This is a genomic window from Bacteroides sp. FSHCM14E1 (assembly GCF_019633785.1).
GTDB classification, from domain to species: Bacteria; Bacteroidota; Bacteroidia; order Bacteroidales; family Bacteroidaceae; genus Bacteroides; species Bacteroides hominis.
In genome coordinates, this window is the sequence record NZ_JADKYL010000004.1 from 1 (window position 1) to 57,671 (window position 57,671).

The window sequence follows — 57,671 nt, forward strand, 5'->3', positions numbered from 1 at the left end:
TGTCTGCCTTATTCAGGTGACTATAGCATCAGGGTTCCACCTCTTCCCATTCCGAACAGAGAAGTTAAGCCTGATCACGCCGATGGTACTGCGTAACAGTGGGAGAGTAGGTAGTCGCCGTTTTTTTTAGAGAGTTCATCCCCTCGGGTCAGAAGACACGAGGGGATGACTTGTTTTTGGGAGATTCATTTATTTTATCTATATTTGCAAATGAGTATTTACATAAACGTTTAAAGCAAATATTTAAAGTATGAAGACAAAATTCTTTTTAGCTGCTGCAATGGTGGCATTCTCTTTTGCGATGATTTCTTGTGGTGGTAATAAAACAGCTAATTCGGAAGCTGCTACAGACTCTACTTCAGTTGCTGTAGAAGCAGTGGAATCTGCTGCAACTTGTTGCAAAGGTGACTCTGCTGTTTGTGACTCTACCAAGGCTTGTTGCAAAGATAAAGCTGCATGCGATCAGAAAACAGAATGCCCTCAGAATGCAAATTGTGAAAAGAAAGCTTGTGATAAGAAGTAATCAACAGGCATTAAAGCTATAATTGAGTGGGAATAAGGTATCTAACAGTACTTTATTCCCATTTTTTGTAGGCAGATATATGAACTTTGATTGTGATATATTTGTTATTATACAGTAGTTCTTCTTATGAAATGATATTTTTATGAATAAAAAAGTAACGTTTTATTTGGAGGCTAAGAAATAATCTATACCTTTGCATCGTCAAACAATAAAAGAGACAATAAACATGAATCAATCATTTATACATATTCTACTGTGTGGTATTATTATTCTGCTGGCAAAGGTCGGGGGAAGTGAGTGTCGCGCGTAAATGTGTATAATGAAAATATACGAAAGCCTTTCTCACTTCCTTGTGTGAAAGGCTTTTTTGATGGTGTATAATCAGATTAAAAAAATAGAATATGAGCGACAGATTATTTATTTTCGACACCACCCTTCGCGATGGTGAACAAGTACCGGGATGCCAGTTGAATACAGTGGAAAAAATTCAGGTGGCAAAGGCATTGGAAGTTTTAGGTGTAGATGTAATTGAGGCAGGCTTTCCTATTTCCAGCCCGGGCGATTTTAACTCGGTGATTGAAATATCAAAGGCTGTGACCTGGCCGACGATTTGTGCATTGACGCGTGCGGTACAAAAAGATATTGATGTGGCAGTGGATGCCCTGAAGTTTGCTAAACATAAGCGTATTCATACGGGAATCGGTACTTCAGATTCACATATTAAATATAAATTCAATTCTAATCGGGAAGAGATTATCGAACGTGCTGTGGCGGCAGTGAAATATGCCCGTCGTTTTGTGGATGATGTAGAGTTTTATGCAGAGGATGCAGGACGTACGGATAATGAATATCTGGCTCGTGTGATTGAAGCGGTTATTAAGGCTGGTGCTACAGTAGTGAATATTCCGGATACAACAGGTTACTGCCTGCCTTCCGAGTATGGCGCGAAAATCAAATATCTGGTAGATCATGTAGCAGGTATTGAGAATGCAATCATTTCTACCCACTGTCATAATGATTTGGGAATGGCTACTGCCAACACGATGGCAGGTATTCTGAATGGTGCCCGCCAGGTAGAGGTTACCATCAACGGTATCGGTGAACGTGCGGGAAATACGGCCCTTGAAGAGATAGCAATGATTATTAAGAGCCATCACGAGATTGATATTGAGACGAATATCAATACTCAGAAGATTTATCCTACCAGCCGTATGGTATCGAGCCTGATGAATATGCCGGTACAGGCTAATAAAGCCATTGTTGGACGCAATGCATTTGCGCATTCTTCGGGTATCCACCAGGATGGCGTACTTAAGAATGTGCAGACTTATGAAATAATTGATCCGCACGATGTGGGTATCGACGATAACTCTATCGTATTGACAGCCCGTAGCGGACGTGCTGCCTTGAAAAATCGCCTTTCCATTCTGGGTGTGACACTGGATCAGGAAAAACTGGATAAAGTATATGAAGAATTCCTGAAACTTGCCGACCGCAAGAAAGATATTCATGATGATGATATTCTGGTATTGGCGGGTGCAGACAGAAGTGGTAACCATCGCATCAAATTGGAATATCTTCAGGTGACCAGTGGAGTAGGAGTCCGTTCCGTTGCCAGCCTCGGATTGAATATTGCCGGAGAGAAATTTGAAGCGGCTGCCAGTGGTAATGGTCCGGTGGATGCTGCCATCAAGGCTCTGAAGCGTATTATTGACCGTCATATGACTTTGAAGGAATTCACGATTCAAGCCATTAGCAAAGGAAGTGATGATGTGGGTAAGGTACACATGCAGGTTGAGTATGATAACCAGATGTATTACGGATTTGGTGCAAATACAGATATCATAGCTGCATCGGTAGAAGCCTATATCGACTGTATCAACAAGTTTACTAAGTGATGTGACTCTAAACGTAATTTGTAAATCGTAAAATAATAAATAAAAAGATGAATACATTATTTGATAAAATATGGGATGCACACGTAGTGACTACGGTGGAAGATGGCCCTACACAACTCTATATCGACAGATTATATTGTCACGAAGTAACCAGTCCTCAAGCTTTTGCCGGTTTACGCGCACGCGGGATTAAAGTACTCCGTCCGGAGAAGGTATATTGCATGCCGGACCATAATACACCGACTCACGATCAGGATAAGCCTATTGAAGATCCTGTCTCAAAAACTCAGGTGGATACATTGACTAAGAATGCAGCCGATTTTGGGCTGACGCATTATGGGATGATGGATAAAAGAAATGGTATTATTCATGTGGTAGGTCCCGAACGGGGACTCACTTTACCCGGAATGACGATTGTCTGTGGCGATTCACATACTTCTACTCACGGTGCGATGGGAGCGGTTGCTTTTGGTATCGGTACAAGTGAGGTTGAAATGGTACTTGCTTCACAATGTATTTTGCAGTCACGTCCCAAGACTATGCGTATCACGGTAGATGGCGAATTGGGTAAGGGAGTTACAGCCAAGGACATTGCTCTTTATATGATGTCGAAAATGACGACCAGCGGTGCAACTGGTTATTTTGTAGAATACGCCGGTGAGGCAATTCGCAGTCTGACAATGGAAGGCCGGTTGACACTCTGTAATCTTTCTATTGAGATGGGAGCCCGTGGCGGTATGGTTGCTCCCGATGAAGTGACTTTTGAATACATCAAAGGGCGTGAAAATGCTCCTCAGGGCGAAGAGTGGGATAAAGCAATGGCGTATTGGAAAACTTTGAAGAGTGAAGAAGATGCGGTTTTTGATAAAGAAATCCATTTTGATGCAGCCGATATCGAGCCGATGATCACTTATGGAACTAATCCGGGGATGGGTATGGGCATCACGCAGCATATTCCTACAACCGAGGGTATGAATGAAACAACGAAAACTTCATTCTTGAAATCTCTGGACTATATGGGATTTCAGCCGGGTGAATCATTGTTGGGTAAAAAGATTGATTATGTATTTCTGGGTGCTTGTACTAATGGGCGTATCGAAGACTTCCGCGCATTCGCTTCCATAGTGAAAGGGTGTCAGAAAGCTGAACATGTGATTGCATGGTTAGTGCCGGGTTCTTGGATGGTTGATGCCCAGATCCGTGAAGAAGGATTGGATAAGATTCTGGAAGATGCCGGTTTTGCCATTCGTCAGCCGGGATGTTCGGCTTGTCTGGCCATGAACGATGATAAGATTCCTGCCGGTAAATATTCAGTTTCCACCAGTAATCGTAATTTTGAAGGACGTCAGGGGCCGGGAGCCCGTACGCTATTGGCCAGCCCGCTTGTGGCGGCTGCAGCTGCCGTAACGGGAGTGATTACCGATCCGAGAGAACTGATGTAATAGAGCTATAGGACGATCGAGGATTTACTGCTCAAGGAGTTTGTGAACGGAGATTGTCCGCCTGCACTGTAAATCGCAATTATTTAAATCGAAAATAAAAAGATGAAAGCAAAATTCAATATACTTACAAGTACTTGTGTACCTCTTCCATTAGAAAATGTGGATACAGACCAGATTATTCCCGCGCGTTTTTTGAAAGCTACAACCAAGGAGGGGTTTGGAGAGAACTTGTTCAGGGACTGGCGTTACGATAAACAAGGGAATAAAATAGAATCATTCGTGTTGAATGACCCTACATATGGAGGACAAATTTTGGTAGCCGGAAAAAATTTTGGTTCGGGATCCAGCCGAGAGCACGCTGCCTGGGCCATTGCTGATTATGGTTTCCGTGTAGTGGTGAGTAGTTTCTTTGCAGATATTCATAAAAATAATGAATTGAATAATTTCGTTCTTCCGGTTGTGGTAACCGAGGAATTCCTTGCAGAGTTGTTCGATTCCATCTTTAAGAATCCGAAGATGGAAGTGGAAGTTAACCTGCCGGAACAAACCATCACTAACAAAGCTACCGGAAAGAGTGAACATTTTGAAATCAATGCCTACAAGAAGCACTGTCTGATGAATGGACTTGACGACATCGACTTTTTGTTGACTAATAAAGATAAAATAGAACAATGGGAAAAGGCGTCAAAATAGAAATCATGGACACGACTCTCCGCGACGGTGAACAGACCAGCGGAGTATCGTTTGTGCCCCATGAAAAACTAATGATTGCCCGACTTCTGCTGGAGGAGTTGAAAGTAGATCGTGTGGAGGTAGCTTCGGCACGTGTGTCCGATGGAGAGTTTGATGCGGTGAAAATGATATGCGACTGGGCTGCCCGAAGGAATCTACTGCAAAAAGTAGAGGTATTGGGGTTCGTCGACGGACATACTTCATTGGATTGGATTCATGCTACCGGATGTCGTGTCATCAATCTGCTGTGCAAAGGTTCGCTGAAACATTGTACCTGCCAGTTGAAGAAAACGCCCGAAGAACATATCGAAGACATTCTTGCCGTAGTGGATTATGCCAATGAACTCGATATTGAGGTTAATGTATATCTGGAGGATTGGAGTAATGGTATGAAGGACTCTCCCGAATATGTGTTCCAGATTGTGGATGCATTGAAGGAGACCACTATCAAACGGTTTATGCTTCCCGACACATTGGGTATCCTGAACCCTCTTCAGGTGATTGAGTTTATGCGGAAGATGAAAAAGCGTTATCCTGACACACATTTCGACTTTCACGCACACAATGATTATGATCTGGCTGTAAGTAATGTGCTTGCTGCCGTGCTGAGTGGGGTAAAAGGGCTCCATACCACTATCAACGGTTTGGGTGAACGTGCCGGAAATGCTCCTTTGGCGAGTGTACAGGCCATCTTGAAAGACCATTTCAATGCCATAACCAATATCGATGAGAGCCGGCTGAATGATGTGAGTCGTGTGGTCGAATCGTATTCGGGCATTGTGATACCCGCCAACAAACCGATTGTAGGTGAGAATGTATTTACTCAGGTGGCCGGCGTACATGCCGATGGAGACAATAAAAGTAATCTTTATTGTAATGATCTGCTTCCCGAGCGTTTCGGGCGTATACGCGAGTATGCTTTGGGGAAAACTTCCGGTAAGGCCAATATTCGCAAGAATCTTGAAAGTCTGGGACTGGAACTGGATGAAGAGTCCATGAAGAAGGTTACGGAGCGAATCATTGAGTTGGGTGATAAGAAAGAGTTGGTTACTCAGGAAGACTTGCCCTATATTATTTCTGATGTGTTGAAGCACGATGGCATGAGCAATAAAGTAAAATTGAAAAGCTACTTTGTCACTTTAGCACACGGATTGAAGCCGATGGCAACACTGAGTATCGAAATCGACGGTCAGGTTTACGAAGAAAGTTCTTCCGGTGATGGACAGTACGATGCCTTCGTACGCGCTTTGCGTAAAGTATATAAGGTGACTTTGGGGCGTAAGTTCCCGATGCTGATTAATTATGCCGTAAGTATCCCTCCCGGAGGCCGTACCGATGCCTTCGTACAGACAGTCATCACCTGGAGTTTTGGTGAAAAGGTGTTCCGTACCCGTGGATTGGATGCCGACCAGACAGAGGCTGCCATCAAAGCTACTATTAAAATGCTGAATATAATAGAAGAATATTAATTATTGAACAATATGGATTTTAAAATTGCTGTATTAGCCGGTGACGGCATCGGACCGGAAATCTCTGTACAAGGTGTAGAGGTGATGAGTGCCGTCTGTGAGAAGTTTGGACATAAAGTAAACTATGAATATGCCATTTGTGGTGCGGATGCTATTGATAAAGTAGGTGATCCTTTCCCCGAAGAAACCTATCAGGTGTGTAAGAATGCCGATGCAGTTCTCTTTTCGGCTGTAGGTGATCCTAAGTTTGACAATGACCCGACTGCCAAGGTACGTCCGGAACAAGGGCTGCTGGCTATGCGTAAGAAACTCGGTTTGTTTGCCAATATCCGTCCGGTGCAAACCTTTAAATGTTTGGTTCATAAGTCGCCTCTTCGTGCAGAGTTAGTAGAGGGAGCCGACTTCCTGTGTATCCGTGAGCTGACGGGTGGTATGTATTTCGGTGAGAAATATCAGGATAATGATAAAGCATATGATACGAATATGTATACACGTCCCGAAATTGAACGTATCCTGAAAGTCGGTTTTGAATACGCAATGAAGCGTCGCAAACACCTTACTGTAGTCGATAAAGCCAATGTGCTTGCTTCCAGTCGTTTGTGGAGACAAATTGCACAAGAGATGGCCCCGCAGTATCCGGAGGTGACTACTGATTATATGTTTGTGGATAATGCTGCAATGAAGATGATCCAGGAGCCTAAGTTCTTTGACGTAATGGTGACGGAGAATACCTTTGGTGACATTCTGACCGACGAAGGTTCTGTAATTAGCGGTTCTATGGGATTACTCCCGTCTGCTTCTACGGGCGAGAGTACTCCGGTGTTCGAGCCGATTCACGGTTCATGGCCGCAGGCAAAAGGTTTGAATATTGCTAACCCACTGGCACAAATCCTTTCGGTAGCAATGTTGTTCGAATACTTCGATTGCAAAGCCGAAGGCGCTTTGATCCGTAAGGCTGTCGATGCTTCTTTGGATGCAAATGTACGTACCCCCGAAATTCAGGTAGAAGGTGGTGATAAGTTTGGCACGAAAGAAGTAGGAGCATGGATTGTTGATTACATCCGGAAAGCCTGATTTCGTTTTTATATTTATAAAACAACAGACAATGCCGGAGAGGAGTGATATTCTTTCCGGCATTCTTTTTCTGTTTTAAGTCTGTATGAATGTTATAATCCGATTTCATTTTTTCTTTTTGTGCTATAAAAACATAAATTAGATTTGGTTTGTTGTTTCAATACCCCTGTTTTATTTCTTATTTTTTGTATTTTTGCAGGATATTTACAATGAGGCAATGAATAAAACGATCAATTATCAACTGACTATCGTTGTTCCGGTATACAACGAAGAAGACAATATCTACTCTTTGGAACAGAAATTGGGAGAATTTTTGCCCAACTCTATTTGTACGGCTTGTGTATTGTTCGTGAACGATGGTTCACGTGATAACAGTAAGCAACGTATCATGGAGGTATGCGCGCGCAATAAGGATTTCTTTTATATGGATCTGGCGAAAAATTCCGGATTGAGTGCCGCCATGAAAGCGGGTATCGACTACGCTGAGTCGGTATATGTGGGATACATGGATGCCGATCTTCAGACTACTCCCGAGGATTTCAACCTGTTATTGAAGGATATTGCCGACTATCAGTTGGTGATGGGTATCCGTGCCAATCGTAAAGACTCCTTTTTTAAAAACCTCCAGTCCAAGATTGCCAATGGTTTCCGGCGGATGATGACCCATGATGGTGTTCAGGATACAGGTTGCCCTCTTAAAGTGTTGCATACGGCCTATGCCAAACGTATTCCGTTCTTTACGGGTATGCACCGTTTTCTTCCTGCGTTGATTTTATTGCAGGATGCTAAGATCAAACAGATTCCTGTCCGTCATTTCCCGCGTGTAGCAGGTACATCCAAGTATCATTTGTGGAACAGACTGGTTTCTCCTTTCCTCGATTGCTTTGCGTACCGTTGGATGAAGAAGAGATATATTAACTATCGTGTCGGCGACAATAACTTAATGGAGTAGTCTTGTGGGAGGTAACGGCTTTATTTATGTAATCGGTTTTTTGGCGCAGGCTTTTTTCTCTGCGCGCATCATATTCCAGTGGGTACTATCGGAAAAAGCAAAGAAGGTAGTATCTCCTTCCATATTTTGGATTCTGAGCATTGCCGGTTCTTATCTGTTGTGTATCTATGGGTGGTTGCGTGATGATTTTTCTATTATCTTCGGACAGTTTATTTCTTATTATATCTATTTGTGGAATCTGAACGAGAAGGGTATTTGGAATAAATTGCACGGGGTACTGAAAACTCTGCTGGTAATTACCCCCATTATTGCAGCAGCTTTTATGCTGCATGATGCACAACACTTTATCGATAGTTTTTTCCGAAATGAAAAGGTGCCTCTCTGGCTGTTGGTCTTCGGTTCAATGGGGCAAGTCATTTTCACTCTTCGTTTTGTATATCAATGGGCTTATTCATTCCATCATAAAGAGTCTTTACTGCCTGCCGGTTTCTGGATTATCAGTCTGGTCGGTTCATCGGTTATTGTGGCATACGGTGTATTCCGTCTCGATCCGGTTCTGATTTTGGGTCAGTCGGTCGGTTTCGTAGCCTATTTTCGCAATCTGATGATTGGGCGTAAAAGCTCCAAGCAATCAGTTGCCTATGAAAAGTAAATTTCTTCCGTTTTTATTATTGCTGGCAGTATTGCCCGTGCTGATTTTCCGGGATTATACTCCCTCCAATGAGTTACGCTATCTGAGCATTGTCGACGAGGCACTGCGCAATGGTGATATTTTTACGTTCACCAATCACGGTGTGCAATATGCCGATAAGCCTCCTTTGTATTTCTGGATTCTGATGCTGGGCAAATGGTTGCTGGGCAGTCATGCCATGTGGTTTGCGTCACTTTTCTCTTTCATTCCTGCTCTGGTGATTATGCTGGTAATGGATCGGTGGGTAGAACGTGAAACATCTGCGGCCAATCGTCTTTCGGCACAGCTAATGTTGATGAGTTGCGGCTTGTTTTTAGGGTTGGCAGTTGTTTTGCGTATGGATATGCTGATGTGTATGTTCATTGTTCTTGCCCTCCGTACTTTCTACCGGATGCTGAAAGGACAGGGCAGCAAGAACCGGAATGCCTTTCTGTTTCCCTTCTATATTTTTATGGCTGTTTTCTCCAAAGGTCCGGTCGGTATACTGGTACCCTTGCTGTCTACTTTTGTCTTTCTGCTTATCACCGGGCGTGTGAAAACCTTCGGACGCTATTGGGGATGGAAGACATTTGCCGTGCTACTGTTAGGATGTTTCATCTGGTTTGGTGGTGTCTGTTGGGAAGAGGGAGGTTTGAACTATCTGCATGATCTGCTATTCCGCCAGACTGTAGGACGGGCTGTCAATGCTTTCGACCATAGTGCACCCTTCTATTATTATTTTATTTCCGTTTGGTATTCGTTGGCTCCTTGGGCGTTATTGCTGATAGGGGTGATTGTGGCCGGGGCATGTCGTCGGTTAATCCGTTCAGATCTGGAGCGTTTCTTTATGGTAATCATCCTCAGTACTTTGCTGATGTTGTCTTGTTTCAGTGGTAAACTTGCCGTCTATTTGGCACCGACTTTCCCATTTTTTGTCTATCTGGCCGTACTTTTGCTATCACATTTCCGATGGAATCAATGGCTGGCGTTGACGTTGGTTCTTCCTGCCGTTGTTTTTGTGGCAGGCCTGCCCGCTCTTATCGTGTTGGGACGAATGCCGGGCACCGAATTTCTGGGACAGAAGCTTTTTTACGTGGCCGGTGGAGTGTTGACAGTTAGTGGTTGTGCGGCTCTGTATTTCCTCTATCGGAAGAAATCGTTGAACAAGACTATCAATACGCTTGCCTTCGGATTGTTTTGTGCTATCTTTGTGGGCGGTTGGGATGTACCTGCCATTAACAGTGAATTGGGTTATTCCGAATTATGCCGGAAAGCAGTGGAACTTTCCAAAGAAAAAGGGACTTCCGGTTATTGTGTCCTGAATGTACGTCGTCCTGAGAATATGGATGTCTACCTGCACGAAGGGGTGAAAGAAGTGACTGAAGAAGAAGTTTTGGATAATAAATGTCAGAATACCATCCTGATGATTTCGAACAAGAAAATACGTTCGAACAAGGAACTGCAGAAATTTGTTGACGGTAAGGAACATTATGTTATAGGCCGTTTTTCCGTAATGGTACTCTAAATAAGATTGAATCATGAAAGTATTAGTGACAGGAGCTGCCGGTTTTATCGGCTCTTATACAGTAAAAGCATTGATAGCACAGGGTTGCGAAGTTGTAGGGTTGGATATAATCAATTCTTATTATGATGTGCAGTTGAAGTACGACCGCCTTGCTGATACTGGTATAGCAAAAGACTCGATAGAAGATGGTATATTGTTACCAAGTTCTAAATACCCTTCTTATCGCTTTATTAAGATCGATTTGACTGATCGTGACGGACTGAACCACTTGTTTGAATCCGAACATTTTGATGTTGTGGTTAATCTGGCAGCCCAGGCGGGTGTGCGCTATTCGATAGAAAATCCTTATGCGTACATCGAATCGAATGTTGTAGGTTTCCTGAATTTGCTGGAGTGTTGCCGTCATTACCCGGTGAACCATCTGGTATATGCCAGCTCAAGCAGTATTTATGGCCTGAATGACAAGGTGCCTTACGCTGAGACGGATAAGGCCGATACACCGGTAAGTTTATACGCAGCGACGAAAAAGTCGAATGAACTGATGGCCCATGCTTATAGCAAACTGTACGGTATACCGACTACCGGTGTGCGTTTCTTTACAGTGTACGGTCCGTGGGGACGTCCGGATATGGCTCCATGCCTGTTTATGAAAGCAATCCTGAACGGAGATCCCATTAAAGTATTCAATAATGGGCAGATGCGTCGTGACTTCACCTATATAGACGATATCATCGCAGGGTTGATGAAGATCATCGCCCATCCTTCTGCCGATCCTATTCCTTTCTATATTTATAATATCGGTAATTCCGCTCCTGTGGAACTGATGGATTTCATTTCTGTGATTGAGAAAACAGCGGGTAAGACGGCAGTTAAGCAGATGATGGGGATGCAGCCGGGAGACGTGGTGTGTACTTATGCTGATACAAGCCGGTTGGAGAATGATTTTGGCTATAAGCCTTCTACTTCCATAGAAGAAGGGATCCGAAAATTCTATGACTGGTATATAAAGTATTTCAATAAGTAACGTACAAAATCTTACCTTTGATAACCTGAAAAGCTTTCCTGACAGTCTTCAGTGGATAATCGCACGCAGACAGAAAACAAAAAGAAAATGAAGCGGTGGCAGTATATCCTCGGGACAAATAAATGAAAAGGAAATGATAAATGCCGGATTATGGAAACACTTGGAAAGATTATTTTTTATCTATCAAACTTAGCCTTATATCATCTTCTGATGTGGTGGGGAGTCAATACATTGTGTGTTGGGGTGGTAGCTGCCGGTTTTGAATATTGGATACTTTTTGCTGTGCTTATTTTCTTAGGCATAAGTACTTTTAGCTATTTACTGGCGCACTATTTTTGGAATAGTAGCTATTGGGGGATGTTCCTCAAAAATGCAGGTATGTTCCTTTTGGCTTTATTTGTTACTTATTTAAGAATGATGTTTTACGACCTGTAATTGTCGGGATGCCTTTCTGCATCTGCCTGAATTTCATGTTTTGGGGATACTTTTGCCTTTGAAAGAGTTCTTTTGATAGTAATGCCGCGCAAATACTTGAAAATAGGACAGTTGTTAAAACATTACTTCTTTTTCTACAATGCCACGATAAAACAATTAATGTTCAAATAACCGGCATAAATTAATCGCTATTTTAAATAAGATTTCATTTCGCCCAAAGTCCTAAGGCATAGAAAGAAAATCTGCTTGAAAGGGCAATCAAACTTCATCTTTGCAGCCAAGATGTGTGTCTTCGCAGCCAAGATATATATATCTGCAGGCAAGATGTATATCTTCGCCGCTAAGATGAAGAAAGTTAGGCATAGAACTTGATTACATCCGGATGAGCCGGTAAGAGAAATATGAGGAGGATTGGAGTACGTATTGGATTGCTAAGTTCTTTCAGAACTATATCCGCAGTGTAGAAAACGCAATTCGGAGCTTTTAAGGCTAACAAATAATTCACATCTCTTAAGTCTTTGGCAGATGTTATGCAGCAAAGATAAGAATAAGAATTAATAAAATGCAAAAATAGAATCTTTTTTTTAATAAATACCAGAGAACTTAGACTAACCAATCTTTTGTAGTAAATCGAAACGGCATCCTTAATTTCTATCTTATAGATATAAGTTGCATATATTCAGTGTATTATATTTTAGTTTGGTAGAATATGGGTATAAATAAGTATAAATGATACGGTTGTTCCTTCAAAAAAGCATCTGCATTTCTTGCTTTTACTCTGATAAACTGTACAAAATTCCTGTCTTTCCAAGTCCTGAAAGGACTACTCCCCAATGAATTGTTTTTCGGAATAGGATATCAGCATAGTTCAGCAAAGTTTTAATGTCGACAGAAAACTAATAATCAAAACTAAAAGGCCTATGAAGACTTAGAAGAACGACCAAACTGATTCCGGATTTATACATCTTCCGGATGGAACATTCCTTTTTTTATGTTTAACCGAAAAATTTAATGTATGACAAAAAGAACTAACCTGTTTCCGAGTTTGATCAAAGCTCGTGAAATGAATTGCCTCAAAATAGCAGGTACCAGTTTGCTGCTATTATGTATGTCACCCCAGTTTGCTGTGGCCGATAGCCTAAAGCAAGATGCAGTTACCGTCACACAACAGCACAATGTAAAAGCCAGCGGCATTGTTACCGATGAAGCCGGCGAACCTCTCGTTGGTGTATCCGTATTGGTAAAAGGGACTACTTTGGGAAGTATTACCGACCTGAAAGGAAGATTCTCTCTGGATGTTCCGGAAGGAAGCACTTTTGAGATTTCTTATATTGGTTATAAAACACAGATTGTCAAAGCGGAGAGAACTCTGATGAATATTGTTCTGAAGGAGGATACTCAGAAGCTGGATGAAGTTGTTGTAGTGGGCTTTGGTACCCAAAAGAAGGTTAACTTGACGGGGGCGGTATCGGCTGTGACCGGTGACGATATTTCGAAACGACCGGTTGCCAATGCCGCTATCCTGTTGCAAGGACAAATTCCGGGATTGCGTGTCAATCAGGGGCTTGGACAGCCCGGTGGCGAAGGGACTTCTTTCCGTATCCGTGGTCAGGGGACTTTCTCTTCTGCCGGATCAGATCCTTTGATCTTGATCAATGGCGTACCGGGTAGTATGACCAACCTCGACCCCAGTGTGATCGAGAGTGTTTCCGTTTTGAAAGATGCTGCTTCGGCAGCCATTTACGGAGCAAGAGCCGCCAACGGTGTTATTCTCGTTACTACCAAGCAGGGTGCCGTGGGAGATAAGGTGAGCATTAGTTATCATGGGAATATTGGTTTGCATACACCGACCAAACTCTACGACCGGATTACCAATTCGGCAGAATATATGGAGTTGGCAAATCTGGCCTGGAAGAACTCCGGAACCGGAAAGCAGTACACCCAAGATCAGATCAACCTCTATCGGAATAATGTCGGTGACCCCCAATATCCCAATTTCGATTGGCAGGACTATATGTTCCGTACGGCCGTAGTGCAGACACATAATCTCTCGATGGCCGGAAGTACAGAGAAAACTACTTATAACGTGGCTTTGAATTTTGTAGATCAGCCGGGTACTATGCGTGGATTCAAATATAGAAAGTATAACGCCACAATCGACCTTACCGCACGCATTACCAATTTCATCAAAGTCGGAACCTATGCCAACCTGATGTATGGGGAAACGGAACAACCCCGTCAAGGCCAGAACGATGCATTCCTCTCTACTCTTTCGCAAGCACCGACCTATATGCCTTGGTTGCCGGACGACGGAACGGGGATTCGTCGTTGGACAAGTTCGGCTTATTCGTTCGAAAGTCATAACAAGAATATGCCTGCCATTATCGGAGAGAATGCGATGAAACGTGACAACAATTTCGATATTAATGCCCAGTTGTGGTTAGAGATCAACTTGGCTAAGGGATTGACATGGTACACCAAGGGTGCTGCCCGCCTTCAGTCGAACAAAAGTAAAGACTGGAGAGGGAGTACGACTTATACTTACGATTACCACACCGGAGAGAAGTCGTCCGAGCTTGATAAAGGAGGATTGGGGCTGAGCGTGGGCGATAGCCGCCGTTTCTATACCAATCTTTATAGTTACTTGAAATATGATCTGTCACTGGCGGAGAATGCACACAATTTCTCTTTGATGGTAGGTTATAATCAGGAATCGGAAAAATATGAAACGCTCAACGCTTACCGTAAGGACTTTGCCTTTGACCTGCCGGTGCTCAATGCCGGTGGTACGGCCGATTGGAGCAACAGCGGAGGTGAAGAAGAATGGGCTATCCAGTCTTTATTCGGACGTTTCAACTATAATTTCAAGGAGCGCTATCTGTTTGAAGCCAATATGCGCTATGACGGAACTTCGCGTATTTCCGATGAAAACCGTTGGGGTGTGTTCCCGTCATTCTCAGTCGCCTGGCGTGCTACGGAAGAAGAGTTCATAAAAAAAATGAACCTCAACTGGCTGAATAACTTCAAACTGAGAGGCTCATGGGGACAGTTGGGCAACCAGAATATCGGGCTTTATCCTTATCAGGCCATGATCTCCGGGGTAAATGACTATCCGTTTACCAAAACTTCGGACGGAGTGGTTATCGGTTATCAGCAGACGGCTTATGCCAATCGTAACATCAAGTGGGAGACGACTACCATTACCGATATCGGTTTTGACTTACAGGTGTTTGATGGTTTGAGTGTGACCTTCGACTGGTATAAAAAGACCACCGATGACATTTTGCGCTCTTCACAGGTGTCCAGTTTGCTCGGACTTTCAGCTCCGACTGTAAACAATGGCTCGGTAGAGAATAAAGGTATAGAGGTTGCCCTGAATTATGCCAATATGGTAAAGGGAGGCACACTCAAGGGACTCCGTTATAATGCCGGTGTTTATTTTGACCGTTCGCGCAACAAACTGACTGAGTTTGGCGCAGAGGAGATCGGAAGTTACAGTATCAAACGTGAGGGATTGCCTTACGATGAATACTACATGCTGGAGTGCATCGGTGTATTTGCCGACAAGGCTGAGATTGACGCTTCGCCGAAGCAGTTTAATGACAACACCCAGCCGGGTGACCTGAAGTATAAGGATATCAGCGGCCCTGATGGGAAACCGGACGGAGTGATCGATAATTACGACCGCCGTACTTTCTCCGGACGCTTCCCCGGCTTTGAATATGGCATCAATGCCAGTGCCACCTGGAAAGGCTTCGACCTGTCGTTGATCGGTCAGGGAGTAGCTGATAAGAAATATTACACCACTGACTGGGGAGTGCAGCCTTTCATGCAAGGCGCTTCTCCCAACAAAGACTATATCAAGCACATGTGGACGGAAGAAAACCCGTATGGAGCCAAACATCCCAAACTTTATTGGCAGGATATGGGCGGAGGCAAGAATACACGTCCCAACAGCTATTATCTGAAAGACGCTTCTTTCTTCCGGTTGAAGAATGTAACACTTGGCTATACGTTACCGCGGGTATGGACCGAAAAGGCAAGCATCTCCAAAGTACGTATTTACTTCTCCGGTGACAACCTGTTGACCCTGACCCCTTACAAAGGACTCGACCCCGAACGTAACGGTGACGGAAGAGATGCCATCTATCCACAAAACAGAATCTACTCGTTTGGTTTAAATGTTGAATTTTAATTAGGACATGCAATGAAAAAGAATATTCATATATTGTTAGCTGCCACATTACTTTTCGGTGCCACCTCGTGTGAAGACTTTCTTCAGAAAGATCCTCCGTCAAGTCCTTCGCAAAGCGTATTCTGGCAGAAGAAGAGTGACTTTGAATCAGCTTTGGCCGGAACCTATTCGGTCATGTACTCCGGTGTATTCTCTCAGATTATGCCTTGTCTGGACGGATTGACCGATAATGCAATCGTGCAACACAGTGAAGGTACCTACGGTTGGGCCAAGACCATCGCCCAGGGAGACCTTACTCCCAATCAGGGCGGGTTCGTGACCGACATTTATGGTAATTGCTATAAAGGCATTGCCCGTGTACATATCCTGATGGAACAACTCGAACAGTATACCGGATCGGATATCAGTGCAGACGATAAGAAATTTATGCTCGCACAGTGTAAAGCGTTGCGCGGTTACTTTTATTCATGGTTGTATCAGTGTTATAAAGAAGTGCCTGTCGTGACCCAGTCACTCGACCTGAACACAATGTACCAGCCTAAGGCCACCCGTGCCGAAGTGTTGAACCGTGTGATGACCGACTATGACGAGGCTATCAGCGAATTGCCCGATAAACTGTATTCCGACTCACAGACGTCCGGACGATTTACCGTTTCGGCTGTCAAGGCTCTGAAGGCGAGAATTCTGTTGTTCGATGCCTACGATAGCAATGGGAAGGCCATCCCTTCGAAGATGGAAGAGGTGCTGACTTTGTTGCAGAGTATCAAAGGATATAGCCTGGCAGCACGTGTACGTGACAATTTTATCTCTGAGAAACAATTGGCATCACCGGAAATCATGTTTTCCGTCCGCTTCTTGCGTCTGAACCTGACTCACTCCATGGACTTGTATTATGGTGCCTGGGCTGTTCTCGATCCGACCCGCAATATGGTGGATGCATTTGAATGTACGGATGGAAAACCGTGGGGAGAGTCGCCTCTGACCGTACGTCCTGACGAAAGCATATTGTATGGTAACAATGATGCGCTGAAGAAAGCAGAACGTGCCAAGATGTTCATGAACAGGGACCGCCGTCTGTATGAGTCGGTCAATCACTCCATGATGGCTAACTTTGCCGGTGACGGATGGAAAGACGAAGAGGTACAGGTGAACGAATCGAACAATAAAGGACCTACCGGTTTCAGTGCCCTCAAATACATTCAGCCTACGGATGTGACACCCGGATACAGTACTGTTTCGGATGCAGATGTAATCGTATTGCGCTATGCTCATGTATTGCTGATGATAGCCGAGGCGGAGAATGAAGCCCATGGAGCCACTACGACAGCTCTGGATGCTATAAACAAAGTAAGGACACGTTCGGGACAGCCGGCTATCGGGGCAGGTATTTCACAGGACGACCTTCGCGAACGTATCCGGAACGAATGGCGTATTGAGACTTGTTTTGAAGGTTTACGTTACTTCCAGCTGAAACGATGGAAGCTGATGGACAAACTGGTGAACGGAGCGGAAGATCCCGCCTATCTGGGATATATCAAGGTGTATAAACCTGCATTTGAATTCTTCCCCATTCCGCAGTCCGAAATAGACAAGGCAGGCGGTGTCCTGAAGCAAGATCCGGCCTATGAGTAAGGGTACGAAGAAGACATGACCGGTAGCCGGATTCACGGTTGATAATAAAGATGATAAGCCGACGGAACGCATGCTTCATAAGGAAGAAGCGCGTTGCCGTCGGCTTTTTGTATTTTAAAAGAGGAGGTCTTTTCCAGAACTCCGAAAGTAAGAATGATTATGCCATGATGAAAGCGTAAATCAGAATTCCCAACGTGGTCAGCAAACCGGCATAGATCGTGATTTCCGTATGTTTCACTTTGCCGAAGGAGGTGCCTTTGGCTATTTTCTTCAACAGATAGCACATCAGTGCAGCTCCGCAGCATCCTATGACAGCTCCTACAATCAGGTCGCCCGGATAGTGTACTCCCAGATAGATGCGTGTATAGCAATTCAGTGTGGCCCATAGGAGAATGAAAAGGCTCAGCCACTGTTTGCGGAACAGGAAAACCAGGAAGAAGGCAAGTCCGAAAGAGTTGGAGGCATGACAGGATGGAAACCCATAGCGTCCGCCCCGGTAGTTGTTTACTACGTGAACGAGGTCGGAGATCGGATTCTCCGGGTTTGCCGGGCGCAAGCGCTCTACGACGGGACGTATCAGGCCGGCACAAACCTGATCGGCAAAAGTAATGGTCAGCGCGATGGCAGCCAGACAGCACAAAGTTATTTTCCAGTTGAAATTCTTTAGCAGTACATACAAGATGCTGGCATACATCGGCACCCAGATCCATTTCCCGGTGAAGGTACTCATGAAATAGTCGGCAAAGGTGTTATGAAAACCGTTGAGGTATAGCAGCAGGTTCTGGTCTACGTTGGCCAGTGACTGGATAAGGTCGTTAGTCATATCGTTGTTGGGTTATGGGGTGATTATCTTTTAGCCAGGTCGTCGTACAGTTTTTGCAAATATGCTTTAGCTTTGGGTAAATTCTCTCCTTTATGTTCTCCTTCGTCCGAAACGACAGAGTTCGATTCACAGTTGAATACGACTTCATTTTCCGGTGTCATCATTCCGAAAGCGTTCGGGAAAGTGAAGAATCCGAAGTGAGGAGAGGCCGGGTTAAGCATGTTTTTACTGAAAGCGAACTCTTCGTGCGGAAGTCCCAGTTGCCCCAGCAGTGTGGCGGCAATGTCGATCTGTGAACCGTAAGTATCGATATGTTTCGGTTCTTTCACCGCTCCTCCTATGAAAATCAACGGAATCCGGTAACGGTCTACGGTCAGGTTGTCTATATCCTGCGGATAGGCTCCCAGATGATCGGGTACAAGAATGATGACCGTATTCTTCCATAAAGGAGTCTCTTTGAACCGGCGTACAAAGTCGCCGGCACAACTGTCCGCATAAGCAAAAGCATTCAGTCTCGGATTGTCCAGCCGTTGAAACGGAACTTCGAAAGGTTCGTGACTGCTCGAAGTCTGTACTATTTTCATAAAAGGTTCTTTGGGAGGATTCTGTTCCAGGTCGTTCAGCAGTCGGTTGAATACCACATGGTCGTGTGCTCCCCATTTGCTGAGACGTTCGGAAAGAGGAAAATCCTTATCGGAAACAATGTTGTCGATTCCTGCCTGAATCAGGTAAGAACGCATATTGGTGAAGTCGGCATCTCCTCCGTAATAATATTGCAGGTCGTATCCTGCCTTTTTCAGGCTGCCGGGGATCGAAGGCAAGTGTTGCGTCTTCTTCGGGTACTTCATGATGCTGGTGGTCGGTTGTGCCGGATAACCACTGATGATGGCTGCCAGTCCGCGGTCGGTACGGAAACTGTTGGCGAAGAAGTGGGTAAACAAGACCCCTTCACGTCCGAACTGATCCATGTTGATAGCTACGTTGGGTTCTCCTCCAAGGGTTTCCATCAGTTTGGACGAGAAGCTTTCTAGTATGATTAATACTACGTTCGGGCGTTCGATAGTGAAAAGCTGAGGAACACTGTCGGACGGAGTAACCGGTTTATCCTTGAGTTCCGCGAAGAGTTTGTCGGCCTCCTCAGCCGTCATGAACCGGTATTGTTTGTCGAAATTATCCTGTCGCGACAACGACTCCATCAGGCTGAAACAAGGATTGATGGCTGCATGGTTCAGTCGCTGGTTGCTGCTGAAGTAAGCTTTGCTCAGATTCATGGTCGACACCGTGAAGCCTCCCCGTATCGGGATGAACAGGAGTCCGGTGACGAGCAGCAAAACTCCGGATACGCTTAACCGGTGGAAAGGTATTTTCAGAGGTTGCTTCTGATAAATCAGCACCCGATAGAATATCCAGTAAAGCAGGGCTGCATAAACGACGATTGCGGCCAGTCCGGCTATTACGACCCAAATGCTGACACTGGCCAATGCGTCTTTGGGAGAAGAAAAGAGGTAAAAAAGCGGGGTGGCATCCAGACGGAACCCCCAGTATTCATATAACCCTAAGTCACCGATAAAGATACAGGATAGCAGGATGGCTATGATCATGAAGTATACCCGGCGTATCTGGCGGATAATGGAAGGTTGTATCCAGACCGAAGCGATCAGCAGTAGTCCGGGAATAGCGGTCAGATAACCGGCAAGCGAAAGGTCCAACGGAAGCCCGTGCCCTATCACGGAGAAATAATCAGTCCATGACACCTTATTATATAAGGTATGGTAGTAACCCATGAAAATTGGTTTCTGGAGGACGAATATGAGGACAAAAAGAAAATAAGTCGTGACGAATTGGATAAGTCTTCTCTTCATAAACTCTATACTTAAAAAGATTGAACGGTCACAAAGGTACGATTCTTTTCTTTATCTTTGCGCATTAACTGTGGTAAAACAGAGAGCTATATGGCAAAAATCGCAAAGAAACTTACCGAACTGATAGGCCATACTCCGTTGATGGAGTTGTCCGGTTATAGTCGTAAATACGGCCTGCAAGAGAATATTATCGCTAAACTGGAGTCATTTAACCCTGCCGGAAGCGTAAAGGACCGGGTGGCACTTTCGATGATTGAGGATGCCGAGAAGAGAGGAGTTCTGAAGCCCGGTGCCACGATCATCGAGCCGACCAGCGGAAATACCGGTGTGGGACTGGCCATGGTGGCTACCATTAAAGGGTATCAGTTGATATTGACCATGCCCGAAACGATGAGTCTGGAACGTCGCAATCTGTTGAAAGCACTGGGAGCACAAATTGTATTGACTGACGGGTTGGCAGGAATGGCCGGTTCCATAACCAAAGCTGAGGAACTGAAAGACTCGATCCCCGGTTCGGTCATTCTGCAACAGTTTGAGAATCCTTCGAATGCGGAGGTGCACACACGCTTCACCGGCGAAGAGATCTGGCAGGACACTGACGGCCAGGTGGCTGTGTTTGTAGCGGGAGTGGGAACGGGCGGAACCGTTTGCGGGGTGGCCCGTGCACTGAAAAAGCATAATCCGGATGTATATATAGTAGCTGTGGAACCGGCGTCGTCTCCCGTACTTGAAGGCGGGAAGGCCGCTCCCCACCGTATACAAGGGATTGGGGCGAATTTTGTTCCCGGTATTTACGATGCTTCGGTTGTAGACGAAATCATGCCTGTGCCTGACGATGAGGCGATCCGTGGCGGGCGTGAATTGGCTTCTACGGAAGGACTGTTGGCGGGGATTTCTTCCGGAGCCGTTGTTTATGCAGCCCGCAAGCTGGCCGAACGTCCGGAGTTTAAAGGAAAGAGGATCGTGGCTTTATTGCCCGACACCGGCGAGCGTTATCTCTCTACCGAGTTATTTGCGTTTGACGCTTATCCTCTGGATTAAAAAGCACACTCGCGCTTGTCTGACATTTTAATATATATGAACCGGGGATCGGCCTCTGACCGATCTGTGGAGAAAGAAACTGTATGTTCAGCGTATACTCCCCATTACCGGTTCGTTTTTAATAGATTATTTATGAATCGAAAAACTATCATTGTTCCCTTTCTTTTGGAAGAGGGGATAGGGAGGAAGTATCTCTTTCTCCTTCTTTTCTCCATCTTTTCCATATCCCTTTCCGCTCAGACCTATCAGGAACTTTCTGAGAAGGCCGTCGAGTGTGTTGGAAAAGACAGTCTGGCGCAAGCCGAGGATCTTTTGAAGCAGGCATTGAGACTGGAACCGAAGAACCCCCATAATGCTCTGTTGTTTTCTAATCTCGGCTTGGTGCAACGCAAGCTGGGACGTTATAATGATGCTGTCGAGTCGTATACTTATGCACTCAACATTGCGCCGCTCGCCGTGCCCATTTTGCTGAACCGTGCCGCCATCTATCTGGAGCAGGGTATGCAGGACAAGGCTTATGTGGATTATTGTCAGGTGATGGATGTGGACAAGAAGAATACGGAAGCCTTGCTGATGCGGGCGTATATTTATATGTTGCGGCGGGATTATAAAGGGGCTCGTCTGGACTACCAGCGTTTGCTGGAAATTGATCCGAAGAATTATAACGGACGCCTCGGCTTGGCAACTTTGGAACAGAAAGAGGGCAAATTTCGTGAATCGCTCGATCTCCTGAACCAATTGCTGGTGGAATTTCCCGAAGATGCCGTTTTGTATGTGGCCCGTGCCGATGTAGAGCGGGATATGAAACATGAAGATCTGGCACTGGTGGATTTGGACGAAGCCATCCGCCTGGCGCCTAACTCCGTCGATGCCTATTTGCTGAGGGGGGATATCTATCTGGACCAGAAAAAGAAGTCGCAGGCGAAGGCCGATTTCGAGAAAGCTATTTCGCTGGGAGTGCCCCCTGCCGATGTTCACGAACAGATGCAACAATGCAAATAATTTCGGAAAATAATAGTCCGGAAGCTTGACTTTTGCTGTTGATTATCGTATCTTTGTAAGCGTAATCATAAACTATATTCAGATTAAAATACGGTAGAAGGGAGAAGTTGAAAGCTTTTCCCTTTTTTTATGCTTTTTCTGTTCATCGGCACGGGAAGCCGGTGTATATGGGGGGAAGCCGGGCTTTCGGATGATGAAAGCCCGGCTTTTCGGCCCAAACAGACGGTTGCTCCGACTCGGACAGACACCGTCTTCCGACCCGAATGAAGCTTTGTTCCGGTGCATTACAATATGTGTTATGAAAATATCTCCTATTGTTATCGGCCGGTGGTCTGCCCGGTTAATAAAACGTAAAACTGCTCTTGACAAAATCCGGTTGCGGTTTCTCTTCCGGTCATACAAACTGGCGGATCAGCGCGACAAATTCTTTTCCGTATTTTTTCTTTTTATATTCGCCAATCCCATTGATGTTGCCGAATGCTTCGACGGTTGTGGGACGCGACAGGCAGAGCAGGTGCAGCACTTTGTCCGATAACACGATGTATGCCGGGAGTGCTTCCTGGTCGGCCAGTTGCTTGCGCAACGCACGCAAGGCCTCGAAGAGGTCTTCTTCCTTGCTTCTGCTTTCTCCGTCCCATGCCTGTGCATGGACGTTTACGGTCTTTCTTCTCTTTCTGGCGGTAGCAGGCTCTTCTCTCCGGATGACAACCAGCATTGCCCTCTCACGGCCAAAAAGGACGTCACTTCCGCTCTTTGTTATTTTCAGGTGATTGTTTTCGTTGTAGGCTATCTCAAAGTATCCCATTTGCAGCATTTGCAGCAAATAGTCCTGCCAGTCGCGCGCCGGGATTTCTCTTCCGGCTCCAAACGTTTTCAGCTCCGTATAAGCTTTTTCGGTGATTTCAGCAGTAGGGTTCCCTCTCAGGATATCTATCAGGAGAGTTATGCCTGCCTGTTGGTTGGTACGGGCTATGGCGCTTAAGGCTTTTTGAACGATGACAGTTCCGTCGAAGCGCTCGGGCGGATTACGGCATACATCGCAGTTGCCGCAATCTTCAGTAGCCGTTTCGCCGAAATAGCTCAATAAGATACGTCGCCGGCAGATGTTGGCTTCGGCATATTGTTGCATCCGGTTTAATTTTTCCAGATTGATATTCTGCTGGTTGCTTTCTGTTGCAAACTTTGTCAGCAAAATCAGGTCGCCCAATGAATAGAATAAAATCGTATCGCTGGGCATACCGTCACGCCCCGCACGGCCGATTTCCTGGTAAAAACTTTCGATGCTTTTCGGCAGGTTATAATGTATCACCCACCTGACATTCGACTTGTCAATGCCCATCCCAAAAGCGATGGTGGCACATACCACTTCGATCCGGTCGTTGATGAAGTCGTCTTGTGCTTCGTCCCGTTGGCGGGCAGACAGTCCGGCATGGTAAACGCCACAACGGATGCCATGCTTTTGCAACATCTGTGCCACTGTTTCAGTTTTACTGCGGCTCATGCAGTAAATGATTCCGCTTTCACCCCGGTGGCGGACAATGAAGTCTACGATGGCTTTGCTCTTCTCCTTGGGTTGGTAGCCTCTTTTTACAGACAGGCTCAGGTTAGGGCGGTCGAATGATGAAATAAATATCTCCGGCTGCTTCAGTTGTAGTTGGCGGATAATGTCTTCCCTTGTGATTTTATCTGCCGTGGCAGTCAGGGCAATCATGGGGATGTTGGGGAATTGAGTACGTAAGAATCCCATCCGGGCATATTCCGGGCGGAAATCGTGTCCCCATTGCGAAATACAGTGGGCTTCGTCTACCGCAAACAGTGAGATGGTCATATCCCTCAGCAGATAGTCGGCTTCGGAGAGCAGTTTCTCCGGTGATATGTAGAGCAGCTTGAGCTTGCCTGAGATACAGGCCCTGCGTAAGTTGGCATTTTCGGATTCGTCGTTGCTGCTGTTCAGTGCACCTGCAGGTATTCCGTTGGCACAGAGAGATTCTACCTGATCCTTCATCAGTGAAATAAGAGGTGAAATAACAATTGCAGTGCCTTCCATCAGCAAGGCCGGAAGCTGATAACAGATTGATTTGCCTCCCCCCGTGGGCATCAGAACCAGCGCGTCTCTCTTACTCATCAGGTTTCGGATGATCTCTTCCTGCAGGGGACGGAAGCTGTCATAACCGAAATAAGTTTTGAGGGTTTGTATCATTTGATATTTTTCATTCATCTTTCGGGCAAAGGTACGCTTTATTTCCGGGTTATTAAAAGTTAAATATTCTTATTAACGCCCCTTTTTACCCACTTTTCGACGATTTTGATTGTTTTTATATCAAAAATATATACGAAAAAGTTGTGTATATCAAAATAATGTATGAAATTTGTGACATCTAAAGTTACAAATTAATAGTGATATTTAAAAACAAACCCTAACCAGTTAATTCAATGAGTGATTTAGAAAACAAAACCCAGGAAGAAACTCCTAAAAAACGCCCTTACAATTTAAGGGAGAAGAAAGAAAAGAAAGCTGCTTACCGGTCTTTAATCAGACCAGAGTTGGCAGATGAGTTGTATGACAAGATTCTGAACATCATTGTTGTACAGAAGAAGTACAGAGACCCTGACTATTCGGCTAAAGATTTGGCGAAGGAACTGAAAACCAATACCCGTTATCTTTCGGCTGTAGTTAATTCTCGCTTTGGTATGAACTATTCTTGCCTGCTGAACGAGTACAGAGTAAAAGATGCTTTGCACTTGTTGACGGATAAAAGATATGCCGACAAGAATGTAGAGGAAATCAGTGCGATGGTTGGTTTCGCTAACCGTCAGTCTTTTTACGCTGCATTTTATAAAAACGTAGGTGAAACACCCAACGGATATCGTAAAAAACACGCAGAAAAAAAGAAATAATTGCATTTCTTGAAACGGAATAAAAAGGAATTATCTCAGGGTACGGCTTTGAGGTATTTCCTTTTTATGTTTTATAACCTCAACGTCTAAAGGTATGAAGAAACATTTTATTTCAATGGCTGCGGCCGCAATCTTACTGACTGCTTGCGGCAGAGCCGAAAAAACAAACCCTGCTGCGGCAGATAATTTTAAATATACAGTGGAACAATTTGCAGATTTACAGATATTACGCTATCGCGTACCCGGATTTGAGAATTTAACTCTCAAACAGAAAGAGTTGGTTTATTATCTGACTCAGGCTGCGTTGGAAGGAAGAGATATTCTGTTTGATCAGAACGGAAAGTACAATCTTACCATCCGTCGGGCGCTTGAGACGATCTATACGGATTATGCCGGTGACAGAAACAGCCCGGACTTCGTGAATCTGACCACCTATCTGAAACGCGTATGGTTCTCAAACGGTATTCACCACCATTATGGTTCGGAGAAATTTGTTCCGGGCTTTACGCCGGAGTTTCTGAAACAAGCATTGCTCAGTGTAGATGCTTCCGGGCTGCCGTTGGCTCAAGGACAGACGGTAGAACAACTGTATGAGGAGCTGTCACCCGTTATTTTTGATCCGAAGGTGATGCCTAAGCGAGTGAATCAGGCGGACGGCGAAGACTTGGTGCTGACTTCGGCCAGCAATTACTATGACGGGGTCACCCAGCAGGAAGCTGAGGATTTCTATAATGCGATGAAGGACCCCAAAGATGAAACCCCTGTCTCTTACGGACTGAACAGCCGTCTGGTTAAAGAGAACGGAAAGATCGTCGAGAAGGTATGGAAAGTAGGAGGGCTTTATACACAGGCCATCGAAAAGATTGTGTATTGGCTGAAGAAAGCTGAAGGGGTGGCAGAAGACGAAGCTCAGAAGGCTGCCATCGGCAAGCTGATTGAATACTACGAGACCGGTGACCTGAAGACGTTTGACGAATATGCCATCCTTTGGGTGAAAGATCTGAATTCACGCATTGACTTTACGAACGGATTTACTGAAACATACGGTGATCCGCTCGGGATGAAGGCCAGCTGGGAGTCCATCGTGAACTTTAAAGACCTGGAGGCTACGCGCCGTACTGAACTGATAAGCGGCAATGCCCAATGGTTCGAAGATCATTCCCCAGTGGACAAGCAATTTAAGAAAGAAAAGGTGAAAGGGGTGACTGCCAAAGTGATTACTGCTGCCATTCTTGGCGGAGACTTATATCCGGCGACGGCCATCGGAATCAACTTGCCTAACTCTAACTGGATTCGCAGCCATCATGGCTCCAAGTCGGTCACTATCGGGAATATCACCGACGCTTATAACAAAGCGGCTCATGGAAACGGATTCAACGAAGAGTTTGTGTACAGTGATACAGAAAAGCAACTGATCGATAAATATGGTGATCTGACAGGAGAATTGCATACCGACTTGCACGAATGCCTGGGTCACGGTTCCGGAAAATTACTTCCGGGAGTTGATCCGGATGCCTTGAAAGCCTATGGCTCTACAATAGAGGAGGCACGTGCCGATCTGTTCGGACTTTACTATGTAGCCGATCCTAAATTGCTGGAATTGGGCTTGGTGCCGGCTGAAGAGGCTTACAAGGCCGAATACTATACCTATCTGATGAATGGCCTGATGACCCAGTTGGTGCGTATCGAGCCGGGCAACAGTGTTGAAGAGGCTCACATGCGCAACCGCCAGCTCATTGCCCGTTGGGTGTTTGAGAAGGGTAAGGCCGATAAGGTGGTGGAGATGGTGCAGAAAGACGGTAAGACTTACGTCGTGGTGAACGACTATCAGAAACTTCGCCATCTCTTTGGCGAATTGCTGGCCGAGATACAGCGCATCAAGTCGACCGGAGACTTTGCAGCAGCCCGTTCGCTGGTAGAAACCTATGCCGTAAAAGTAGACCCCGAACTTCACTCCGAAGTATTGGCCCGCTATAAGAAACTGAACCTGGCGCCTTATAAAGGATTCGTGAATCCAAGATACGATGCGGTAACCGACGAGAAAGGAAATATAATTGATGTAAAAGTAACCTATGATGAAGGCTATGCCGAGCAGATGCTGCGTTATAGCAGGGACTATTCGCCACTGCCTTCTGTAAACGATTAACCCATGGATGTAAAAGAACAATTGAAAGATATTAAAACACAGCTCCGTCTCTCTATGAACGGAGTTGTGTCACAAAGCATGCGTGAGAAGGGGCTGGACTATAAACTGAACTTTGGTGTTGAGTTGCCCCGTATCAAGAGCATCGCCGCTGCTTATGAGAAGAACCATGACTTGGCACAAGCCTTGTGGAAAGAGAATATCCGCGAGTGTAAGATTCTGGCAGGTTTATTGCAGCCGATAGATACCTTCTTTCCCGAGATAGCTGATATCTGGGTAGAGGATATCCGCAATATTGAGATAGCAGAACTTACGTGTATGAATCTGTTTCAAAACCTGCCTTATGCCCCGGCGAAAACTTTCCAGTGGATTGCGGATGAGGCGGAATATACACAAGTTTGTGGCTTCCTTACCATAGCCCGTCTGTTGATGAAAAAGGGAGATATGGCCGAACGCCCTGCGGGTGAATTGCTCGATCAGGCGATTTGTGCCGTACAATCGGGAAGTTATCATGTCCGTAATGCGGCAATGCTTGCTATCCGTAAGTATATGCAGCATAGTGAAGAACATGCTTTCCAGGTATGTCGCCTGGTAGAAGGCATGGCCAACTCTGATAAAGAAGCGGAACAGATGCTGTATACGATGGTGAGAGAGGAAATTAGCGATTAACGATAAGGTTGTGTCGAAACTTCACCACAGATTACGCAGGTTTTCACGGATTATCAACATCGATAATCAATGACTTAAAACTCACTCAGTGTCACTCTGTGCCCTCTGCGGTGAAGTCTCGACACCTTTTCATCGTCCGTCTTTATCGTTCGTCGACTATTGTCACATTGCTGATAAATACGCTATCATATCTTTTGTGCCCTTTTGCCCAGCGATTGTTGTCATAACAGTCGATAAAGCGAAGACTTAAATTCTTTCGGATGGAATCCGGAATCAGTTGTTCCGCCGGTTTCTGTGAGATCAGAACAAACGGCAGGGCTTTTGTAATCTCTTCTTTATTGGTTAAATCCATGTCTCCGATCTTCTTATGTGCTTCGTATACCAACTCGATGCGTAGCACTTCGTCTTTGCTGTGATAGAATGGCAGAGCTTTTAGCTCCGGGTTTTCTTGGGTAGCGCTGATGCTTTTGGGATCTGAGTTACTCACAAAACTTCCGATATAAGGCATTACAAACAACTCGGCAACAGCAAATAGCGCTACGACTCCCATCAGGAAAGAGAAAGGCCGGAGCTTGAGCGCAGAGCTGAATAGCCAAACTGCTACTGTCAGGAATAATACAGCCAACCATATGAACATCCCTGTACCTATCCGTCCTTCCCGGTACATGAAGAGGTAGAGAGCAACGGGAAGGGCCAATGTAGCCACTACAATCAAATAAGCATTTATCCGGTAAATCACTCTGTCTTTCAGGTGCGGCATTTTCTGTTTAGCCTGTTGAATCCAATATACAAATAAGTATCCCATGGTCAGTGCGGCCGGCAATAAGATAGGAAGCAGATAGCGTGTCTTCTTTTCCGGGAGCAACGACAGGAAGAAAAGGATCAGTAACATCCAGCTCAGGCAGAACATGTACTCTTTGGATGCTTCGACCCGCTTTTTCCAGAAGGGTACTATCAGTGCTGTCAGTGTCAGCAGCGACCATACTCCTGTTTCCAGGAAAAACTGCCAGTAATAATACCAGGAACGTACGTTGTGGTTACTCCAGGAAGAAGACTCTTTGTGGAATACATAGGATGCCATCTCCTGGTGGCAGATGTATGTGTAGGCATACCACCATGTGCTGAGCACGATGCAAATAAAGATCATGGTGAAGAGTGCGGTCCATTTCCCTTTCATTCTTGTTTCCCTGCGATAGAATAAGAGGTAGGCACAAATGAACGGGAGAAGCAGGGCATAGAAAGATACGGGCCCTTTGCCAAGGAAAGATAATCCCATAAAAACGCCTGCGGCAATGAAAAGAGGCCACTTGCAGGCAGTTTGCCGCAAAGCAAGATAAAGATAATAAATAGCTCCCATCATGAATGCGTGGCAATAAATGTCCCAGGTAGCTGTACGTCCCATCAGAATGATATTATAAGAGGTGCACAAGATCAGGGAAGATACCAGGGCATAGGTTCGGTTACCGGTCAGTTTCGTAGCAAACTTATAGAAAAAGAGTACTAACATGACGGCCGCAAGTCCGGCCATGGCTCGTTGCAAGGGAAGATTATCCGGCGAAATCACTTCTACCACGGCAGCAATCCATGTGGGAAGTGGAGGCTTCTCCAGTCGCAGCTCTCCGTTCATGGTAGGCACCAGCCAGTTATGGTCGTATACCATTTCGCGTGCAGTGACAATGTTTCTTGATTCCATGATGTCTGCAAAGATTGCGCCATTGTTTATAAAGAAAGAACAGCAGAACACAAGAAGTAATAGAGGCAAGTGCCAGCGATAATTTTGCGTGAAGGGGACTCTTGTCATAAAACATTTTTTTAGTGATTGGGTGCAAATTTACAGATATATTTTTGCTTTCCGCAAAAAACAATTAACTTTGTTGGCGCTAAAATAGCGCCGATATGGAAACTCAAAATGTGAAAGATACGGTACGGCAGATATTCACCGAATATCTAAATGCGAATGGACATCGCAAGACTCCTGAACGTTATGCGATACTGGATACCATATACTCCATTGACGGGCATTTCGATATCGATATGCTTTATTCGCAGATGATGAACCAGGAAAATTTCCGGGTGAGTAGGGCTACACTGTATAATACCATCATCTTACTTATCAATGCACGTCTGGTGATAAAACACCAGTTCGGCACTTCCTCCCAATACGAAAAATCATATAATCGCGAGACACACCATCACCAGATATGTACGCAGTGCGGTAGGGTCACAGAGTTTCAGAATGAAGCTTTACAGAACGCGATTGAAAATACCAAACTAAGTAAGTTTCAACTTTCGCATTATTCCTTATATATATACGGTATATGTAGCAAATGCGACAGGGCCAACAAGAGAAAAAGAGTAAATAATAACAATAAAAAAGAAAAATGAAAGTAGATGTTCTATTAGGATTGCAATGGGGCGACGAAGGTAAAGGAAAAGTAGTCGACGTCTTAACTCCGAGATATGATGTAGTTGCACGTTTCCAGGGTGGACCGAATGCCGGTCATACACTTGAGTTCGAAGGACAGAAGTACGTGCTTCGCTCTATCCCTTCGGGTATTTTCCAGGGAGATAAAGTAAATATCATCGGTAACGGTGTAGTGCTCGATCCGGCTTTGTTCAAAGCGGAAGCAGAAGCGCTGGAAGCATCGGGACACAACTTGAAGGAGAGACTGCATATTTCGAAGAAAGCGCACCTCATTTTGCCTACGCACCGTATACTGGATGCTGCCTATGAAGCTGCCAAAGGTGATGCTAAGGTAGGAACTACCGGAAAAGGTATCGGTCCGACTTATACGGATAAAGTAAGCCGTAACGGTGTCCGTGTGGGGGATATCCTGCATAACTTCGAACAAAAATATGCTGCAGCAAAGGCTCGCCACGAACAAATCCTGAAAGGTCTGAATTATGAATACGACCTGACTGAACTTGAAAAAGCCTGGTTTGAAGGTATCGAATACCTGAAACAGTTCCAGTTGGTAGACAGCGAACATGAAATAAACGGTTTGCTCGATGCCGGAAAATCCGTGCTTTGTGAAGGTGCTCAGGGAACTATGCTGGATATTGACTTTGGTTCGTATCCGTTCGTGACTTCTTCGAATACCGTATGTGCAGGTGCATGCACCGGTTTGGGCGTTGCTCCGAATAAGATCGGCGATGTATATGGTATTTTTAAAGCTTATTGTACACGTGTAGGTTCGGGTCCGTTCCCCACAGAGTTGTTCGATAAAACTGGCGATCAGATCTGTACGCTTGGTCACGAATTTGGCTCGGTGACGGGACGTAAACGTCGTTGCGGATGGGTGGATCTTGTTGCACTGAAATATTCAATCATGATCAATGGTGTCACCAAACTGATTATGATGAAGAGTGACGTACTCGATACTTTCGAGACGATCAAAGCTTGTGTGGCCTATAAGATGAATGGTGAAGAGATCGATTACTTCCCTTATGACATTACCGACGAAGTGGAACCAATCTACGTGGAACTTCCGGGATGGCAGACAGACATGACAAAGATGCAGAGCGAAGATGAATTTCCTGAAGAGTTCAATGCTTATCTCTCCTTCCTTGAAGAACAGCTGGGCGTACAAATCAAAATTGTTTCTGTAGGTCCCGACCGCGAGCAGACTATTGAAAGATATACTGAAGAATAAGAAGCCTCATCTGTATCCTTCTTTTTTAAAAGGAGGAAGAAGTAGACTTTTATAGAAGAATTAATTCAAAACGAGGCCTTTCTTCTTCCCTCTCTAAAGTAGAGAGGGGCGAGGTGAGGCCTTTATTATAATACTTATGAAGAAGCATTTTATTACTTTTCTCTTGTTATTGGGAATGACTGCTTCCCTGACAGCGCAACAAAATTACCAACCGACAGAGGCTAACCTGAAAGCCCGGAGTGAATTTCAGGACAATAAGTTCGGAATCTTCCTTCACTGGGGACTCTATGCCATGCTTGCTACCGGCGAGTGGACGATGACGAACCATAATCTGAATTATAAAGAGTATGCCAAACTGGCCGGAGGATTCTATCCCTCTAAATTTGATGCAGATAAATGGGTGGCGGCTATCAAAGCCTCCGGTGCCAAGTATATCTGTTTCACTACCCGTCACCATGAAGGTTTCTCGATGTTCGATACCAAGTATTCCGATTATAATATTGTAAAAGCCACTCCTTTTAAACGTGATGTGGTAAAGGAACTGGCTGATGCATGTGCCAAACATGGCATCAAACTGCATTTCTACTATTCACATATAGACTGGTATCGTGAGGACGCTCCTCTGGGAAGAACCGGACGCGGAACCGGACGTCCCGATCCGAAAGGGGACTGGAAGAGCTATTATCAGTTTATGAATAATCAGTTGACAGAGTTGTTGACCAATTATGGTCCGATCGGCGCCATTTGGTTCGATGGTTGGTGGGATCAGGATATCAATCCCGATTTCGACTGGGAACTTCCGGAACAATACGCATTGATCCATCGTTTGCAGCCGTCTTGTCTGGTTGGTAATAATCATCATCAGGTACCTTTTGCAGGGGAGGATATTCAGATATTCGAACGTGACCTTCCGGGAGAGAATACCGCAGGACTTTCCGGACAGAGTGTCAGCCATCTGCCTCTTGAAACATGTGAGACGATGAATGGCATGTGGGGATATAAGATTACAGACCAGAACTATAAATCAGCTAAAACTTTGATTCATTATCTGGTGAAGGCTGCCGGTAAGGACGCCAATCTGTTGATGAATATAGGTCCGCAGCCCGATGGAGAACTTCCGGAAGTGGCTGTTCAGCGTTTGAAAGAGGTGGGAGACTGGATGTCAAAGTATGGTGAAACCATTTATGGAACGAGAGGTGGTCTGGTAGCTCCTCACGATTGGGGAGTAACGACTCAGAAAGGCAATAAACTCTATGTGCATATTCTTAATTTGCAGGACAAGGCTTTATTCTTGCCTATCGTTGATAAGAAAGTGAAAAAGGCAGTGGTCTTTGCTGACAAAACGCCGGTACGCTTCACAAAGAATAAAGAAGGAATTGTACTGGAACTCGCTAAAGTTCCGACGGATGTAGATTACGTGGTGGAACTTACAATTGACTAATTTTTAGCTAATTCTTCATAAAAGCGATGTGTGGGAAATCTCCTCTCCGTCGCTTTTGTTTATTTTTGGCAAGCTATTTGTATATTAGCTATCATAACAATTTAATTAAGAAAGAATATGGTAATAGGAATTCAATGGATTATTTTTATTGGCATCGCTCTCGTTAGCTGGCTGGTGCAGATGAACCTGCAAAACAAGTTCAAGAAATACTCCAAGATACCCACAGGAAACGGAATGACAGGACGCGACGTAGCTATTAAAATGTTGCATGACAACGGTATTTACGATGTTCAGGTGACTCACACTCCCGGACAGTTGACCGATCATTATAATCCTGCCAATAAGACAGTGAACCTGAGTGAAGGAGTTTATGAAAGTAATAGCATCATGGCTGCTGCCGTGGCTGCTCACGAATGCGGACACGCTGTTCAGCATGCACGGGCTTATGCGCCGTTGATGCTCCGCAGTAAGCTGGTGCCGGTGGTTTCTTTCGCTTCACAGTGGATGACGTGGTTATTGCTTGCCGGCATTTTGTTACTGAATTCGTTCCCGCAGTTATTGCTTGCCGGCATTATCCTGTTTGCTTTGACCACCTTATTCAGCTTTATCACACTTCCGGTAGAGATTGATGCGAGCAAACGTGCATTGGTATGGCTCAGTGCATCGGGAATTACTAACTCGTATAATCATGCCAAAGCGGAAGACGCTCTCCGTTCGGCTGCATACACTTATGTTGTTGCTGCGTTGGGCTCGTTGGCTACGCTGATTTATTACATTATGATATTTATGGGACGCCGGGATTAATCTCTCCTTCCCATACGGAATAAAAAGAAAGGCTCGGTAGAGGAATCTATCGAGCTTTTTGTGTATGGGAAAGTATTTTTTATGTTTTAAGTGCTGATGGTGCTTTTTTTATATATCTTTGAAGAAATAAGAATAATGTTTGTAAAAAAAAGTATTAATACCAATCAATATGGTCCTTATCTTATAACCCTGAGAGGACAAAACGTTTTTGCATATCGCGTGGTAACAGAAACATCTTGTTTTGGACTTGGAGTGATAAACTGTACATCAGGTATAACCGAAAGTTGGGTTCCGGTAGATTGAAAAGTATGAAAATTAGAACAGCCCTTTTTATATTTTGTATTTCTTTATTGTTGGGGGCCTGTAGGCAAGTTGCAACAGATTCTCGGGTGCAGTTAGTTTCTTTTAAAGACGGTTCTCCTATGATAGCTGATACGGTTTTCTTAGATAGCTTATCTCTTTTTATGCCCGAAACAAATGAAGAAGCTTTAATAAATAACATTGATAGAGTCTATGAATCTGACGGACGATATTTTATTCTGGATAAGCGGATGAAGCAGGTGCTTTGTTATACTCTTTCCGGGAAACATTTATTCACGATACATGATGTGGGGAATGGGAAGGGAGAGTATGTTGACCTGTTCGATATCGCTATTGATGAAGCAGAAAATAAATTGTTGCTTTTAACCTATCCTTCGCAAATTCTTTACTATGATTTGGAGGGTACATACCTGTCTTCTTATCCATTAGACGATATGTATCAATCTTTTGCCGTGGATAAAGGATTTATCTATTTGCGGAATGATACTTATGCTAATGGAGTGGTATCAGATTATTCTCTGATAGTGATTAATAAGGAAACGGGTAAACAAACTTCTTTATTAGAACCTTTATACGAAACAGCACCGTTTTGTTCTTTTGGTAATTACCAAATTACGAATACTGCTTCAGTGTTATTTACCCGTAAGTTTGATAATTATATATATCGAATAACGGGAGAATCGATTGAACCACTTTATATGGTAGATTGGAAAAGCAAGGCTTTTCCGGAAAGTGATAAGCAGCGTCAGTTCCAATGTAACGATTTGAATCAGTTCTGTTATCAAGGGAAATATATATATACTATGACTGATTTATGTGATACTCCTTCCTGTTTGTTGTTTAGAACCAATCAACCGGGCGTGTGTCTGCTTTCAAAAGCTACCGGTACAGTGAACAATTATCAGGTAATTATCAATACGGATTATCAGTTACCTTTACCCAATTATATGCCGGTAGATGGGAAACAAAGTCGGATTTTTTTTATTTATTCATCTGAAGTACTATGCGAGCAGAAGAGATTGTCTGCTGAAGAAGGTATTAATGAAAAAATGCGCTGCTTACTGGATCGGATAAAGGAGGGAGATAATCCGGTTGTTTTTACATATCATGTAAAGTAAGTCGTTTAAAGATTGCCCCAAACATCATAGATTCTATAAATGGCGTTTTAGAGTTGATGTTGTCTATGACGCTTGGGGATAATATCGTTTGGTCTTTTAGGTTTATTCTTGATAAGGCGATTGCCAGAAGTAAGAGTCATTATGTGAGTCGTAGACGGTGGCACCGGGCTTTCCATTGGTACTGTATCCTTCCGGAACTAACGAGATATACATCGACCACTTTTTGCCCGGATAGTTTGTTTCTGCGTTATATTCGCTTTGCAGAGGGCAAGTTACGTAATACAGGTTCTTGGCCATATAGTAATCCAGATAATACTCTTTGGTCTGCTTATTTTTATTATTCCAGTTTGCGTCTTCGTTTAGTACAACGGGTTGATTGTTGCGGAGGCGTTCGCGCACTTCACCAATGCCCAGAAGGTTTCCTTTTTCATCTGTTACATAAGCGTTGAATGTCGGGTCCATCCATAACCATTTGTTGAGGGTGTTGGAGTAGACCGCATTGATGACGTGGCAATCATTGATCATCACTTTGGGCATACAGGTGATGAAACGGGATTTGAATCCCATAGCCAGATAGCACTCGTTCAGCATTTGTGCCATCATCCGGCAGTTTACGCCCCGGTTCTCCTTTTTGCAAAGTTCTACCATGGCTATTGTGTTCCGCTCTTCCGGATTACGTGAATTGCCATCATGTGGAACTATGTTGTGAACCCAGTAGAGAAGGTTTTTGATTTTGGAGATTTCGTCTCCGCTTCCGGCGATACTATCCAGGTTGAAATGTTTCCGTAACTGTACCAGATTACTGTCGTTAGGATTCATGTAGGTGAAGCGGGGTAGAGTGTCAGTTACTGATTCATTATAACATATCGGTTTTGTTTCAGTTCTGTTGTATCCTTCGGCTTGTTGCAGAATATACAGATAGTCACTGTCCAGACGCATTTTAGCCATTACTTCCAGATACTTCTTCTCTTTACGTAAATTGTCGATGTCACTGTCACCTTTAGCATGGTTGTAATCATTCCATCCGGAGTTGAAAGCCTTCTCAAAGTTTTTCAGGGCTGCCTTTTTCTTTCCCTGAAGTGCCTGATAGCAAGCAAGGTCGTAATAAACCAGTCCTGTTATATTTTTTGCATTTTCCTGAAGTTGTTGAGGCAATCCTTGATACAACTTCAGTTTCTCCCAATTTAATTTCTCGGCCTTTTTGTAATCTTTCTGTTTGCGGGCGTTTGCTACTTCCTGAGTGAGTGCGCTGTACTTTCTCTCAAATTCTTTTTTTTTGTTGTTTTGTGCCATTCCCGATAGTCCAAGGCATAACATTGTAATGATCAAAAAAACTGTTTTCATATGATTCCTGTTAGATAATGTGATTTCTTTGTCTTTCAGAAAGCAAATGGTATACCAAATTAATAAATATCTCTTATTGAGCAGAATGGCATTAAAAAGTATTGTCCGAAAATGAACAGTCTTAACGGAACCGGACACCGGATACATTTGCTTACAGATTCACAGAAAGTCTGTGGTTTCTGTTTTAATAATCAATTATTTCATCTAACTTTGCAACTCAATTCAATAAAACAGTTAAAACAATGGCAGCAAAACCAGGTATACCAAAGGGAACCCGTGATTTTTCGCCCGTAGAGATGGCGAAACGTAACTACATATTCAATACAATTCGTGACGTATATCATCTGTATGGTTTCCAGCAGATTGAGACTCCTTCGATGGAGATGCTTTCTACCCTGATGGGAAAATACGGTGAAGAGGGTGATAAATTACTTTTTAAGATACAGAATTCAGGTGATTACTTTTCGGGTATTACAGACGAAGAGCTATTAAGCCGTAACGCCGCTAAACTGGCCAGTAAATTTTGTGAAAAAGGGTTGCGTTATGACCTTACCGTACCCTTTGCCCGTTACGTGGTAATGCACCGTGATGAAATAACTTTTCCCTTCAAGCGTTATCAGATTCAACCAGTCTGGCGTGCTGACCGTCCGCAGAAAGGACGTTATCGTGAATTTTACCAATGTGATGCCGATGTGGTCGGTAGTGATTCACTGCTGAACGAGGTAGAATTGATGCAGATAGTAGATACAGTGTTTACCCGTTTCGGTATCCGTGTCTGCATAAAAATCAATAATCGCAAGATACTGACCGGTATTGCCGAGATCATCGGAGAGGCGGATAAGATTGTGGATATAACTGTAGCTATCGACAAACTGGATAAAATCGGTTTGGAAAATGTGAATAAAGAATTGGCTGAGAAAGGGATTAGTGATGAGGCTATTGCCAAACTGCAACCTATCATTCTTCTGAGTGGAACTAATGCTGAGAAGTTGGCTACACTGAAGACTGTACTTTCCGGTAGCGAAACAGGTTTGAAGGGAGTGGAAGAGAGTGAGTTTATTTTGAATACCCTTCAAACGATGGGACTGAAAAACGAAATAGAGCTTGACTTGACATTGGCACGTGGATTGAATTACTATACAGGTGCTATTTTTGAGGTGAAGGCGCTTGATGTGCAGATTGGCAGTATCACCGGTGGAGGTCGTTACGATAACCTGACTGGTGTATTCGGTATGGCAGGAGTATCGGGCGTAGGTATTTCGTTTGGTGCCGACCGTATTTTCGATGTGCTTAATCAGTTGGAACTGTATCCGAAGGAGGCTGTCAACGGAACTCAACTTCTGTTTATTAACTTCGGCGAGAAAGAAGCTGCTTTCTCTATGGGTATTCTGGCTAAGGCCCGTGCAGCCGGTATTCGCGCCGAAATCTTTCCGGATGCTGCGAAGATGAAGAAACAGATGAGTTATGCGAATGTTAAGAATATTCCTTTCGTAGCCATCGTAGGTGAAAATGAAATGAATGAGGGAAAAGCTATGCTGAAAAATATGGAAAGCGGTGAACAGCAGCTGGTCACTTCCGACGAGTTGATTGCCGCTTTAACGAAATAAGGAAATCGCTTCTACCTTTTCAACTAAAGCTCTTTTGGGGTGAAAAGGTAGACAGCTTTGGTTTAAAAGAAACGGGGCCTTGGTTTTGAACCAATGACCCCGTTCTTTTTTATAAGCTTTTTATAATACCCATACTGCACTGCCTCAGTGGCGAGATATATTCTACAAGTGACGTTCCGGATACATATCTTCCCACCACTGAGGACTATCCTGCAACCAGCGGGCAAACCATGCCATAATACTGTTATGCCATTGCACGCGTTTCGGATAGTCGGCAATGAAGTGGTTTTCTCCATCTACAGTGATGAACTCTACTGTTTTACCCAATATTTTCAGGGCATTGAATAGCTGGATGCTTTCACCGATAGGTACATTGGTATCTACGGTGCCGTGCAGCAGTAAGAGTGGAGTGTTGATCTTATCGGCGTTGAAGAGCGAGCCTTGTTTGGTGAACAGTTCCGGATTGTTCCAGGGATAACTGTCTGCGGCGGCTATGGCATTATAACCGTATCCCCAGTAACCTTCACCCCAATAACTGGTCACGTTGCTGATACCGGCGTGCGAAACGGCGGCGGCGAAAATATCCGTCTGAGTCTGGAGGTATTGTGTCATGAATCCACCGTAAGATGCACCGAGACAACCGATTTTCTTATCATTCACGAACGGGTGTTCTTTACAGAACTGTTTGGTACCTTCAATGATGTCGTCGGCAGTACGTTTTCCCCAGGCATTGACATGGCGTGCTGAAAACTCCTGTCCGAATCCGATTGTTCCGCTCGGCTGGATAACATATACCACGTAGTCGCGTGAAGCAAACAGTTGTGCGCAGTACGGATTGCTGATGCCTCGTTCTGTCGGGGTCGTTCCTCCATAGTAATACACAATCAGCGGATACTTTTTATTAGGATCGAATGAAGGCGGCAAACACATCATACCTTTAATCTCAGTGCCATCTGAAGCAGTGAAATTCCATGGTTCCATTTTACCCAGTTCAATTTTTTCGAGGGTAGGCTTCATCGGGTCGGCTATCAGTCGAGAGGTTTTCTTTTTCAGGTCGTATACATAAGCAACTCCTGCATTGTAGCATCCTTGTCCGATGTAGGCTGCCAACGACGGATTGTTTTCTGACAGGGCAAATGCACTGGTAACGTCAGTCTCCAGATTCAACTTCTCAAACTTACGGTCTTTGGGAGAGTAACGATAGATGTTCCGGCAATCTTCGTCATTGGTGCTAAAATAGATGCACCCGTCACCTTTGTTCCATTGCAGGAAGTTGACAGACGGATTGAACTCTTTAGTGATCGGATCGATCTTGCGGGTAGCTAAATCCATGATGAATGCCTGAGAGTCGAAATCATTGGCGATCGGATGATTACCACAATTCTTGCCGATACCGTCAAAAGCTTCCGGGCTGGCGGTGAGCAGTAATTGTCTGCCGTCCGGTGAGTAGCTGGCTCCTCCGAGGAAGCGGTCTTCAAAGAACAGAGTATCGACAGCCAATGTTTCAAGGTTCACTTGGAATAGTGAACTCAGAGAGAAAGGACGTTGCGTGATATTTTCCTTCGAACTGCTGTAAAGTAAATATTTGCCGTCCGGTGAGATATCCTGCATATACGTACTGTGATTGCCGTAGGTCAGTCGTTCGGAAGTTCCGTTGGCAATGTCATATCTGGCCAGGAAACTACGTCCGCGTGTATTCGGAATACGGTCGGCGGGGCTGACAATGCGTTTCAACGGCCCATCATCTTTCACGCCTTCTTCACGAGGATAGTATATCAGGAAGTCTTCGTTGGGCGACCAGCTGAAACCCTGCTCGGGAATGCCCTGCAGGAGAACTTCTTCCTTCAGCGTGATGGGATCGAGAGTGATGACGTCATTTCCTTCGGATGCCACTACCGTATAATACAGTTTATTACTTTTCGGCATCCATCTCATGCCGTCCCTCAGATTAGTGAGAAGTACTTTTCCTGTTTTCAGTTCAGTCAGTTCACAGTAGGTACGTGAACGTTTCAACGAATGATTGTCCCAATAGCGGGTCAACAGATATTTTCCGTCCGGTGATACGGAAACAGCAATGGCGCGGTTGCCGTATACGGTATTGTCGAGTGCGAAACGGTGTTTCTGATCGGGATCGGTGCTACATGCCACTTCTTTGAATTTATCATCTTTCACCAGTTCGCACTTCAGTGAAGGCGCAGTCTTATCGTCCGGGGTTGAAAGTAGTTTAATGGCAATTTCATAATCCATTTCCGGTTCCAGGCGTAGGGCAATTTCTTTGGTTGCTGCTTTGGAGATACTGTCTTCCGCAGCATCTTTCACCATTTTCGATTCGCCGTTGATGAAAAGCTCCCATCTGACCGGGGAGGTCACTTTCAGTTTACCTTTCATGAAACGTTCGGCCCGTAGCTGAGTCTTCAACAGATAAAGCAGATTGTCTTTATCGGCTTTCGCAAAAGTGACCAAGCCTGTTGTATCGGCAGACAGCATTTGTGTCGGTGCATTGGCAAGGTCAAGCATTACCGGCGTTTGCAGCAGTGCTTTGGCGGTGTGTTTTTCTCCTTTGGGGTTGATACTGTCGTTCATGATCGGAGTGCGTACAGTAATGGCATTTCTTACCTGATACTGCGTCAGCCTCTCTTGTGCTTGTGTGGCAAGTCCTGTTGTCATCAACAGCGCCATCATCAGTAACTTTTTGTCCATTGTTTCTTTGAGTTTATAATTGGTTATTTCATTTTATATACCAGCGTACCACCCTTCACGATGTCTTCGTGGGAGATATAGTTTTTGGTATAAAGTTCACCGTTCAGTGTGATGCTGTCGATGTACTTATGTTCTTTCGACAGATTTTCGGCAATGACTGTGAACGTTTTTCCATCCGGCAGGTGAAGTACTATTTTCGGCATCTGCGGAGCACCGAATATATAATGCCCGCTCACCGGATCGACCGGATAGAATCCCATTGCATTGAACATATACCAGGCTGACATCTGTCCGCAGTCGTCGTTTCCACAGAGACCATCGGGCTTGTTTTTGTATTGGGTATCAAAGATTTCACGTATCAACTCCTGAGTGCGTTCCGGCTTGCCGGCCAAAGCATACAGGAAGGTGACATGGTGGCTTGGTTCGTTGCCGTGGGCATATTGTCCGATCAGTCCGGTAACGTCTGCCAGTCCGCTTCCTTCCAGTTTGATAGTGAACAATGAATCCAGTTTGTTGAGGAAAGGCCCTTTACCACCGAATAATTCGATCAATCCCGGTACATCGTGCTGAACATGCCAGGTGTATTGCCAGGCATTTCCTTCAGTATAATCGCCTCCGCGGCTTTCGGCATGTGCCAGATCGCTGGGATTGAAAGGAGTTTTCCAGCGTCCGTCGGCATAGCGCGGGCGCATAAACTGTGTTTCCTTGTCGAACAGGTTCTTATAGAATTGTGAACGTTTACTGAAGTATTCCGCATCTTCCTTTTTACCCATTAACTCTGCCATTGTAGCTGCGGCGTAGTCATCGTAAACCGATTCAAGTGTACGTGAAACCGATTCGGCATCTACCTTGTCTGTCGGATAATAACCATATTTCATATAAGTTTCCCAGTCCGATTTCGGATGCGAAACAGTCAGTGTCTGTTTGATGGCATCGAATGCTTTCTCGGCATCAAAGCCACGGAAGCCCTTCTTATAAGCTTCGGCAATAACCGAAACAGAGTGGTTGCCGATCATAGTATTCGTTTCTTTGCCCCACAAGGTCCAGATAGGTAAGTAGCCTTGTGCCTGATTTTGTTCGATCATCGAATTGATGAAACCGTCTACTCGTTCGGGTACGGCCAATGTATAGAAGGGGTGGGCAGCGCGGTAGGTATCCCAGATCGAGAAGGTAGAGTAATAGACTCCCGATGCTGATTTTACTACCGAGTCTTTGGCGTTACGGTATCTTCCGTCTACATCGGCAATATTATTAGGCTGTATCAGTGCATGATAGAAGCTGGTATAAAAATTCTCCAATTCGTCCGGAGTACCTGTCACTTCGATACGGCTCAGGTAACTGTTCCAGATGTCCTTGGCTTTCTGTCTTGTACCGTCGAAATCCCAGTCTGCCAACTCTTGATCCATATTCTTACGGGCACCGTCTACACCGACTGTAGAAATGGCTACTTTCATCAGCAGTTGTTCGTCCGGCTTCATGTCGAAACTCATTAACAGACGTTTTCCTTTTTCAGTTTCTTCCATTGGCAGGGAGATGGAATCGGTCACCGGCTTGCTGAACTTCATTACAAAGTATAAATCCTGATTCACCCATACGCTGCTGCGCACGTGTCCTGTCAGTGTTTGAGCATCTTCCCAATTGATTTCGCAAGCTTTTACGTGCGATTTATATTGTTGGGGATTCCATACCAATCCGTGTTGAAGGTCGAGTAACAGTGAGGCTGAATCGGCATTCTGATAAGTGTAACGATGCAGCGCTACATGATCTGTTGCGGTCAGTTCTGCTTTTACTTTATATTTATCGAGTTCTACCGTATAGTATCCCGGTGTTGCGCTTTCTGTCTTTTTAGAGAAACCGCTTTTGTAGTCATCCCGTACTCTTTGTCCGGTGACAGGCATTATAAGGAGGTCGCCCAGATCCATACATCCGGTGCCATTGAGGTGAGTTTGAGAGAAGCCCCAGATCAGTGAATCCTGATAATTGTATCCTGAGCAATACTGCCATCCGATGGCATTGGTTTCCGGGCTTGCCTGTATCAGTCCGAAGGGTAGGCAGGCACCCGGGAAGGTGTGACCGTTGTCGGCTGCTCCGATAAAGGTGTTTACGTACTGAGTGTAGTCTTGGGGGGCTGTCGGAGTTTCGGGGGTGCAGGATGTGCAAAGACCGAGTCCTAGCCATGCAAGCATAAAGGTTGATTTGAACTTCATAGAATGACCTTGATTAATTGTTTTGGTGACAAAGATAAGGAATAAAACCGAAAGATAGTAAAGAATAGAGAAAGAAGGCTGTAAACAAGAGGCTTAGATTTAATTTATTCGTTTCAAGAAGCTGCCTGTTGTTATCCTAAATAAGTGAGATGCCGATGGATCGGAAATTAAGTTCTGAATAATGAAAGAGTATCTGTGAGGTATTCAAAAGAGAGCCTGTGAATGAAGTTACTGATATATTCGGATGAATGATTGTCTATTAATCTATATATTTGTGGAACCGTATGTCGTGATAGTATTGAATACGGTCCGACGATTATGGCGAACTTGGGAATAAGGGAATAGGTATTCTCTATGTCATGGGCTATGATTGAGTAGAATACATTCAAAGAAAAAGAAGAAAAATGAAGAGAATGAATGCGTATCTGTTGACAATGATTTGGATTTTGGGAGCGGTATTGGTTCTGATGCTCTTATGTTATGTGATTTCCGGTTTTGATTTAGGGGCACTTGTCCTGGTATCAATATTATGGTGCATTCCGACGTTGCCGTTTCTCCTGTTTATAGCCTGTAGTTTTATATTTGGACTGAAAGGTTTGGACCATTTATATTGGGCGATAGGGTCGTTGTGTGTGTATGGGCTGTTGACCTATATGTTGCTGACTTCGTGTCAGATGGCTGCCGATCCTAAAATTGTTCACGGAACTTTGAAAGTAGTTCTATTTTTTGCCATTGCTTTCGGGTGTGGCTGTTTGTGGCGCCCGACTGTATGCAATTTCTCTGTTGTACTGGGCATTGCAAAGATTCCTGCAACTTTGTGTGCTGTGTTGCTATTGGGTTATGTTATGCTTGCAAATATGCGAGAAATGGGTGGAGTCAATGATTTATACTGGGCAGGACCCCAATATAATGCGGATAAAACACTGTTTTATGATTATAAGATGCGCCTTTCTCCTTTCCCTGCCCGGGTTGTCGGTGTGCGCTATTTCAACAAATATGGGCATTACGTTGGAGGAAGTGCCGAGCAACCGTGCAATAATGTCCTTATGGATATGCGATTGGGGGACATCCCTGACGGGAGTGCCGATATTCTGCTTCACAAACGGTATAAACCCACTGTGGTAGGTTTACTGGCTGACTGCAAAAAAGCCTTTTGTTACGATCGGGATCATACCACCATTTATTTATTTTACAAGAGTGATTCTTTGCGTCGTGTGGAAGTAGACCATCACGAAAACGGTATTATTTCGAAGATTCGCAAGTATCAAGCAGGAACTGTCGATGAATATGATACGGTAGAAATGTTCGACGAACTGGGTGTGCCACAAAAGATGTTTTATAATAACAATTCGTGGTTTCGTCTCTGGCGTATAAACGATTTTCAGGTAGAGCCCGAGGTTCCTTGTTTCAAGTATGGATATGCCAGTCCGGATCATCCGGCAATAGATGAACGGCTTCGTAAAGTATTGGACTTCAGTAGACAAAAGGAGCAAACACGCGATTCACTTCGGATGCTGGGAGAGTCCGGGGATAATCTAAACATCGCTCTTCTGTTAGAAGGATTTATAATTGACAACCATACTACGATCTCGGTTGCGGTTGATGCTGATTCATATTACGGGGAGAACCATAATAGTGATTTTGAGAATTTGAAAACCGTCCGGCAGATGGAGACCATCTGTGATGCATTGTCTTTATGCCGTCTGGAATCGGGAATAACCGAACGCATTGTGCACTATTACGATGAATCTATTAAGTGTCCCCGAATCAGGATCAAAGAGAATAGTAAGCGTAACAAGTATATCATTTTCTATCTATTAGAGAATCGGGTTGTCAGTTCTGATTTTAAGCTTTCTTTTGTTTTTGATCCTTCGGCTCATATGGACAAGGTTAAACGGAGAGATGCGGTTGATTATTGGGAAAAGATGCATCAATTAGTGGATAAGTCTGCTGATGATAATGGGGATATGCCGACGATCGAAAGTGAATGATTTAGAAGAAGAACATTCTCGTCACAAGTCCGTCAAACAATTGTAATACGTAAGCTGTTTCTTTGCAAACAGATAATGGAATGCAATGATAGGTCTTTTTAATGATTGTTTCCCTCCGATCATGGATGGGGTATCACTTACTACACAGAACTATGCCTACTGGCTGCATAAGAAGACGGGGAATGTTTGTGTAGTGACTCCTAAGTCGCCTGATGCGAGAGATGCGGAAGAATACCCGGTTTACCGGTATTCATCCATTCCCATTCCTATGAGAAAGCCTTACAGATTAGGTTTTCCGCGCATCGACTGGCCTTTTCACGAGCGTATCAGCCGGCTTTCATTTGAACTGGTACATGCGCATTGTCCTTTTTCTTCGGGAGCACTGGCCATGCAGATTGCCAGAGAACAACATGTTCCGGTTGTAGCTACGTTTCACTCCAAGTACCGGGCGGATTTTGAGAGGGCCATTCCTTCCCGTCTGTTGGTAGACTATCTGATACGAAAGGTGATTCGTTTTTACGAAGCTGCCGACGAAGTGTGGATTCCGCAGGCTGCCGTAGAAGAAACTTTGCGGGAGTATGGGTATAAAGGTAGGGTGGAAGTGGTGGATAACGGAAATGATTTTGCGGGTGTCCCTTCATTGGAGTCCATGCGGCGGGAGGCACGTCGCGAACTGGGACTCTGCTCCGGGGAGTTTATGTTTCTTTTTGTCGGTCAGCATATTTGGGAAAAGAATTTGGGCTTTTTGCTCGATGCACTTGCACTATTACCGGATGTTCCTTTCCGGATGTACTTTGTAGGTTCAGGTTATGCAAATGATGAATTGAAACAAAAAGTGGCGGGGTTGGGATTATCTTCCAAAGTGACTTTTGTCGGTAGTATTGTAGAGCGTGAAGTCTTGAAACGCTATTATGTGGCTACCGATCTTTTTCTTTTTCCTTCTTTATATGATAATGCCCCGTTGGTAGTGCGTGAAGCTGCCGCTCTGGGCACTCCTTCGATACTTATCAAAGATTCGACTGCTTCGGAAATTATTTCCGATTCGGTAAATGGTTTTCTGAGTTTTAATAGTACGGATGCCTATGCCGGTCGGATACGTGAAATATTGCAGGCCCCTGCCGTGATCAGACAAGTGGGAGAGGAGGCGTCGCGAACCATTGCCCGTTCGTGGGAAGATGTCACCGAGGAGGTGTACGACCGTTATAGCCGGTTGATAAAACGGAAAGAAAACCGGTAACTTGTAATATCCCAATTCTTTTAATCATGTCAGATTCTATTAAAACCTTTAAAGCCGGCTATATCCTGCTTCCCGTCCTGATAGGGCTGTCAGTGGTAGGGTGGCTGTTCTACCGGGAGTTCAATCCGGAACTTTTCAGTGATATTCATTTCTCCTGGCGTCTGGTAGGCGGATTGCTACTTGCCATACTTTTTATGTTTGGGCGAGACGGTGGGTTGATGTGGCGTTTCCGCTTTATTACTGACAGGGAATTGACTTGGCGTCAGGCATTTCGGGTAAATATGCTTTGTGAATTCACATCGGCAGTGACTCCCTCTGCAGTGGGAGGGAGTAGTCTGATTGTGTTATTTTTGAATAAAGAAGGCATTAATGCCGGACGCAGTACAGCTTTGACTATCTCCTGCCTGTTTTTGGATGAATTGTTTCTTGTATTGGGCTGCCCGCTGGTTTTACTCTTATTTTCGTTTGATGATTTGTTTGGTAATGTGGCTATATTATCGTCAGGAATTGAGATTCTGTTTTTCCTGGTTTATGGGGTCGTTACGATCTGGACTTTCCTGTTGTATCTTGCTTTGTTCCGGCGTCCGGAATGGGTAAAACGTTTGTTACTCACTATTTTCCGCTTGCCACTGCTCCGACGTTGGCACAAGGCCATCGAAACACTTACGGACAATCTGGTATTAAGTTCCAGAGAGATGAGTCAGAAGTCTTTTACCTTTTGGTTGAAAGCTTTTGGGATTACTTGCTTGGCTTGGGTTTCACGTTATCTGGTAGTCAATGCTTTGCTGATAGCCTTTACCACTTCGGGCAGCCAACTGTTGGCCTTTGTACGTCAGCTGATTCTATGGGTAGTTATGACTATCAGCCCTACTCCCGGCGGCAGCGGAGTGAGCGAATATATGTTTCGTGAATATTATACCGATTTTTTTGATGTGGCAGGCATGGCTTTGGTTGTTGCTTTCGTTTGGCGGATTATTACCTATTACATGTATTTGCTGATAGGTGCTATAATTATTCCCGGTTGGGTGAAGAAGTTGAGAGATTAAACAATGTTGTCACAAGCCTGTAAAAAGAACGTAAATTCTTGCCGCTATCTTTGTCCTGTCAAAATTAAAAGAGAAAAGCCTTATGAGTAGAGAAGAATTACAGCAGAAAAGTCGTTTCGCCATGATAGGAACATTGATGACCATTGTCAGTCTGGTGTTTTTGTTTTATGTAGGCAGTTCGCTGCTCAATACAACCAAGAAATATAAAGAACAAGCCATTGAGATAGCGTGTATGGACAGATAGTTAGTTACTTAGTATCCGGTGACTACTTGATCAGTTCTTAGGCTGATGAGATTTTTTGGACCTCCTTTTCTACATGCGGATTATTAATAAAACAACTCGATTTTGTGCTGCTTATAATGCATTGTAAATAAGAATATTACTGTTCTTTTCGATGTCTTTATCTCAGCCCGGGTACGAGGTTCCATGGGTTTGTGTACCCAGGACAGGATAATACTCAAACCATTTTTGCTTAATATACTAAGGAGAATAAAATGCTTTATATGATACAAAGAGATAAGTAATTAATGTCATTTTCTTGTTTATTAGGACTTTATAACGAATAAATCCTCTTAAATGAAGGGTGGAAGATGGAAGATCGAAGATCGAAATGCATTTTCTGAGTTCTTCTTCAAATTTGGTGGTAAGTTTTCTTTTACTCATGGAATTTAATTCCGTTTTCGGAAGTGTAAGCCCTCGTTTATAGTTGACAAAAAAGCAAGTATCCCGGCTTTCCCCCGAAGAGTCCATCCATGAGGTGAAGAAGCAAATTTTAAAATAAACCATCTGAAAATCAATATCTTTAAAAAGTAAGATTTCTATCCTCAAAAGCTTTGTTTTAACACAGAGTTAAAGCTTGTTCTTTGGATGTGAATAACAAGTTCTTTAAATGCAAAAGACTCGTTATTTGCGCACAAGAATCTGACAAACTGCAAAAGGCGTTAACAATGTTAATTGAAGAAAGGTATAAGGATGAAGATACCGGTCCGGACGGCGCAAATTCACTTCCGAAACTTGCGTTATCTTATTCAGCCGGTGTCTGTTTTTTCTTATTAAAGCAAGCAAAAAGGACAATTATCAACTTGAAAATAAAGAAATAAAGAATTTACCACCAAATTTGAAGAAGAACCATTTTCTGTATGAGAGGAAGCAAGTAATGTATCTTAATTTATTTCTCTTTTCTCTGAAACTATTTTCTTCTTTTACCGACTAATGGATTAAAAGAGACAAGAAACATGGAAATAGAAAAGGATTTTATAAACCTGTTGACTTTACACAAAGCTCTTATATATAAAGTTTGTTTTATGTATACTTCCAACCAGGAAGATTTGAACGACCTCTATCAGGAAGTAGTAGTAAACTTATGGTGCTCTTATCCGGGATTCAGGAATGAAAGCAAGTTGTCTACGTGGATATATCGTGTAGCTTTGAATACTTGTATTTCGGATTTACGAAAAAAGAAAGCATTGGATTATGTGCCGTTGAGTATGGAACTCGGAGTGTATGATGATTGTTTGCGCTATGAGTCGTTGAAGGAAATGTATCGGTTAATACGTCAACTGGATAAATATGAACGAATGTTTGTCTTATTGTGGCTGGATGAAAATAGTTATGAAGAAATAGCAGCCATCACCGGAAGTAACCGGAATACTGTGGCTGTAAGGTTACACCGGATCAAAGAGAAATTAAAGAAGATGTCGAACCAATAAAAAACAAATATGGAACTGGATGAATTAAAACAAAAATGGATGGAACTCTCCGAACAGGTGGAGAAAAATGAATTGCTCAACCGCCAGATAATTATAGATATGATACAGTCAAAGAAAGAAACCTATTTGCAGCAACAATTGCGTGTGGAAAAGATCGGTTTCGGTGTCTTAGGTATCTTTCTGGGTGTGGTATGTTATACCTTTTGGAGAAATGTAGCTCCCGACTGGATTTCATGGTATTTGCTGGGAATGGTGATATGGCTTTTGGTTATGCAAAGTCTCATGTTTCGGATTGTATATACCTTAAAGACTGTAACAGAACATGTAGAGCAACAATACAGGAGGTTACAATCTTACAAGGTGTTGATGAATCTGACATATATTTTTGCGTATGTGGCAATCACTCCCGTCATAATTGCCTTTTTCTGTATATGGCATAACCCTCTTTTTAGAACAACATTGTGTGTGATGATACTGGCTGGCTTTTTGGGAGACTATTTTATTTATCATAAGACCAGTGACCGGTTAAAAGGGTTTAGGGAAGCTGTCCGTTCGTTGCAGAATTTAAAGTCAGGAGGTAAAGAATAGAATTTAAGCCTCCTTTGGTTTAATTAGCTAATCGGATGAAACTTTTTTGCCCGATTCTTTGTATCTTTATTACCGGATTATAACAGGTGTCACTGTAAAAGGTTGCACTCTAAAAAGAAAGGATCAGAAATGGATACAAACGAGTTAAAACAAAGACAGCATTTCATTCTAATCAGGACGTTGCTGGTTGTCACTGCTCTTGCCCTGTTGGTCTATATCGCTTTCTCAATGGCCTATTCATCCAGAAGATTTCAGGAAAGTACTTCAATTATCGAATTGGTTAGTGATTAGCTAAATAACGTCCGAAGAAGATAATAAACAGATTGGCGAAATGAAAAAAGAAATCTTGAAAAGGCTGTTGGCTACTCCTGGAGCGGAACATACCGTTTCGGAATTTGATACTCACTTTACAGGCGATTTGACCAAACAGGAAGCTGGGGCATTACTGGCTGAAGATATTGAGAAACTTTCTGCTTTGCAGGGGAAACTGTATGCACAGGACCGATATTCGGTCCTCGTCATTTTTCAGGCAATGGATGCTGCCGGAAAGGACGGAACAATTAAACATGTAATGTCCGGTATCAATCCGCAGGGTTGTCAGGTATACTCTTTCAAACAACCATCAGCCGAAGAACTCGACCATGATTATCTTTGGCGTATCAACAGATGCCTGCCGGAAAGAGGGCGTATCGGTATATTCAATCGTTCGCAGTATGAGGATGTGTTGATTGCCAAGGTACATCCTGAGATTATTTTGTCTAATAAGTTGCCGGGTGTCACCAGTTTGGAAGATGTCACTCCGAAATTCTGGAAAAAGCGCTATCGTCAGATAAATGATTATGAACGCTATCTGACGGAGAATGGTACGATTGTTATCAAATTCTTCCTGAATGTTTCGAAAGATGAACAGAAGAGACGCTTTTTGGCACGGCTGGAAGATGAGGCAAAGAACTGGAAATTTTCTACTTCCGATTTGAAAGAGCGTAGCTATTGGGATGATTATATGAAGGCTTATTCGGATATGCTGACTCATACTTCGACGGAAGATGCACCGTGGTATGTGATTCCGGCTGATAATAAATGGTTCATGCGTTATGCTGTGGGGCGGATTCTTTGTGAACGCATGGGTGAACTTGATTTGCATTATCCGGAAATGCCTGTTGAGGCACGGCATAAGATTGATGATTTCAAAAAAGCTTTGCTGGATGAATGAATAAAAAGCGGATTATCCGTCACAGACAATCCGCTTACTTTTTAACATTAGATTTTTAGAGAACTATGAAATTATTTATGGAAAGTACTTGCTATTTGAGTATATAAATAAGACTGAATCCGAGCTTGGTTAATCCGAAGTAGTTGGAATGGTCTTGTCCAAGGAATAATCCACATTTGGGACGTTCATATTTATCATAATTTATAGATGCATATCCTATTCCGGCGGACACTTCAATGTTCCATCGTTTTTTCCAGATCCATTGGTAGCCATAAGATATCCCGATCCTGTATAAATCTCCCTGATAGCGATATTTACTGAATCCTCCATTGTACTGGCCATAATGGGCATGAAGTCCCATAAAGTGTTTATAGAAAGGGATGCAAAACCAATATTTGATTTCCGGTTGAACTAAGAAACCACCCATTTTACGATTGTCGGATAAAAAAGTCCACCCTTTATACATGATATCTGTTCCTGCAGTTAGCCGAGGTGAGATTTTGAATTCAGCTCCCAGGTTTACAGTGGTGGTTGCCCAGGAGAGGGCATTGGTTCTCAATGCTATTTCTTGTGAAAGTATGGAGGGCAGCGGAATAAGCAATAGCAAAAGTAGGAAGAAGGCTTTCTTTTTCATACATTATTTCTTATCTATATCTAATAAATCCAGTAAATCTAATACGTCTCCATCTTTTAAAGCAATTTCTTTTAAAGACGGTTTTTGGGCGATGGCGTTCCTCAGGTGAGTAACAGCTTCGCCTATGTTGTCCAACCTGTTTGCAGCGATTGCTCTGACATATTCGGTCTCGGGAGAAGTATCTTCTATGTTTTTCAGGATTTCCCAGGCTTTTTGGTTTTGCTTCATGCTCAGCAGTAGGATGACCTGATTGATTCCCCCTTGTTTCTCGAAAGTGGGATAAGCTTCCTGATACTTTCCATCCATGGCGGCAGCAAGTGCTTTCACCATTTCGGTCTCTTTATTATCAGGCAGAAGTCCTGCAAAATGGTTTGCTTTTTTGAAATCCCGCTTTTGTAGATAGGATACAGTTTGGTTGACCAGTATGGCCGAAGGGGCATCCTGCGTGATAAAGGGTTTCAGTAGAGTTGTATCGGCACGGTTTTGTTTTATTAAGAGTGATGCCAGATTGTTGGCTGCAATCATTAGGTCGGGATGTACCGAGAGGGCTTCTCTGTATAAAGCTTCTCTTTTTTCGTCAGTGATTTCTTTTTGATTCATGATGTAACTCCAGAACTCACTTGCCGTTAATTTTTTGGGGTCTTTCCGATAGAGAGCATTGATTTCATCTCTGTTGAGTGTACGCAGTTCAGAATACTCGTAGAAATATTCGACTCTTCGCAAGCGGGGTAGGTAGCGGTCGCGAATAAGCGGATAAATTTTCATTCGTCTGGCCCCCCAGGATATTTCATTATGGTTTCCCCGGGCGCGTCTGATCAGATCTTTGAGTTGGGTAACTTCTTTGATGCTGTCTTTTTCCATTAGTTCGCAAACCGTATTCCATGATTCTACTATGGCATCATTTTCAACTTTGGCCTTCCGGATTGTTTCTTCAGAAATATTTTCGAATACTTTCTCTGCTGCGTTTTTCATTCTTTTTTTAGCCAGTTTAAGATTGTATTCATACGTTCCTTCGGGAGAAGTGTATCCTGTGATCTGAAAAGTTGTCAGTGTTTTAGTACGATCTTTATCGATATCATCCAGTGCTTTTCTCATTTTCCTGAGTTCTTCAGCGTTTCTTCCTTCATTTTCGTAAATATTCGCATCTTCAGGACGGAACCGAAGATGCATTTCTCCTTTCTCATTGAAGTTGAGAGGGGGTTGTTTGGGTATATAACTGTTGTCCAAATCCATTGCACTCAGATTATAGTTAAAAAAACGCATCGGATAAATAATGCCGTTTGTGATACGGACTGTGTCCCGATATTCGTCTTTACAAAAAGTACTTATCTTGATATGCACTTCTGTTGTGTATAAGTCATTGATGTTATCTACTGTGCATGAATCGGCATAAGTCAATGTCTGATTACAGATCGAGTCAGGGTTTATGACTTGTGCGAAACGGGAATAATATTCTTTTTCTGACGGATCACCACAGATATTTCCACGGCGAAGCAGGATGTCGTAGTTTTTACCGTCGTATACAATGGGGGAAAAGTTTTTTCGGGTTCCTTGGCTACTGTTTACCAGAATTGGCTGAATGATAACCCGGGAGTCGTTTTGAAATCGTTTGGAAGGAATCTTATATCGGGTTTTAAGATAGAGCATATCTTTGATTAATTCCAGATCGGACGGAGCGAAAACAAATTTCATACTGTTCTTTAATGTGGATGTAACCATGATTTCGGGCAACAGGCTTTGTGATTCTTTGAGAATGATCTCCAGCCATTTTTCTTTACCGGAGTGAATAGTGACTGTTTCATAACCGACGGAGGAAAAAGTGATGATGGAATTTTGTGGGATCTCCAGTGTGAATTTTCCTTCTTTCCCCGTAGAGGCTTTCCATTTCTGACCATCTACCTGAATACTTACTCCTGAAATAGGAGCGGCTTCCTTGTCTTTCACGATACCACTAATGGTATGTGATGTTTGGGCTGATAGACGAACAAGCATGAAAGTTTGTAATAAGATAATAATCAGAGTTCGTATTCTCTTTTTCATGATTTACTGCGTTAATGTCTAAAGTTAGGGTATGATTGTTTCATCGTCATTATTTGTACCATCCCAGTCAGGATTGATGGTCACGGAGAAGCCGGAGTTCCCCAGAATGGTATAGTTAAAATCTGTGCTGATACGGGTCAGTTGGTTACGTAGAATGCGTACATTGTTTAGTGTGTTCTGGTAAACCGGAGAATCGGACTTACCATCGGCATATAATTTAAGGATAATGCTGGCATTCTCTGTTCCGGTTGTTGGGAAGGTACCTATATTGAAAGAAACGATACCTTCTGCGTTAGTGGCTTCTGTGACTGTGGTATGGTATTCGGCTATTGTTTCACCTTTATATAAAGTATCAATCTGACAGGTTGCCGCTACTTTATGCATTTCTACTGCGATTCCGGTAATGTTTTTGGGTAACTGTTTCAATTGGAATTGAGTTACGGCTTGAGTACGTCGAAGAATTACGAAGTCTTGATAACCGCATTCACAATCAACGGTAAAATCATAACAGGATGTAAAATAATCTTTTGTTTGTTCGGCTCCCGGATAGTTTAAATTGAGTGCCTCGGGGGTAGTCGTGTCAGAAAGTTCCTCTTCTGAAGCATTGGCAACAAGTCCCAGGCAATACTCTCCGAATGCCAGTTTGGGAAAGCTCAGTGGATGCGTATCAGTGTCCAGGTCAGTTGCATTGTCTATAATTCCGGACTGGACCAGTGTGTTATCTTTATAGAGATAATAACGGATGCTACTGATTCTGGCAGACAGATTATCTTCCAATTGCCCTTTATCGGTAGCCGGCTGCTGGAATTTTTCAGCTGCAATTGTCAAGGTAACGTCACCCATCCAGCAGTTTTTCAAATCTTCTTTCCAGCAACTGCTAAAAAGTAGAATGAAAGAAAGAAGGTATAAAAGACGGTTTGTTTTCATTTTGAGAAATTGAGTTCTATGTGTCCCCATGGAATATTATTAGGATCCCAATTATCGGGTGTACCTATTATGAGAGATTGACAGTTTAAAGCAGATCCTACTTTATTTAGGATAAGAGTCGTCACTTGATTGCGCATCGCTTGGGTTTCAACTTCAATAGTAGGCGGTGTTTGATCGTTGTCCTGGAAGATGGTTACAGTAATGTTTTTACCTTCGGGTGGGGTTAATATGTTTTTTAATTTATCCTCCTCTCTCACTCCAAAGTAAGTGAAAAACATGGTCTGATCACCGACTTGATACTGAAATGCTTGTCTTATAATTGTTTTTAATTTACCGAAAGATAACTCAGTATCTTTTGTGACAGTTTGACCAAGTAGATTTATTCCAGTAATGCTTTGTTCTTTTATGGAATAATTAATCTCTGTTTCTTTATCGAAGATTCCCCAGAAGTCGTCTCCTGTTGTAGATAGGCGTATTAATGAAGAATATCGCTTTAGAGTTAATTGTTCTGTTAATGGGTGGTGATGACCGGAGTCTTCAAGTTTTTCAGTTTTTTTAATCGTAACAATGTCTGATGTTGCAAAAAATATTTCATAACTGCAATAGTCTGTATCAAGGCTTGTTAGCCATGGAATATCGCTTTCTGTAAAGCTTTGATTAGGTTGTAATGTATTGTTTTTCGGACCATTAATGAGAAGTATAAATTTATAATTTCCCGGGCGTAGTGTCTTTTGGAGAGTATAGTTAAATGAATCGGAAGATTTTATGTATCCTTGGGGAATAACCTTATCTTCTATCTCTTCTATCACCCATGTGGAGTTATCTACTTCTTTTATAATGATCAATCGGCTATCGTTGATTGCTGTCACATTGTAGTCTGCTATGCTGTTGGTTCGTGTCCTCATCGGTACAATTTCGTTGTCTGTTGAGAACTCTTTACTGTTTATAGTGGCAGTTAATCGGACTGTAACCAGTTCATCCTTACTATCAGGGAATTCCACCTCATTACTACAGGAGGTATATAAGAATAATAGACTTATCCATCCTGATAGAGTATATAATAATCTATGTCTCATCATATTCTCATTATTTTTTAGTCCCATTTCCAGTCTATTCCGTAATTACCCGAAACAGAAAGATCTATGATACGATTGTTTCGAAGGCGTATATTGGTTACGGTATAATGGTCTTTCACGATAGTCAATGGTTTGTCGGTAAGAGATAGAGTGAGTTTTTGGGTATTGTAACTTCCGGGAGGAAATGGAGTTGTGTCATAATACGAAAATTTGAGGACAGCTTTGACTCCTTCTTCTATCTCTGCCACTCCTGTTTCCGGATTATCTAAAGTTATCTTGGAGAAGAGGTATGGACCACAGATGCGCGTTGCTCCATTTACGGCTTTATTATCAATATCCAACGGAGCATCGTTAAGTAACTCTATGATTCCTTTATTGCTTTCGAAAACAGGGAAGTATGTATCCTCTTTGAGAGTGACTGTTTTAGAGAAACAAATATCAATTCGTTCCGGCTTTTTCGTTTCGTTGGTTAAAGACACTTTGGGTGTCACTCCGCTTACCTCCATATCTATTTGAAATACTCTGTCTAAAGTTGAGGAGCATTCTGCGTCAATATCGATGGGATTACCCTTTTCATCGCACTTCATTACATCAAAAACCAGTTCACCCACTGCCCGTTTTAATTTGAACTCGATAGAAGTTTTTCCTTGTGTTATGTCTTCCGGGGTAAGAGCCTGGATGGCATAATAGTTATCTTTGGAAAGAGGAATATAGCTGTTATCGTTTTCTCTAACCATACTGATCTCTGAGTCTGTGAAAGTCATACCTTCTCCACTTAAGACTACAGACTCCGGTTTCTGTTTCGGAGTGGCATGGAGTAGTAACAGATAAAATCGATCAGTATATTCGGTCGGGATGGATAATGTGTAGTTTTGGATTTCTTCCAGATCGAGCCCTTTCTCTTCGGTCCGTTCCCAAAAGATATAATCGGAACCATCATTGGATGAAGGGGTAGAAGTTTCGGAACGGAAAATGAAAAGATGGTAAACCAATTGGGGTAATACTGTATTATCACCGGGGACTACCTCTCCGGCAGGAGGCACCAGACTAAGGCTGAAGGCTGAAGTTTCAGGGGCTCCTTCGGGTTGTTCACACGAAAAGACCCCCAACAATAGAATTCCTAAAATCAGAAAAAGTGTATGTGGTTTCATTGCCTGTGTGTTGTTAGTTCCAAAATCCGTCGTTACCGGCAACCTGACTATTGAATTTTAGTTCTTCTAAATTCAGTTCGGCGTCAGGGGAAATGGAAATATCAATATTTTCATTTAAAATCCAAAGGGTGAACAGGTACATCTTGTTGCGTTCTAAAGTGATATTTTTTAATGTGAAAGTTTTGCTCTTCAGAGTTCCTGTGTAATCGATATCGATGGTTATGCAAATCGTTTGATTGAGAGGGGCAGGGAATAGTAGCGGACCTTCGCAATAAGCTGCTCCTTGGTACTTTTGATAGTCTGCTTTTTCAATAGCCGGACTGAACAGAGAAACAAATTTGTCTACATCAAACTTTTTAAAAGAGAAATTTCCGTCTTGAAGCCGTGCCGAACAGTGGTAGGACATCGGATTTTTAAAGATTAATCCGGTTTCACTTAAATAGCAGCGGCTACTGCTTCCTTCTATTGTAAGATTGATGCCATCAATCTTTTTCAGTGCATTATCAAAGGTGTTTTCAGGTGAATCAATTGATATGTATTGTCCGTTTTCTTTTCTGGCTCTTTGCACAATAAAGCATAATTGTCCTTGTAAATGGTTTATTTTCCGGGAAATTTGTGCTTGATTCGTTGTTGATAAATCATATTCTGTCTGACTGTCTTGGATCTCTTCTTGGTCTGAGTCCGTAAAGAGGGCTGTTGTGCAGTGATTGAGTTCCGTTTGTTCGTTTACAACATGGGTAGGATACTGAAAATAATAGTTCCGGTCATATGAAGTTGAAATTAGATTTTCCGGATTATCTTCGGTCACGAATGAAATTTTTTCAGAACTTACCGCATTTTGAGAAAATCCTTTT

The 57,671-nt window shown here is 43.6% G+C and carries 46 protein-coding genes and 1 rRNA gene (1 of these 47 running past the window's edge); 34 read left to right on the forward strand and 13 right to left on the reverse strand.

The window, feature by feature from the left end; translation table 11 throughout:
• The first annotated feature begins 12 nt into the window (after positions 1-12).
• The 14 genes from rrf (at position 13) to ISX59_RS07860 (ending at position 17,571) form a co-directional block, all read left to right on the forward strand.
• Positions 13-123 (forward strand): 5S ribosomal RNA (gene rrf, locus ISX59_RS07795).
• A gap of 127 nt (positions 124-250) precedes the next feature.
• Positions 251-523: a hypothetical protein gene (locus ISX59_RS07800; protein WP_005780897.1), complete on the forward strand. Its 273-nt coding sequence runs from the start codon at positions 251-253 to the stop codon at positions 521-523.
• 401 nt (positions 524-924) lie between these two features.
• Positions 925-2,421 (forward strand): 2-isopropylmalate synthase, encoded by a 1,497-nt coding sequence (locus tag ISX59_RS07805; RefSeq protein ID WP_005780895.1) that lies wholly within the window; start codon positions 925-927, stop codon positions 2,419-2,421.
• A 47-nt stretch (positions 2,422-2,468) separates the two neighbouring features.
• A complete protein-coding gene (leuC, locus tag ISX59_RS07810; protein ID WP_005807872.1) occupies positions 2,469-3,863 on the forward strand; it encodes a 3-isopropylmalate dehydratase large subunit in 1,395 nt (464 codons plus the stop codon).
• 102 nt (positions 3,864-3,965) lie between these two features.
• On the forward strand, positions 3,966-4,556 hold the full coding sequence (leuD, locus tag ISX59_RS07815) for a 3-isopropylmalate dehydratase small subunit (protein WP_005780891.1): 591 nt from the start codon (positions 3,966-3,968) through the stop codon (positions 4,554-4,556).
• Positions 4,535-6,064 (forward strand): alpha-isopropylmalate synthase regulatory domain-containing protein, encoded by a 1,530-nt coding sequence (locus ISX59_RS07820; RefSeq protein ID WP_005807870.1) that lies wholly within the window; start codon positions 4,535-4,537, stop codon positions 6,062-6,064. Before leuD ends, ISX59_RS07820 begins: the two co-directional genes overlap by 22 nt.
• Before the next feature lie 12 nt (positions 6,065-6,076).
• Complete coding sequence (leuB, locus tag ISX59_RS07825) at positions 6,077-7,138, forward strand: 3-isopropylmalate dehydrogenase (RefSeq protein WP_005807868.1); 1,062 nt, start codon at positions 6,077-6,079, stop codon at positions 7,136-7,138.
• 217 nt (positions 7,139-7,355) lie between these two features.
• Entirely contained in the window at positions 7,356-8,090 is a 735-nt protein-coding gene (locus ISX59_RS07830) for a glycosyltransferase (protein WP_005807866.1), read from the forward strand.
• A gap of 4 nt (positions 8,091-8,094) precedes the next feature.
• Complete coding sequence (locus tag ISX59_RS07835; protein ID WP_005807865.1) at positions 8,095-8,742, forward strand: lipid-A-disaccharide synthase N-terminal domain-containing protein; 648 nt, start codon at positions 8,095-8,097, stop codon at positions 8,740-8,742.
• Positions 8,732-10,285: a glycosyltransferase family 39 protein gene (locus ISX59_RS07840; RefSeq protein WP_005807863.1), complete on the forward strand. Its 1,554-nt coding sequence runs from the start codon at positions 8,732-8,734 to the stop codon at positions 10,283-10,285. Before ISX59_RS07835 ends, ISX59_RS07840 begins: the two co-directional genes overlap by 11 nt.
• Before the next feature lie 13 nt (positions 10,286-10,298).
• A complete protein-coding gene (locus ISX59_RS07845; protein WP_005780881.1) occupies positions 10,299-11,309 on the forward strand; it encodes an NAD-dependent epimerase/dehydratase family protein in 1,011 nt (336 codons plus the stop codon).
• A gap of 150 nt (positions 11,310-11,459) precedes the next feature.
• Positions 11,460-11,744 (forward strand): hypothetical protein, encoded by a 285-nt coding sequence (locus ISX59_RS07850; protein WP_005780879.1) that lies wholly within the window; start codon positions 11,460-11,462, stop codon positions 11,742-11,744.
• A 1,015-nt stretch (positions 11,745-12,759) separates the two neighbouring features.
• Positions 12,760-15,939, forward strand: a complete 3,180-nt coding sequence (locus ISX59_RS07855) for a TonB-dependent receptor (RefSeq protein ID WP_220575790.1) — start codon at positions 12,760-12,762, stop codon at positions 15,937-15,939.
• 12 nt (positions 15,940-15,951) lie between these two features.
• The gene (locus ISX59_RS07860) at positions 15,952-17,571 is read left to right on the forward strand and encodes a RagB/SusD family nutrient uptake outer membrane protein (RefSeq protein WP_220575791.1); all 1,620 of its coding nucleotides are present in this window, start codon (positions 15,952-15,954) and stop codon (positions 17,569-17,571) included.
• 157 nt (positions 17,572-17,728) lie between these two features.
• Here the strand turns inward: ISX59_RS07860 and ISX59_RS07865 are convergent, their stop codons facing one another.
• Positions 17,729-18,394 carry a phosphatase PAP2 family protein gene (locus ISX59_RS07865; protein ID WP_005807857.1) on the reverse strand — a complete coding sequence of 222 codons (666 nt, stop codon included), beginning with the start codon at positions 18,392-18,394 and terminating at the stop codon, positions 17,729-17,731.
• 23 nt (positions 18,395-18,417) lie between these two features.
• Positions 18,418-20,256 carry an LTA synthase family protein gene (locus ISX59_RS07870; RefSeq protein ID WP_005807855.1) on the reverse strand — a complete coding sequence of 613 codons (1,839 nt, stop codon included), beginning with the start codon at positions 20,254-20,256 and terminating at the stop codon, positions 18,418-18,420.
• Positions 20,257-20,346: 90 nt separating this feature from the next.
• On the opposite strand from ISX59_RS07870, the gene cysK reads away from it, so the two are divergent.
• The gene (cysK, locus tag ISX59_RS07875) at positions 20,347-21,297 is read left to right on the forward strand and encodes a cysteine synthase A (protein WP_122143650.1); all 951 of its coding nucleotides are present in this window, start codon (positions 20,347-20,349) and stop codon (positions 21,295-21,297) included.
• 132 nt (positions 21,298-21,429) lie between these two features.
• Positions 21,430-22,299, forward strand: coding sequence for a lipopolysaccharide assembly protein LapB (locus tag ISX59_RS07880; RefSeq protein WP_044300679.1), 870 nt, complete (start codon positions 21,430-21,432; stop codon positions 22,297-22,299).
• 394 nt (positions 22,300-22,693) lie between these two features.
• Here ISX59_RS07880 and recQ read toward each other — a convergent pair whose 3' ends face one another.
• Complete coding sequence (gene recQ / locus ISX59_RS07885; RefSeq protein ID WP_220575792.1) at positions 22,694-24,499, reverse strand: DNA helicase RecQ; 1,806 nt, start codon at positions 24,497-24,499, stop codon at positions 22,694-22,696.
• Positions 24,500-24,732: 233 nt separating this feature from the next.
• Between recQ and ISX59_RS07890 the strand changes: the two genes are divergently transcribed.
• The 3 genes from ISX59_RS07890 (at position 24,733) to ISX59_RS07900 (ending at position 28,009) form a co-directional block, all read left to right on the forward strand.
• Entirely contained in the window at positions 24,733-25,197 is a 465-nt protein-coding gene (locus tag ISX59_RS07890; protein WP_005780854.1) for an AraC family transcriptional regulator, read from the forward strand.
• 94 nt (positions 25,198-25,291) lie between these two features.
• Positions 25,292-27,343, forward strand: coding sequence for a dihydrofolate reductase (locus tag ISX59_RS07895; RefSeq protein ID WP_165017808.1), 2,052 nt, complete (start codon positions 25,292-25,294; stop codon positions 27,341-27,343).
• Between the two features lie 3 nt (positions 27,344-27,346).
• Positions 27,347-28,009: a DNA alkylation repair protein gene (locus ISX59_RS07900; protein WP_005780849.1), complete on the forward strand. Its 663-nt coding sequence runs from the start codon at positions 27,347-27,349 to the stop codon at positions 28,007-28,009.
• A 142-nt stretch (positions 28,010-28,151) separates the two neighbouring features.
• On the opposite strand, the gene ISX59_RS07905 is transcribed toward ISX59_RS07900, so the two are convergent.
• Complete coding sequence (locus tag ISX59_RS07905) at positions 28,152-29,810, reverse strand: glycosyltransferase family 39 protein (RefSeq protein ID WP_032535609.1); 1,659 nt, start codon at positions 29,808-29,810, stop codon at positions 28,152-28,154.
• A 95-nt stretch (positions 29,811-29,905) separates the two neighbouring features.
• Here ISX59_RS07905 and ISX59_RS07910 point away from each other — a divergent pair, with 95 nt between their 5' ends.
• From ISX59_RS07910 to ISX59_RS07930, 5 genes are all read left to right on the forward strand, one after another.
• Entirely contained in the window at positions 29,906-30,394 is a 489-nt protein-coding gene (locus ISX59_RS07910; protein WP_005780845.1) for a Fur family transcriptional regulator, read from the forward strand.
• Positions 30,391-31,662: an adenylosuccinate synthase gene (locus ISX59_RS07915; RefSeq protein ID WP_005780843.1), complete on the forward strand. Its 1,272-nt coding sequence runs from the start codon at positions 30,391-30,393 to the stop codon at positions 31,660-31,662. Before ISX59_RS07910 ends, ISX59_RS07915 begins: the two co-directional genes overlap by 4 nt.
• Before the next feature lie 136 nt (positions 31,663-31,798).
• A complete protein-coding gene (locus tag ISX59_RS07920) occupies positions 31,799-33,103 on the forward strand; it encodes an alpha-L-fucosidase (RefSeq protein ID WP_220575793.1) in 1,305 nt (434 codons plus the stop codon).
• Positions 33,104-33,220: 117 nt separating this feature from the next.
• Positions 33,221-33,907, forward strand: a complete 687-nt coding sequence (locus tag ISX59_RS07925; RefSeq protein ID WP_220575794.1) for a zinc metallopeptidase — start codon at positions 33,221-33,223, stop codon at positions 33,905-33,907.
• A gap of 308 nt (positions 33,908-34,215) precedes the next feature.
• Positions 34,216-35,346, forward strand: coding sequence for a 6-bladed beta-propeller (locus ISX59_RS07930; RefSeq protein ID WP_220575838.1), 1,131 nt, complete (start codon positions 34,216-34,218; stop codon positions 35,344-35,346).
• A 102-nt stretch (positions 35,347-35,448) separates the two neighbouring features.
• On the opposite strand, the gene ISX59_RS07935 is transcribed toward ISX59_RS07930, so the two are convergent.
• A complete protein-coding gene (locus ISX59_RS07935) occupies positions 35,449-36,837 on the reverse strand; it encodes a transglutaminase domain-containing protein (RefSeq protein WP_220575795.1) in 1,389 nt (462 codons plus the stop codon).
• 95 nt (positions 36,838-36,932) lie between these two features.
• On the opposite strand from ISX59_RS07935, the gene hisS reads away from it, so the two are divergent.
• A complete protein-coding gene (hisS, locus tag ISX59_RS07940; RefSeq protein ID WP_220575796.1) occupies positions 36,933-38,297 on the forward strand; it encodes a histidine--tRNA ligase in 1,365 nt (454 codons plus the stop codon).
• Positions 38,298-38,459: 162 nt separating this feature from the next.
• On the opposite strand, the gene ISX59_RS07945 is transcribed toward hisS, so the two are convergent.
• Positions 38,460-40,997: a S9 family peptidase gene (locus tag ISX59_RS07945; RefSeq protein ID WP_220575797.1), complete on the reverse strand. Its 2,538-nt coding sequence runs from the start codon at positions 40,995-40,997 to the stop codon at positions 38,460-38,462.
• 23 nt (positions 40,998-41,020) lie between these two features.
• Entirely contained in the window at positions 41,021-43,204 is a 2,184-nt protein-coding gene (locus ISX59_RS07950) for a GH92 family glycosyl hydrolase (protein WP_188521204.1), read from the reverse strand.
• A gap of 404 nt (positions 43,205-43,608) precedes the next feature.
• Between ISX59_RS07950 and ISX59_RS07955 the strand changes: the two genes are divergently transcribed.
• From ISX59_RS07955 to ISX59_RS07990, 9 genes are all read left to right on the forward strand, one after another.
• Positions 43,609-45,195, forward strand: a complete 1,587-nt coding sequence (locus tag ISX59_RS07955) for a hypothetical protein (RefSeq protein ID WP_005780829.1) — start codon at positions 43,609-43,611, stop codon at positions 45,193-45,195.
• A gap of 85 nt (positions 45,196-45,280) precedes the next feature.
• Positions 45,281-46,432 (forward strand): glycosyltransferase, encoded by a 1,152-nt coding sequence (locus ISX59_RS07960; protein WP_005807832.1) that lies wholly within the window; start codon positions 45,281-45,283, stop codon positions 46,430-46,432.
• 26 nt (positions 46,433-46,458) lie between these two features.
• Positions 46,459-47,478, forward strand: a complete 1,020-nt coding sequence (locus tag ISX59_RS07965) for a lysylphosphatidylglycerol synthase transmembrane domain-containing protein (protein WP_122296688.1) — start codon at positions 46,459-46,461, stop codon at positions 47,476-47,478.
• Between the two features lie 82 nt (positions 47,479-47,560).
• A complete protein-coding gene (locus ISX59_RS07970) occupies positions 47,561-47,722 on the forward strand; it encodes a hypothetical protein (RefSeq protein WP_005780825.1) in 162 nt (53 codons plus the stop codon).
• A 626-nt stretch (positions 47,723-48,348) separates the two neighbouring features.
• On the forward strand, positions 48,349-48,579 hold the full coding sequence (locus ISX59_RS21210; RefSeq protein WP_032542965.1) for a hypothetical protein: 231 nt from the start codon (positions 48,349-48,351) through the stop codon (positions 48,577-48,579).
• A 135-nt stretch (positions 48,580-48,714) separates the two neighbouring features.
• A complete protein-coding gene (locus ISX59_RS07975) occupies positions 48,715-49,188 on the forward strand; it encodes a sigma-70 family RNA polymerase sigma factor (RefSeq protein ID WP_005780820.1) in 474 nt (157 codons plus the stop codon).
• Between the two features lie 9 nt (positions 49,189-49,197).
• Positions 49,198-49,776, forward strand: a complete 579-nt coding sequence (locus ISX59_RS07980; protein ID WP_005780818.1) for a hypothetical protein — start codon at positions 49,198-49,200, stop codon at positions 49,774-49,776.
• Between the two features lie 129 nt (positions 49,777-49,905).
• Complete coding sequence (locus ISX59_RS07985) at positions 49,906-50,067, forward strand: hypothetical protein (protein WP_005780817.1); 162 nt, start codon at positions 49,906-49,908, stop codon at positions 50,065-50,067.
• Between the two features lie 40 nt (positions 50,068-50,107).
• A complete protein-coding gene (locus ISX59_RS07990) occupies positions 50,108-50,989 on the forward strand; it encodes a polyphosphate kinase 2 family protein (RefSeq protein ID WP_005780815.1) in 882 nt (293 codons plus the stop codon).
• A 91-nt stretch (positions 50,990-51,080) separates the two neighbouring features.
• Here the strand turns inward: ISX59_RS07990 and ISX59_RS07995 are convergent, their stop codons facing one another.
• The 6 genes in view from ISX59_RS07995 to ISX59_RS08020 are tightly spaced (at most 24 nt apart) and all read right to left on the reverse strand, a layout consistent with a single transcriptional unit that may run on beyond the window.
• Positions 51,081-51,623 carry a DUF3575 domain-containing protein gene (locus ISX59_RS07995; protein WP_005807828.1) on the reverse strand — a complete coding sequence of 181 codons (543 nt, stop codon included), beginning with the start codon at positions 51,621-51,623 and terminating at the stop codon, positions 51,081-51,083.
• A gap of 3 nt (positions 51,624-51,626) precedes the next feature.
• Positions 51,627-53,663, reverse strand: a complete 2,037-nt coding sequence (locus ISX59_RS08000) for a M48 family metallopeptidase (protein WP_122296689.1) — start codon at positions 53,661-53,663, stop codon at positions 51,627-51,629.
• Positions 53,664-53,687: 24 nt separating this feature from the next.
• Positions 53,688-54,620 carry a hypothetical protein gene (locus ISX59_RS08005; RefSeq protein ID WP_032535617.1) on the reverse strand — a complete coding sequence of 311 codons (933 nt, stop codon included), beginning with the start codon at positions 54,618-54,620 and terminating at the stop codon, positions 53,688-53,690.
• Positions 54,587-55,669, reverse strand: coding sequence for a hypothetical protein (locus ISX59_RS08010; RefSeq protein ID WP_005821335.1), 1,083 nt, complete (start codon positions 55,667-55,669; stop codon positions 54,587-54,589). Before ISX59_RS08010 ends, ISX59_RS08005 begins: the two co-directional genes overlap by 34 nt.
• Positions 55,670-55,683: 14 nt before the next feature.
• Positions 55,684-56,817, reverse strand: a complete 1,134-nt coding sequence (locus tag ISX59_RS08015; protein ID WP_182424421.1) for a DUF5031 domain-containing protein — start codon at positions 56,815-56,817, stop codon at positions 55,684-55,686.
• Between the two features lie 13 nt (positions 56,818-56,830).
• On the reverse strand, positions 56,831-57,671 hold the 3' portion of the coding sequence (locus ISX59_RS08020; RefSeq protein WP_005807822.1) for a hypothetical protein. The gene runs 293 nt beyond the window's last position; the window shows 841 of its 1,134 coding nt (coding positions 294-1,134); its start codon lies beyond the right edge, outside the window; its stop codon occupies positions 56,831-56,833.

Coding starts and splice junctions, on each gene's coding strand:
- ISX59_RS07870 (WP_005807855.1), bottom strand. CDS start 20,256: ATGAAGAGAAGACTTATCCAATTCGTCACGACTTATTTTCTTTTTGTC.
- ISX59_RS07895 (WP_165017808.1), top strand. CDS start 25,292: ATGAAGAAACATTTTATTTCAATGGCTGCGGCCGCAATCTTACTGACT.
- ISX59_RS07965 (WP_122296688.1), top strand. CDS start 46,459: ATGTCAGATTCTATTAAAACCTTTAAAGCCGGCTATATCCTGCTTCCC.
- ISX59_RS07860 (WP_220575791.1), top strand. CDS start 15,952: ATGAAAAAGAATATTCATATATTGTTAGCTGCCACATTACTTTTCGGT.
- ISX59_RS07840 (WP_005807863.1), top strand. CDS start 8,732: ATGAAAAGTAAATTTCTTCCGTTTTTATTATTGCTGGCAGTATTGCCC.
- recQ (WP_220575792.1), bottom strand. CDS start 24,499: ATGATACAAACCCTCAAAACTTATTTCGGTTATGACAGCTTCCGTCCC.
- ISX59_RS07880 (WP_044300679.1), top strand. CDS start 21,430: ATGAATCGAAAAACTATCATTGTTCCCTTTCTTTTGGAAGAGGGGATA.
- leuD (WP_005780891.1), top strand. CDS start 3,966: ATGAAAGCAAAATTCAATATACTTACAAGTACTTGTGTACCTCTTCCA.
- ISX59_RS07915 (WP_005780843.1), top strand. CDS start 30,391: ATGAAAGTAGATGTTCTATTAGGATTGCAATGGGGCGACGAAGGTAAA.
- ISX59_RS07975 (WP_005780820.1), top strand. CDS start 48,715: ATGGAAATAGAAAAGGATTTTATAAACCTGTTGACTTTACACAAAGCT.
- leuC (WP_005807872.1), top strand. CDS start 2,469: ATGAATACATTATTTGATAAAATATGGGATGCACACGTAGTGACTACG.
- ISX59_RS07985 (WP_005780817.1), top strand. CDS start 49,906: ATGGATACAAACGAGTTAAAACAAAGACAGCATTTCATTCTAATCAGG.
- ISX59_RS07935 (WP_220575795.1), bottom strand. CDS start 36,837: ATGTATCCGGTGTCCGGTTCCGTTAAGACTGTTCATTTTCGGACAATA.
- ISX59_RS07990 (WP_005780815.1), top strand. CDS start 50,108: ATGAAAAAAGAAATCTTGAAAAGGCTGTTGGCTACTCCTGGAGCGGAA.
- ISX59_RS07890 (WP_005780854.1), top strand. CDS start 24,733: ATGAGTGATTTAGAAAACAAAACCCAGGAAGAAACTCCTAAAAAACGC.
- ISX59_RS07920 (WP_220575793.1), top strand. CDS start 31,799: ATGAAGAAGCATTTTATTACTTTTCTCTTGTTATTGGGAATGACTGCT.
- ISX59_RS07925 (WP_220575794.1), top strand. CDS start 33,221: ATGGTAATAGGAATTCAATGGATTATTTTTATTGGCATCGCTCTCGTT.
- ISX59_RS07805 (WP_005780895.1), top strand. CDS start 925: ATGAGCGACAGATTATTTATTTTCGACACCACCCTTCGCGATGGTGAA.
- ISX59_RS08000 (WP_122296689.1), bottom strand. CDS start 53,663: ATGAAAAAGAGAATACGAACTCTGATTATTATCTTATTACAAACTTTC.
- ISX59_RS07910 (WP_005780845.1), top strand. CDS start 29,906: ATGGAAACTCAAAATGTGAAAGATACGGTACGGCAGATATTCACCGAA.
- ISX59_RS07930 (WP_220575838.1), top strand. CDS start 34,216: ATGAAAATTAGAACAGCCCTTTTTATATTTTGTATTTCTTTATTGTTG.
- ISX59_RS07845 (WP_005780881.1), top strand. CDS start 10,299: ATGAAAGTATTAGTGACAGGAGCTGCCGGTTTTATCGGCTCTTATACA.
- leuB (WP_005807868.1), top strand. CDS start 6,077: ATGGATTTTAAAATTGCTGTATTAGCCGGTGACGGCATCGGACCGGAA.
- ISX59_RS07820 (WP_005807870.1), top strand. CDS start 4,535: ATGGGAAAAGGCGTCAAAATAGAAATCATGGACACGACTCTCCGCGAC.
- ISX59_RS07950 (WP_188521204.1), bottom strand. CDS start 43,204: ATGAAGTTCAAATCAACCTTTATGCTTGCATGGCTAGGACTCGGTCTT.
- ISX59_RS07955 (WP_005780829.1), top strand. CDS start 43,609: ATGAAGAGAATGAATGCGTATCTGTTGACAATGATTTGGATTTTGGGA.
- ISX59_RS07800 (WP_005780897.1), top strand. CDS start 251: ATGAAGACAAAATTCTTTTTAGCTGCTGCAATGGTGGCATTCTCTTTT.
- hisS (WP_220575796.1), top strand. CDS start 36,933: ATGGCAGCAAAACCAGGTATACCAAAGGGAACCCGTGATTTTTCGCCC.
- ISX59_RS08015 (WP_182424421.1), bottom strand. CDS start 56,817: ATGAAACCACATACACTTTTTCTGATTTTAGGAATTCTATTGTTGGGG.
- ISX59_RS07900 (WP_005780849.1), top strand. CDS start 27,347: ATGGATGTAAAAGAACAATTGAAAGATATTAAAACACAGCTCCGTCTC.
- cysK (WP_122143650.1), top strand. CDS start 20,347: ATGGCAAAAATCGCAAAGAAACTTACCGAACTGATAGGCCATACTCCG.
- ISX59_RS07980 (WP_005780818.1), top strand. CDS start 49,198: ATGGAACTGGATGAATTAAAACAAAAATGGATGGAACTCTCCGAACAG.
- ISX59_RS07850 (WP_005780879.1), top strand. CDS start 11,460: ATGGAAACACTTGGAAAGATTATTTTTTATCTATCAAACTTAGCCTTA.
- ISX59_RS07865 (WP_005807857.1), bottom strand. CDS start 18,394: ATGACTAACGACCTTATCCAGTCACTGGCCAACGTAGACCAGAACCTG.
- ISX59_RS07855 (WP_220575790.1), top strand. CDS start 12,760: ATGACAAAAAGAACTAACCTGTTTCCGAGTTTGATCAAAGCTCGTGAA.
- ISX59_RS08005 (WP_032535617.1), bottom strand. CDS start 54,620: ATGGGGACACATAGAACTCAATTTCTCAAAATGAAAACAAACCGTCTT.
- ISX59_RS07830 (WP_005807866.1), top strand. CDS start 7,356: ATGAATAAAACGATCAATTATCAACTGACTATCGTTGTTCCGGTATAC.
- ISX59_RS08010 (WP_005821335.1), bottom strand. CDS start 55,669: ATGATGAGACATAGATTATTATATACTCTATCAGGATGGATAAGTCTA.
- ISX59_RS07905 (WP_032535609.1), bottom strand. CDS start 29,810: ATGACAAGAGTCCCCTTCACGCAAAATTATCGCTGGCACTTGCCTCTA.
- ISX59_RS07960 (WP_005807832.1), top strand. CDS start 45,281: ATGATAGGTCTTTTTAATGATTGTTTCCCTCCGATCATGGATGGGGTA.
- ISX59_RS07970 (WP_005780825.1), top strand. CDS start 47,561: ATGAGTAGAGAAGAATTACAGCAGAAAAGTCGTTTCGCCATGATAGGA.
- ISX59_RS07995 (WP_005807828.1), bottom strand. CDS start 51,623: ATGAAAAAGAAAGCCTTCTTCCTACTTTTGCTATTGCTTATTCCGCTG.
- ISX59_RS07945 (WP_220575797.1), bottom strand. CDS start 40,997: ATGGACAAAAAGTTACTGATGATGGCGCTGTTGATGACAACAGGACTT.